The sequence below is a fragment of the Streptomyces sp. genome (assembly GCF_019510245.1).
Lineage (GTDB): Bacteria > Actinomycetota > Actinomycetes > Streptomycetales > Streptomycetaceae > Streptomyces.
Map to the genome: position 1 here is coordinate 1 of NZ_JAEKKT010000161.1, position 49,576 is coordinate 49,576.

Sequence of the window (49,576 nt, forward strand, 5' to 3'; positions counted from 1 at the left end):
GCTGAACTTCAGGGTGACGGTCGAGCCCGCGTAGGACCCGAGGCTGAAGGACTTCTGCACGTACCCGGAGGCCGCGTTGAGGTTGGAGTACGTGGCCAGCGTGGTCGAACCGGCGGTGACCGTCAGCTTGTCGTACTGGGTGCTGGTGGTGGTCTCGGCCGTGTCGACGTGCAGGTAGAAGGTGAACGTGGTGGCGGTGCAGCCGGCCGGGATCGTCACCGACTGGGACAGCGTGTCGGTGTGCGAGGAGCCGTAGCCGTCGAGCCACGCCTTGTAGGAACCGGTACGGGCCGCCTCACCGCTGTCGGTGGTGATGACACCGCTGGTCGCGGTCCAGGTGGTGTTGCCCGATTCGAAGCCCGGGTTGCCCAGCAGCTGGGTCGAGGTGCAGGTACCCCCGCCGCCGCTGGAACTGACGGTCCACGTGAAGGACGCCGTGCCGGTGGCACCCGTCGAGTCGGTCACCGTGACGGTGGTGCTGTAGGTGCCCGCCGTCGTGGGTGTGCCGGTGATGGCGCCGGTCGAGCTGTTGATGGACAGGCCGGTCGGCAGGCCGGTCGCCGCGTAGCTCAGCGAGCCGCTGTTGGTGCTGCTCGCCGATATCTGCAGGCTCACCGCCGTGCCGACGGTCGAGGACTGGCTGCCCGGGTTGGTGACCGTGACACCCGAGGTGGGCACGGTGATGTGGCTGCCGACGTTGATGCCGGCGAACGCGTTGCCGACACCCGCGTACTGGGTGGAGTTCGTGCCGTAGAGCGCCGCGGCCGCGTTCAGGGCGGCGGTGCGGGCGGCGGAGTAGTTGGTGCTCGACGTCATGTACGTCGTCAGCGCCTTGTACCAGATCTGCAGGGCCGCGGCCCGGCCGATCCCGGCGACGGCGACGCCGTCGGAGGTGGTGCTGTTGTACGTGACGCCGTTGATGGTCTTGCTGCCGCTGCCTTCGGACAGCAGGTAGAACATGTGGTTCGCCGGGCCCGAGGAGTAGTGCACGTCGAGGTTGCCGACCCCGGAGTACCAGCTGTCGGCCGACGAGCCGTCCTTGCTGGGCTTGTCCATGTAGCGCAGCGGGGTGCCGTCGCCGTTGATGTCGATCTTCTCGCCGATGAGGTAGTCACCGACGTCGGAGGAGTTGTTGGCGTAGAACTCCACGCCCGTGCCGAAGATGTCGGAGGTGGCCTCGTTCAACCCGCCCGACTCGCCGGTGTAGTTGAGACCGGCGGTGTTCGACGTGACGCCGTGGCTCATCTCGTGGCCGGCCACGTCGAGGGAGGTCAGGGCGTGGGTGCCGCCGGAGCCGTCGCCGTAGGTCATGCAGAAGCAGCTGTCGTCCCAGAACGCGTTGACGTAGCTGCTGCTGTAGTGGACACGGGAGTAGGCCGCGACGCCGTCGTTCTTGATGCCGCTGCGCCCGAAGGTGTTCTTGTAGAAGTCCCAGGTCATCTGGGCGCCGTAGGCCGCGTCGGCGCCGGCGGTCTGGGTGTTGGAGCCGGATCCGGTGCCCCAGACGTCGTCGGAGTCGGTCATCAGGGTGCCGGTGCCCGACGTGCCGTTGTTGAGGTTGTACGTCTTGTGGCCGCCGCGCGTGGTGTCGTACAGCTGGTACGTGGAACCGGACAGCGTGGTGTTCAGCGTCACCGTGCCGCTGTACTGGGTGTTGCCCGTGCCGGTCTGGACGGCCTGGTAGCGGTAGAGCTCCTTGCCGGTGGTGGCGTCCGTGACGACGTGCAGCTTGCTGGGCGTGCCGTCGTCCTGGAAGCCGCCGATCACGGTCTCCCAGGCGAGCTTCGGGGTGCCGCTGCCGGCCCAGATGACCTTGCGGGCGCCGTCGGCGACGGGCTTCTGCGCGTCGAGGGCCCTGGCCGTCCGGAGCGCCTTGGTCTGGGCGGCCGACTTGCTGTAGGACGCGCTGACCGTGGGGACCGTGATGGTGCGCTTGTTGTTGAAGGTCGTACTCACGGTTCCGGCCGCGAGGGAGGCGGGCGGGGTGTGCACGATCAGGTCGCCGCCGAGGACCGGCAGACCGGCGTACGTGCGCTCGTAACGGGTGTGCACCGTGCCGTCGTTGTCCTTGACGACGTCCTTGACGACCAGCTTCTCCTTGGCGCCGAGGCCGATGGTGCGGGCGGTCGCGGCGGTCTTCTGCTGGGCGCTCCTGAGCAGTGCGCCGTGCTGGGCGGGGGTGAGCTTGGCCTCCAGGCCTCCGGTGCGCACGGGGCTGGGGTGGGGGGTGGCGGGCTTGGCGTTCGCCGGGACCGACTGGATGCCGACGGCGAGGAAGGCCGCGGTGGAGACCAGGGCGGCTCCTACCGTGGCCCGTCTGTGGGGAAGACGTCTCACTCGTACTCCTCCTGCTGCGGCCGCCGGGTCGCGGCCGGTGACAGACCGGGCAGACGGGGATGTGCTGTCCGGGACGAGCTGAGCTGTGCGGGAACCGGGATCCGGGGACCGGGGTGCGTGGTCCGTGATCCGTGGACACGCCGGGCAGAGAGCGTGTGCTGAGCGAGGATTCCAGATTTGACCCGCGCATGTCAGCCACGTAGAGGTCGTTCGAGGGTTTTCCCTATGCACGGCGGGGGGCGAGCCGGAACAGCGGTCACGGGGACGGCGGGCGCACCATGAACACATCCACCGGGTCCTCGGTCTCGACCAGGAACCCGTGCCGTTCGTACAGCCGCCGGGCCGCGCTGCCCCGCAGGACGTTCAGCCGGACGGTGACGCCGTCGCGGTCACACCGCTCCAGCAGCTCGCGCAGCACGGCCGAGCCGATGCCGCCGCCCTGCGCATGCGGGGCCAGATAGAAGTGTTCCAGCCAGTGGGCGTCCGCGGCCGGCCGCAGTGCCACGCAGCCGGCGAAGGCGCCGCCCGCCTCGATCACCCAGGTGTGGTCCGCGTCGTACCCGTCCCGCAGCCGCTGCCGGACCCGCCCCTCGTCGTAGCGCCCGAGCCGCTGCAGATCGCCCCGCAGCACGACGGCCCGGAGTTCGGCCACCTCCTCGACGTCCGCGTCCGACGCCGGCCGCATCCTCCAGTCCGCCGCGCTCGCCATGATCGCCACGCTATCCGCCGCGGCCGGCCGCCGAGGGGGCGGGGCCGGGTACCGGTGCGGGCATCGGGTTCCCGCCCGAGCCGCGCCAAGCCGATCGTTTTATTCTGGTTCATGAGGAATGCGGCTATCGCGCGCCCCCGACCGACCGTCGGCAGCTCCGCGGAAGGGGCTCACGCATGCGGGTCTTCATCGTCGGCACCGGCAACATGGCGGGCGGCATAGCCACCCGGGCCCTGGCGGGCGGGCACACGGTCCGGCTGGTCGGCACGGATCCGGCCAAGGCCGCGACGCTCGCCGACGCGCTGGCCCGGCGGACGCCGGGGGCGGACGTGGCGCCCGCCGTGCCGGACGCGGTGGGGTCGGCGGACGTGGTGGTGCTGGCCGTGCCGTTCGACGCGGCCAGGGAGGTCGTGACCGAGTACGGGGACCGGCTCTCCGGGAAGACCGTCGTCGACATCTCCAACCCGGTGGACTTCTCGACCTTCGACTCGCTCACGGTGCCCGCGGACAGCTCCGGCGCCCAGCAGCTGGCCGAGGCCGCCGCGCCGGGCACGCATCTGGTGAAGGCCTTCAACACCACGTTCGCGGGCGCACTGGTCGCGGGCGAGGTCGGCGGGCTGCCGCTGGACGTGTTCATCGCCGGAGACAACGCGGCGGCCCGCGACCAGGTGGCGGAACTGGTCTCCTCCGGCGGCCTCAACCCGGTGGTCGTCGGCGGACTCCGGCACGCCCGGGAGCTGGAAGGCATGCAGCTGCTGCACATGGCCCTGCAGACGCGCCCCGGGGGCCACGGCTGGATGAGCGCGATCAAGATCGTCGCGCCCTGAGCCCCCCGGCTCCGGCCCGCCTGGAGACCGCCCCCCGTGGCAGCCGTGCCGGTGCCTGGTTCCCACGAGGTGGCCGAAGTCCCGGTGAACGCCCCTGGCTCGTAGTACCTTCCCCCACAACAGCCGTGGCTCTGGGGGGAGTTGGACATGCACGGCACGACGGACGGTTTCCACTACGGCGCGGTGACTCCGGTCGCGGCGTATCTGATGGCCTGTCTGGGCGGGGCGCTGGGGCTGCGCTGCATCGTCAGGTCGCTGTACCACCACGGGGAGTCGTGGCGGCCGGGCTGGCTCGCCCTGGGGGCTGCCTCGATCGGCTGCGGCATCTGGACGATGCACTTCATCGCGATGATCGGCTTCCATGTCCAGCAGGCCACGATCCGCTACGATGTGGGTCTGACGCTGCTCAGCCTGGCGGTGGCGATCCTGGTGGTCGGTATCGGTGTCTTCGCGGTCGGCTACCGGGGCGCGACCCCGGGGACGCTCTGGACCGCGGGCGTCGTCACCGGTCTCGGCGTGGCCGCCATGCACTACCTGGGCATGGCCGCGCTCCGCCTTGACGGAACGATTCACTACGACGGGGTGACGGTCGCCCTCTCCGTGCTGATCGCGATCGCGGCGGCGACGGCCGCGCTGTGGGCGGCCGTTTCGGTGCGGGGCTTCACCGCGAGCCTGGGCGCCAGCCTGGTGATGGGCCTTGCGGTGTCCGGCATGCACTACACCGCCATGGCGGCGGTGAGCGTCGACGTGCACCCGGCGTCCGCCACCTCCTGGTCGAGCGCGTCACCGACCTCCCTGCTGCTGCCCATGCTGCTCGGCCCGATCGTGTTCCTGCTGCTGGCCGGGGTGGTGGTGATGTTCGACCCGCTGCTGGTCCTGGGCGAAGGCGACTGGAACCGGCAGGCCGCCGCGGCGAGCGAGCCGCCCACGGCGTGGGCGGGAGCGGCGCCCTCGCTCCCATGGGGCCGGCGCGGCGGGCGCAGGGCCCGGAACCGCGGTGGCCGCTCGCCGCGCCCGGCACAGGCGGGGGCGGGCCGGCACGGCACGGCGACGTACACCGCTCCGTCCGGCACGGACCGGTACGGCGCCCGGGGGCGCCCGGCGTCCGGCGGCACCGGGCAGTTCGGCACCCCCACCCGGCCGGCAACGGGCGGCGCCGGCCGCTTCGGTGCCCCCGGCCGCCCCGCACCAGGTCCGCAGGATCCCTACGGCGGCCCCTCGAACCCCTACGAATGGTGACCGGGGGCCGCCGAACCCCCGTCCCGCCACCACCTCTTGATCGTTGTACCGTTCCCGCGTGTCTGACTCCTCACGCAAGACCGCAGAAGGCGCCGGCTGGGGCGAGGCCGAGCGCGGCAGCTACCGCCGGCTGATGCCGGATCATGTCGAGAAGCTGTTCTGGTTCAACCCGAGGACCATGTGGGCCGCCCGCAACGGAGTGCTGGCCTCCTGGTTCGGCGACCCGACCGGCCGTACCCGCAGCCGCTGGGTGGCGCAGCGGACGGCCGCCGGGGTGCCCGCCGACAAGGTGATCCGGCGTCATGAGGCGGACCGGTTCTCGTTCATGGTGATCGGCGACACCGGCGAGGGCGACGACTCCCAGTACGCCGTCGTGCCGGGGTTCCTGAAGGCGAGTCAGGACACCGACTTCACGGTGATCGCGAGCGACGTGATCTATCCGGTCGGCACCACCGACGACTACGGAAGCAAGTTCTTCCGCCCGTACCGGGACTATCCGGCGCCGATCTACGCGATACCCGGCAACCACGACTGGTACGAGGACCTCGGCGCGTTCATGCGCGTCTTCTGCGACGACGCCCCGGCCCTCCCCGCAGAACCGAGGCCGCGCCCGCTCACCCGCGCCTGGTGGCGCACCCTGCTGTGGCACCGCCCGCGTCCGGCGGACGAGCAACTCCTCACGGAGGCCCGGAAGTTGCGGCCCAGGCCGGAACAGACGGCGGTACAGCCGGGACCGTACTGGGCCATCGACGCCGGGCCGGTCCGCATCGTCGGCATCGACACCGGCCTGCTCGGCACCATCGACGCCGAACAGGGCGCCTGGCTGCGGGAGGTGTCCCGGGGGCCGCGCCCGAAGATCCTGGTCACCGGCTCCCCGCTGTACGTGGACGGCGAGCACCACCCGTGCGTCATCGAGGGCGGCGGCACGGTCGACGACATCGTCCGCGACCCGGCCCACCACTACGTGGCGGCGATCGGCGGTGACATCCACAACTACCAGCGCTACCCCGTGGACGTGGACGGCCGCACCATCCAGTACGTGGTCGCGGGCGGCGGCGGCGCCTTCATGCACGCCACCCACACCATCCCCCCGGTGACGATCGCGAACGTCACCGAGGACGACTTCCGCTGCTACCCGCTGCGCGGCGACTCCCTCGCGTTCTACAGCCGGCTCTACGGCCGGCGGCTGCGGCTCCGCCGCCTCTTCACCCTCACCGCGGCGGAGGCGACCTCCGTGATCGCCGAGCGCCTCGGCATCAGGCCCGGCCGTACGCCCGCCCCGGACACCCGGATCACCCTCCGCGCGCGCCTGGTCGCGACCCTGCTGGGGGCCGGCAGCCGCCCGGACCGCGGCCCGCGCTTCCGGCTGCCCGTGAAGAAGATCTACACCCAGCTGTTCTCCCCCGGCTCCGCCACCTACACCCCGCCCTTCTTCAAGTGCTTCCTGCGCCTCGACGTCAGCCCCGAGGCGGTACGGCTGCGCTGCTTCGCCGCCACCGGGAACCGCCCGCAGGAGCTGGACCCGCCGGTCGAGGACGAGATCACCATCCCGCTGCGCTGATCACACTCCCGCAATGTTCGGGTGCCACAATCGGGGCAGAACTGACGTACGACCGCTGGAGGACCCGTGCCGTCCACCCCCCGCCCCCTGCGCAGACTGGGCTTCCTCACCATCGGCCTGTTCGACGGCGCTGATCCGGGCCGGGGGCACGAGTCCACGCTGGAGATCATCGAACTGGGCGAGCGACTGGGCTTCGACAGCGCGTGGGTGCGCCACCGGCACCTCCAGTACGGCATATCGTCGCCGGTCGCCGTGCTCGCGGCGGCCTCGCAGCGCACCAGCAGGATCGAGCTCGGCACCGCGGTGATCCCGCTGGGCTGGGAGAACCCGCTGCGGCTCGCCGAGGACCTGGCGACCGTCGACCTCCTGTCCGGCGGCCGCCTCAACCCCGGTGTGAGCGTGGGCCCGCCCATGCACTACGAGCAGGTCAAGGAGGCCCTCTACCCGGACACGGCCGACGTCGAGGACTTCAGCTACGAGCGGGTGCGCCGCCTCCTGGACTTCGTCCGGGGCAAGCCGGCCACCGACTTCAGCGGGGTGGAGGGCTTCGAGGTGTTCTCCGACGTGGTCCAGCCGCACTCCCCCGGGCTGGGGCGGCGCCTCTGGTACGGCGGCGGCAGCCTCGGCTCGGCGCACTGGGCGGGCGAGCACGGCATGAACTTCCTGACCAGCAGCGTCGTACGGGCCGGGGACCCGGCGGACGCGTACGACTTCGCCGGGATCCAGCTCTCGCACATCCGCGCGTTCCGCGGCCGTCACCCGGACGGCGAGGCGGCCCGGGTCTCGCAGGGCCTGGTGGTCATCCCCACCGACTCCGCCACGCCGGAACAGCGCGCCAAGTACGAGGCGTACGCGGCCGCGCGGCTGCCGCGCACCACGGCCCCCCAGGGTCCCGGGCGGTTGCTCTTCGCGCCGGACATCGTCGGCACCTCGGCGGAGATCGTCGAGCGGCTGCACGCGCACGCCGCCTTCCGCGAGGTCGACGAGGTGGCCTTCGCCCTGCCGTTCACGTTCGAGCACGAGGACTACGTCCAGATCCTCACCGACATGGCGACCCGCCTGGGCCCGGCGCTCGGCTGGCGCCCGGCGGCCGGCGCCTGAGTCACCAGCGGCGTACCTCCGTTCCGGTCACCGGCTCCGACGGCTTGCCGTCCACCCCGACCGGCACCTCGCCGTGCAGCATCACCCGGTGCATGACGCGGGGGAAGCCGAGGTGGGCGTTGTCGCTCGGCGCGAGGTGGATGGTGGCCCTGTTGTCCCAGAAGGCGACGCTGCCGGGCTCCCAGCGGAAGCGGACCGTGTACTCGGGACGTACGGCCTGTTCGAGCAGCATCTCCAGGAGTGCGGCGCTCTCCGGGCGGGAGACGTCGGCGATCTGCTCGACGTAGTAGCCGTTGACGTACAGCACCCGCTCGCCGGTCTCCGGATGGACGCGCACCAGCGGGTGCACCGAGGCCACCTGGTGGTCAAGGAGGTGGCGCAGGTACGTGTCGTCACCGGGGCGGGGCTGGTAGCCGACCCCGAGGCGGTGCTCGGCGCGCAGGCCGTCGACGAAGGCGCGCACGGGTGCGGAGAGTCCGGCGTAGGCCGCGGCCAGGTTGGCCCACGTGGTGTCGCCGCCGTACGGCGGGACGGTCTCGGCGCGCAGGACGGTCGCGGCGGGCGGGTCGATCCGGGCCCCGTGGTCGCAGTGCCAGCCGCGCAGCAGGGTGTGCCGGCGCCGCTGGAGCCACTCCTCGTGCTCCATCCCGAACCGGCCGCCCAGTTCCAGCCGGTCTGCCGTGGTCTCCACCTCGGGGAAGCCGGCCGGCGAGGCGCCGCCGCGCCGCCCGAGCACGACCGGTTCGCCGAAGCGGCGCGCGAAGGCGACGTGCCCGGCGTGATCGAGCCGCTGGTCCCGGAAGAAGACGACCTTCCAGCGCAGCACGGCCTCCCGGATCGCCGCGACCACGGCGTCGTCGAGGTCCTGGGCGAGGTCGACCCCGGTGATCTCGGCGCCGATGTACCCGGCGACAGGGTTCACCTCGACCGCCTGGATGCGCGTGCTGTTCTCCGTCGTCATGCGTGCTCCGATCGTCGGTACCGGCCACTGGAGAGGTACCCCGGCGCGGGAGCCGGTGATGCACCGGGCACTCCCGCATCCGGCGGCACGCGGATGGCGAGCGGGCGGATCATCGCGGACGATGATCTTGAACTTCCTGCTGACAAGGCCTCTGGTCCGCCGTGGTCCATGAAGGAGACGCCCGTGAAAGTCGTTGCCACAGGACGGCAGGTGGCCGCGTGAACCTTCGCAAGAACGCACGGGACTGCTCGCGTGAGCGGGCGCAACGGGCGCTGGCCCACAACGGACGCTCACGCGTGTGCCTGGTGTCGGTGCTGCTGGTCCTCCTGCTGACGGCCGCGGCCCTGGGGCATTTCGGTGTCGGGGACCTGGCCAGCGCTTTCACCTTTCCCGGTCGCCTCACCGGTGCGGTGCTCATCGCGGTCGCCTTCACCTCGTTCCTGGGCGCGGCCGCGCTCGTGGACCACTGGCTTTATCACACTTTTCCCCACTCCGGCCTGCTGGCCCTGCTCGGCACGTTCGTGGCCCTCCTGGCCAACTTGACGCTCTTCCTCGAGCTGCTGAGGAATGCCGACTCGATGGGTTGGAAGGGGTTGTTCGGCGCCCTCACACTGGGTTCGGCGTGGGCGGTCTACACCGTCTGGCGGACATTGACCACGATCCCTGCTCCCAAGCGGGTGGCCACGGCGCTGCTCGCCACCACCGCCCTTGCGGTAGGGAATTTCGGCTATCAGAATCTGTACCTGCCGTCACAGCGCGAGGTCAGGCCCGTCATCAAGCTGACCGCGGGGGAGCCGGTACTGAGTCCGGACCGAAAGGCGTTCTCCGTGCCGGTCCAGATCACCCTTGAGAACCACAGCGACCTGAGTTTCGACGTACTGGGGACCGAATTCCACGCCATGGGCCAGCGGGTGCCGTTGATCCGGCAGGACCGGCTCCGCCAGGAGTGGCGAGGCGTTGCCGAACAGTGGACATCATTCGAGGGGACGAATCCCCTGTCACGTAGAGAGAGGTACCAGCCAGGCGACTTGGTCGAGGCACAACCATGGATGCGCTACGGCGATCCGATCGGTGCGAACGACACGGTCAGCGCTCGAGTCGTCGTGCAACTACCCATGGACACGAAGTACGACCAGGTGGCGTTCTACGCCAGCGCGCACCTCACCCGCAAGGACCGCGTGTCTCTCGACCAGTTGAAGCCCGCCACAACGGGTTTCAGCAGCTGGGCCGGCGGGCGGGTGCCCGACTGGCTGAAAAAGCGGAAGGACTTCGATTCCCTCATCTACGAGAGCACGCTTCACGAGAACAACGCCATCGACGAGGAGACGAGGGACACCCGGCACATCACCGTCTACTGGGAGTTCGGCACTCACGGCGTGGACATTGCAGAAACCGTCAGCACGTCGGACGGAAAGGAGGCGCCCGGAAAAGTGGCAGAACGGTACGGCATCCGCATCGTCGAGACCGGGCCGGTGGAGCGCACCCTGTGGGACATCAAGAGCAAGCTGTGACCGGCACCGCCGCCCCAGGTTCCGCAGAACGCCCCTCCCCCAGCCCCTCCAGCCACACCACCAGCGCGAGCGAGCTGTTCACGCGGTCCCAGGCGTACGAGTCGCCGATCCCCCACTGCGCCTCCCGCACCGCCCGGCACAGCGTGTCGACGTCGAACATCTCCGCGACCAGGGGATGCCGTGCGGAGCGGCAGAGGTCGACGAGTTCGTCGCCGTGGGCCCGCAGGCCACGGACGTAGAGGTCGTTGAAGGGGATCTTGGCCGTTCGGCCGTGTATCCGGGGCGGGAGCAGGTCCGCCATGGCCTCACGCAGCACTGTCTTCGGGGGACCCGCCCGGAACGCGGCTTCCGCGGAGACGCGCCGCATCGTCGCGACCACCTCGGGGTCGAGGAAGGGGTGCGAGAGGAAGAAGCCGTTCTGCTGTGCGTAGCGCCACGACAACGGGTCGGGCGCGGCGAGGTAGTTGGCCGCGTCGTAGAGCGACTGCTCCGGCCGGCTCCCGAACACGAAGCGGCTCTCGGCGATGGCGGCCGCCCGGTAGCCGTGAGCCCGCGCGAATGCGGGTCGCAGCCAGGGCGGGCGGGTGAAGGGGCCGAGCCCCCCGAGTACGGTCCTGCGATGACCGAGCCGCGCGAACCGTTCGGCCGCGAGCGGAAGCGACGGGCGCACCACGTGGGTGCCGACGATCTCGCGGACACCCCGTTCGCCGGCCGCGGCCAGGGCTCGTGCCTGCCGGGTCAGCTCCCGGAGCCTGCCGGAGCGGGCGAGCCGGTGCAGTTGCAGGGGGTTGGTGTCGACGACCGGATCGGCTCCACAGCCGGTGAGAAGGATGTCGCATCCCAGGTCCGCCGCAACGGCATGCAGCCGTGTCCAGAACGGGGCGCGGAAGGCGTGCGCGTGGGGTTCGTCAGGGTCGCCCGCATGGTGCTCGAAGTCGTCGAAGTCGGCCACGTCGTCGGCCTCGACGATCACCGGGCGGGCCGCCGGTGCGAGCCGGCGGACCGCGTCCAGGGCCTCCATGAGATACGGCCGTTCCCCGGCCAGTTCTCCCCCGTCGAAGCGCCCGGCGAGCAGGATCAGGTCCGCGTCGGGGCCTTCGCCCTCGTCGAGCAGGCGCGCCGCGAGCAAGGCGACGCTGGTGGAGTCGGTACCGCCGGAGACGTGGCACGCGGTCGTCCTGCCGAGGCGGCGCCCGACGGCCTGCTCCAGGGCTCGGCGCAGCTCCTGCCCGGCCCCGCCGGGAGGGAGTACGTCGGGCGGTGGTGCCGGGGCGCCGGCCCGACGGCCGCGCAGCCGCCCGGTGGCCGAGAGCTCCACCACCTCGCCGCCGAGGACTCGGTGCACCCCGGCGAACGGGGTGAGCCGCGCATGCGGTTGGGCCATGTTCCCGGTCAGGTAGCGGCAGAAGTAGCGGGGTTCCAGGTCCGTCGGGCGGCCCAGGCAGCGCGCCGCCGTGCTGACCGCGATCACGCGGCCACCGGTCTCGCTGAGGAACAGCGGGATGCGCGCCTGCGCGTCCCGCATCAGCAGCACGCGGTCCCGGTACACGAGGACAGCCGCGAAGTCACCGGTCGGCAGCGGCGGTTCGGCTCCGGGGCGGTCGAAGGCGTCGAGGAGGGCGCGAGCACCTGCCAGGCGGTCTCGGACCGAGCCGACCCAGCCGACGACCGCGGCGGTGCCGGCCGGTGTGGAGACCGTCGTCACCAGTCCCTGTCGCACCATGGCGTCGGCGGTGCGGAGACTCGCCGTGCCGGCGGTCCAGTCGAGTCGGAGCGCTTCCATCTCACTGGCTTCCGCAGCCGATCGAGAGGACCGGTGTGAAGGCATGTCCTCGCGGATCGGCGTCCGGGACGCACAGCCCGCCCGCCGACGTCCAGGCGTGCAGGGCGAACGGGTGCTCGCGCACGCCGACATGGAGTGTGGCCTCGAGACCGCGCCGTCGCAGCAGGACGAACGCTGTCACGGCCTCCGCCTTGCAGTCGTCGTCGACGAACCAGCTGGCACGGCCGTGCGCCTGGACCGCTTGTTTCAGCCTTGCCACGTCCGGAGCGGAAGGCACGTCCGCGCGGGTGTAGCCGGGGGCGGCCAACGGCAGCAGCCGAAGGACCCGTCCGAAGCCCAGCGTACGGATCAGCAGGTGCACAGCGCGCAGCCAGATCCCGATCTCGGCGTCGGTGTACGCCTTCCGGCGCGCCGGCGCGCACCCGGCCCGGACGAGGCCGGTGACGAGTGCGGCGCGTTCGTCGGCGCTGCCGTCGGTGAACGCCCGCACATCGGCCGTCGTCATGCCGAGGAAGCGCGTCCGCCTCCAGTCGGCGATGAGGGCCCCGCCGGACAACCTGCTGACACGGCAGTGCGGTGAAAGGATGCGCGTCATGGCCACGAGGGCATCGGTGTCCTCTTCCACCGCGCCTCCTCCCGTGTCACAGGTGCGGTGCGGGTGCGTCAGGACTGGTATCCGTGACCGTCGTAGTCGCCGCCGCTGAACCCCCGGATCAGACGGCCGTTCCCGAGAAGGACAAGGCCATGCGGCCTACGGCGCCACAGGAATCGGATCAACATCGCCTACCTCCAGAGCCAGGTGGCAACGATCAAGTCCAGGCTACTCCGCCCCCGGCGCCCCGCAACCGCGGATTCCGCCGACGCCCAAGGAACGGTGGAACCGGCCCGCCGGGTGACCCGGTCCCGCTTGATCACTGCCCGCCCCGTCCTCAAGGGTGGAGGGACGGCACAGTCGAGGGAAGGTCACATCGTGGTCAGCATTCCGGCGTACACGCTCAACGACGGTACGGCGATCCCCGCCACCGGCCTGGGCACCTGGCCGATGGACGACACGCAGGCCGAGCAGGCCGTTCGCCACGCGCTCGAGGCCGGGTACCGGCTGCTGGACACCGCGGTGAACTACCGCAACGAGTCCGGGGTCGGCCGGGGTGTCGCGAGCAGCGGGGTGCCCCGCGAGGAAGTTGTGGTGACGACGAAGCTGCCGGGCCGCCACCACGGCTACGAGGAGACCCTCGCCTCCTTCGAGGAGTCCCGGCAGCGGCTGGGCCTGGAGTACGTGGACCTCTATCTGATCCACTGGCCCAACCCGCGGGTCGGCACGTACGTCGACTCCTGGCGGGCGATGGTCAAGCTGCGCGAGGACGGTCTGGTGCGTTCGATCGGCGTCTCCAACTTCACCCGGGAGCACCTCGTCCGGCTGGAGAAGGAGACCGGCGTGCTGCCCTCGGTGAACCAGGTGGAGCTGCACCCGCTGTTTCCGCAGGACGAGTTGCGGGCCTTCCACGCGGAGAGGGGCATCGTCACCGAGAGCTGGAGCCCGCTCGGCCGGGACGTCCGGCTCCTCGACGACCCGGCGGTCGTCGCCGTCGCCAAGGCGCACGGGGTGACCCCCGCCCAGGCGGTGCTGCGCTGGCACGTCCAGCTCGGTGCCGTGCCCATCCCGAAGTCGGCGGACGCCGGACGGCAGCGGGCCAACCTGGACCTGTTCGGCTTCGAACTGGACGCGGCCCGGATGGCGGCCGTCTCCGGGCGGTCCCACCGGCGCCTCGGCGGCGACCCGGGCAGCCACGAGGAGTTCTGAGCCGTCCGCCCGGGTACTCGGGGCGCACGACCGAGGGAAGGAGCCGTGGTGGGTGGCGACGACGACCGGTTGCGTACGTACCGTGACAGGCGAGACTTCGGGCGGACCGGGGAGCCGTCGGGAGAGGCGACGGCACCCGGTGACCGGCTCCGGTTCGTGGTGCAGATCCATGACGCCCGCCGGATGCACTTCGACTTCCGGCTGCAGGTCGACGACGTCCTGAAGTCCTGGTCGGTCCCGAAGGGCCCGTCCACCGACCCCGGCGACAAGCGGCTGGCCGTGCCCACCGAGGACCATCCGCTGGCGTACGAGGACTTCGAGGGCGTGATCCCGAAGGGCGAGTACGGCGGTGGCACCGTGATCGTCTGGGACCACGGCTGGTACGAGCCGCTCAGCCACGACCGCAGGGGGCGCCCGGTCGGCTTCGGGGAGTCGCTGGAGCGCGGGCACGCCACCTTCCGGCTGCACGGCTCCAAGCTGCACGGCGAGTACGCCCTGACCCGGTTCCGGGGCCGTGACGGCGAGGACGCCTGGCTGCTGGTGAAGAAGGGGGCCGGCCGCTCGGACGGCCACGGCACGCCCGACCCCCGGCGGGCCCGTTCGGTGCGCTCCGGCCGTACCCTCGCCCAGGTCGCGGCGGACGCGGCCGAGGAGTGACGGGCGGTGTCCGGCCGCATGAGCGGCAACGCTCCACGCCCGTAGGCGGATTGAGCCGTTCCCGCCCCGGCCGGCCGGGCGGGGGCCTAGGGTCACGAAGGTACTCGACCTTCGGTCCAGGAGGCCCCCACACATGCGTACCGCGCTCCGTACCGCCCTGGCCGGGGCGGTGGCCGCCGGCACTCTGCTGACCTGCGGCACCGCCCATGCCACCCCCGCCGGACCGGGTGTGACCGGCAAGGTGATCTACCAGACCACCGTCGGCGACACGGACTACGTGCTGCGGGAGATCACCGTCCCGCCCGGTCAGACCACCGGCTGGCACTATCACGACGGTCCGGTCTACGGATACGTCCAGAAGGGCACGTTGAGCCACTTCCACTCCGACTGCGCGGAGGACGGCGTCTACCGGCCGGGCGGCACCGTGTACGAGTCGGGCGGGCCGGGTGACGTGCACCTGGGCGCGAACCTCGGTGACACCGACCTGGTGCTGGACGTGCTGTACATCCTGCCGCACGGTTCGCCGTACTCGGAGTCGGTGCCGAACCCCGGCTGCGACTTCGAGTAGCGCCGAGCAGTCCGTCACTCGTCGGCGGTCGGCAACGGGCCCTCGGTCAGCGGCTGTTCGGCCCAGATCGTCTTGCCGCCGCCCGTCTGCCTGCTTCCCCAGCGCTGGGTGAGCTGGGCGACGAGGAGCAGGCCGCGGCCGCCCTCGTCGTAGGCGTGCGCCCGGCGCAGGTGCGGTGAGGTCGAACTGCCGTCGGAGACCTCGCAGATGAGCGCCCGGTCGCGGATCAGGCGCAGCTGGATGGGCGGTTCGCCGTAGCGGATGGCGTTGGTGACGAGTTCGCTGACGACGAGTTCGGTGACGAACGCGGCCTCGTCCAGGCCCCAGCGGGTGAGCTGCTCGATGGCCGCCTGCCGGAAGTGCGCCACCTCGGCGGGGTCGGGCGGCACGTCCCAGGTGGCCACCCGGTCGGCGCCGAGGGCGCGGGTCCTCGCCAGCAGCAGGGCGACGTCGTCGGACGGCTGCTCAGGCATCACGGCCTTGAGGACGTTGTCGGTGAGGTCCTCCAGGGAGCCGGCGGGTGCGCTCAGGGCTCGGCACATCTCCTCGGTGGCGCGGTCCACGTCCCGGTCGCGGTCCTCGACCAGACCGTCCGTGTAGAGGGCGACGACGGCTCCCTCGGGCAGTTCGAGCTCCGTCGCCTCGAAGGGCAGCCCGCCCACGCCGAGCGGCGGGCCCGCGGTCATCGGGATCAGTTCGGCCTCGCCGCCCGGCAGGACGACCGCGGGTGCCAGGTGCCCGGCGGCGGCGAGACTGAGCCGCCGGGAGACGGGGTCGTAGACGGCGTACAGGCAGGTGGCGCCGAGTTCGGCGACCTCCTCGCCGGATCCGTCGGCGGCGAGGTGGGTGACCAGGTCGTCCAGGTGGGTGAGGAGTTCGTCCGGGGGCAGGTCCACGTCCGCGAGGGTGCGTACGGCGGTGCGCAGGCGGCCCATCGTGGCGGAGGAGCGGATGCCGTGGCCGACGACGTCACCGACGACCAGGCCGACCCTGCTGCCGGAGAGCGGGATCACGTCGAACCAGTCGCCGCCGATGCCGGCCAGCGATCCGCTGGGCAGATAGCGGTGGGCGACCTCGACGGCGACCTGGGGCAGACCGCGGGGCAGCAGGCTGTGCTGGAGGGCGAGGGCGGTGGAGCGCTCGCGGGCGAAACGGCGGGCGTTGTCGATGCAGACGGCGGCGCGGCTGGCGAGTTCCTCGGCGAAGACGGTGTCGTCGGTGACGTAGGCGTCGGGGTGGCGCATGCGCACGCCCACGACGGCGCCGAGCAGGACGCCACGGGCCTGCAGTGGTACGGCGATCATGGAGTGGACGCCCTCGCGGTAGGGGCGGCCCTCGGGCGCGCGGGCGTTGCGCTCGTCGACCCAGCGGCGGAACTCGGGCTCGCCCGCCTGACCGACCACGGCCCGCCGCTCCCGCAGCGCCCGGGCCGGCGGTGACGCGGCCGGGTGCACCTCGGCGTCGCCCAGCCGTACGGCGGCCTCGGGAGTGCCCTCGTTCGCGGAGCCGTGGGCGACGCGGCGCAGCGAGATGTCGCCCTCCGGCACGGTGGGCGGTTCCTCGGCACCGAGGACCCAGTCGAGGAGGTCGACGCTGGCGAAGTCGGCGTACCGGGGGACGAGGAGTTCGACGAGTTCCTCGGCGGTGCGCACCACGTCCAGGGTGGTGCCGATGGAGGTGGCCGCCTCGTTGAGGAGGGCGAGCCGGAGCCGGGCCAGGTACTGATCGGTGCTGTCGAAGGCGGCGAGGGCGACGGCGGTGAGCTCGCCGGCGGGGTCGCGCAGCGGCCACATCTCGATGCTCCAGGCGTGCTCCCGGTTCAGGGTGGGGGAGCCGGTGAAGCTCTCGTAGCGGACGGGCCGGCCGGTCTCGACGACCTGTCGCAGATGGCGCAGGAAGCCCTCGCTGTGCGGGGCCTGCTCGACGGTGTCCGGGAAGAAGCGGCCGAGCAGGGCCTCCTCGGGGATGCCCATGACGTGGCAGGCGGCGTCGTTGGAGCGGAGCTGGCGCTGTCGGACGTCGAAGACCGACATGGACATGGAGGCCTGCTGGAACGCCTGGTCGGCGAGGGTGGGGGCGGCCTGAAAGGGCGGGTCGGCGGTGATCACGTAGCCGGTGGTGCCGCCGTCGGAGCCGAGGACGGGGCAGGCGGTCAGGGCGATCTCCGTGCGGCGTCCGTCGGCACGCCGCACGGCGACGGTCCCGGAGCGGCCTGCCAGCGCCTCGGCGGGGACCTGCTCGGCGAGGAGGCCGGTGGCGGGCTTGCCCACGACCTCCTCCGCCCGGTACCCGGTGAACGCCCGCGCGCCCGCGCTCCACCCCGTCACCCGGCCCAGGGCATCGATGATCGCCGTGGCAGCGACACGCTCCATACGCCCCAGGATGAGACCTGTGTCCCGGGGCATCAAGCGCGGGCCCGGACCGTCCGCTCAGCCCTGGTGGGCACGCAGGGCGGCCAGCGCCCGGTCGGCGTGGGTGTTCATGCGCAGCTCGCTGCGGACGACCTCGAGGACGGTGCGGTCCTGGGCGATCACGAAGGTGGCCCGCTTGGTCGGGGCGAGCGAGAAGCCCCGCTTGACGCCGAACAGCTCCCGGACGGTGCCGTCCGCGTCGGAGAGCAGGGGCATGCCGAGCGTGTGCTTCCCGGAGAACTCCTGCTGGCGTTCCACGCTGTCCCCGCTGATCCCGACGGGCCGGGCGCCGACGGCCGTGAACTCGGCGGCCAGGTCCCGGAAGTGGCAGGCCTCGGCGGTACAGCCGGCCGACAGGGCGGCCGGATAGAAGAAGAGCACGACCGGCCCGTCGGCCAGCAGCTCCGTGAGGGTCCGCGTCGTACCGGTCTCGTCCGGCAGTGCGAAGTCCTCGGCCTTGGTTCCCACCTCGACGGGTGCCGCCATCTATCGGCCCTCCTCGTTGCGTGCGACACCGCGCGCCCACAGCACCAGGGGGATCTGGAGCGGCAGGCGGGCGAGTGCAGCGGTCCTGAGCGGCTCGGGCCGCTTCTGCCAGTCGACGGCCATCTGGACGTTGGCCGGGAAAACACCCACGAAGAAGGCGGCGGCCGCCCGGGCCGCCGCCTTGCGGGTACGCGGCAGGGCGATCCCCGCCGCCAGCGCCAGCTCCACGGCCCCGCTGCCGTACGTCCAGGCCCGTGGGGATCCCGGCAGCGCCTTCGGGATCGTCGCGTCGAACTGCTTCGGCGCCGCGAAGTGAGCGGCACCGGCGGTGGCGAGCAGTCCCGCCAGCAGCAGGGGTGAACGTTCGGACCGGGCCACGAAGCCTCCTCTGACGACCTGCCGCCGGATATTACCGGGCGGTACCGGCCCGCTCCGCGCCGGGTCGGCCGTCCGCTCGCCCGCGCCTGCCGCCGCCCTCACACGGCCCGGGTGGCCGGGGGCGCCGCCTCGGCGCTGTCCTGGCCGGGCTCGTCCTCGACCGAGTAGGCCAGGAAGTCGTCGACCATGCGGTGGAAGAGCACCGCCAGCTGCCGCAGCTCCTCCGGCTCCCAGTCGCCGAGGGCCAGCTGCATGCCCCGTGCCCCGGCGTCCCGGACCCGGTCGACGGCGGCCCGGCCGGCGTCGGTGAGCTCGATCCGCTGGGCGCGTCGGTCGTCGGGGTCGGGGACGCGGGTGACATAGCCCGAACGCTGGAGCTGCTGCACCGTGCGGGTCACATGGGAGGCCTCGACCCCGAGCCGCTGCGCCAGCTCCCCCGGGCGCAGTGGCTCGGAGTCGGCGACCTGGCGCAGCAGGGCCACCGCGGCGCGGTCCAGCGGCACCCCGGCCAGGGCCATCAGCCGCTCGTGCTGGCGGGCCCGGGTGCTCAGGTAGGTGATGCGCGTCAGGGCGCGCTCGATCTCCACGACCTCCGCAGTGGCGGCGGGGACATGGGGCAGCGGTTCTGTGGGCATACCGGCCAGTTTACCATATCGTTGCGTAACTCAAGTAAGTTACTGCGTGGGTTTACCCCCAGTACTGCCGGACGTGCAGGTGTCCTGCGTGAGCCCGGCCGAGGCCGCGTCCGACAGTGAGGCATGAGCGGGGGCGCCCGCCCCCTCCCCGTCGATCGCCGCGGGGCTTGACACCGTGATCCGAGCGAGGGATATCGTCACCCGACGATCGTCAGGATTCCTGATGGTCGAGCCACCGTCCGCCGGGTGCCGCCCCGTGGTGCGCGCCCCTCCCGATCGGAGCCCCATGTCCCTCCTGGCCCGCCCTCGGGTCGCCGCGCTCGCCGCGAAGACCATGCAGCGGCTGACCCTGCTCGCGAGCAGGCGCCCGAGCGGCCCGGGCTCCGACGCCGCCGCGCACGCCCGGTTCCCCGAATTTCCCCGCACCGTACGGACGTTGACCATCCCCACCGCCGTGGGCCCGGCCCGTGCCACGGTGTACCTGCCGACGACCACGGACCCCGCTCCCCCGGTGCACGTCAACTTCCACGGCGGCGGCTACGTCATGTCGCTCACCGAACTCGACGACCCGCTCTGCCGGTTCCTGGCCGCCGAGGCCGGGGCGGCCGTCGTCAACGTCGACTACGCCGTCGCCCCGCAGCACCCCTTCCCGGCCCCACCGCACCAGGCCTACGAGGTGGTCCGCTGGGTCGCCGGACACGCGGCCGAGCAGGGCTGGGACGGCGCCCGGCTCACGGTCGGCGGGCAGAGCGCCGGCGGCGGCCTCGCGGCGGCGGTGGCCCGGCAGGCGCTGGCCGAGGGCGGTCCCGCGATCGCCCTCCAGGTCCTGCACTATCCCCCGCTGGACCTGGCGACGAGCGCCACGGACAAGCCGTCCGCCGTCGCCAGGCCGCTACTGCGGCCCTGGATGGCCGAGGTGTTCGACACGGCGTACGTCCCCGACCCGAAGAGGCGCACCGACCCCCTGGTCTCCCCCGCCCACCCGTCCGACACGGCCGACCTGACCGGCATCGCCCCGGCACTGGTCATCACCGCCGCGCACGACCTGCTCAGGGCGGAGGGCGAGCGGTACGCCTCACGGCTGCGGGCCGCGGGTGCCCTGGTCGAGCACCACGAGGTGGCGGGGGTCGACCACGGGTACGACGGCACCGACGATGTCAGGGCGCGGGAGGTGTACGCGCTCATCGCGCGTCATGTGCGGGAGGCTCACGGGCGGAGCGCCTGAGAGCTCGGGGGCGCTGCCGGTGCGCGACCGACCGTCGTCGGTGGCTGGTCGCGCCCAGGCGGCGGTAGCCGCACCTTCACTACGGCCCCGCGCCCCTGACGGGGCACGGAGTAAGCGCCGGTCACCAGGCTAGCCTTCGACATGCGGCGCCGGTACGCCCAACCGGTCGGCATGTTCGGCGAGTTCACGCCACACCTTCACGGCGACCGGGATGCCCTTCGCTCCCCGTTCGTCGGCCACCGCCGCGCTGCGCTCACCCGGGTAGAACACCCCGGGCGCGCCGTCCGCCGCCGGCAGGCCCTTCAGGGTGCCCAGCGTGTCGTCGACCGCGCCGACGAAGGACTCCGGGTCGCCGAAGGCGGCCGGGTCCACGGCGATGAGCAGGGCGTTCTGGCGGTGCTTGCGGTCACCCGCGTGGAAGGACGCGAAGATCGGGGCGCCGACCAGGACGCTGGTCAGGAGCTCGAAGGCGAGGGACATGCCGGAACCCTTCGCGCCGCCCAGCGGGAGGGGCATGACCGCCCGTTCCGGGTCGGTCGTCGGGGTGCCGTCCTCCGTCGCCGCCGCACCCTCCGGCAACGGCGCGCCGCTCGCCTTCGCCTGGCGGATCTTGCCGAGGGCGATGGTGGCGGTGGCCATGTCCAGCAGCAGCGGGGCGTGTTCGCGGGCGGGTACGGCGATGGCGAGGGGGCTGGTGGCGACGGCCGCGCCCTTGACGCCGGTGTAGCCCATGTTGGGCATGCCGGCCACGAACCCGAGCCCGACCAGGCCCTGTTCGGCGATCCGGGACACGTAGTAGCCGATGGCGCCGGTGTGGACCGTGCGGCGGACGCCGACCGAGGCGATGCCGGTCTCGCGGGCCCGTCGTACCACCTCGTCGGCGGCGGCGGTCAGGGCGACCGGGCCGGGGGCCCGGTCGGCGTCGGGGACGGCGGCGGCCGGGGCCGTCGACTCGATCGTGATCTGCGGGTGCGCGTGGGCGACGCCCTTGGCGAGCAGGTCCAGGTAGGCGGGGACACGGGCGGTGCCGTGCGAGTCGACGCCGCGCTGTGCGGCCCAGACGAACACGTCGGCGGTGGTGCGGGCGTGCTCGGCGTTCAGGCCGCCCTTTTCGAGGAGGGCGGCGGAGAAGGCGCGCAGGTCGTCGGCGGGCACCAGGATCTTGGCGGGGGTGCTGGACATGGTTGCCATGTGTCTCCTGGCTAGCGGGTGACTAGGACGTCCACGACGGCGGTCGTGCCCTGGGCCACGGCCTTCAGGGCGCGTTCGAGTGCAGCCGCTCCGCGGCCGCTCACACCTCCCGGAGCGCAAGGTAAAACTGCACGCCAGGGGGCACCCGTTCGCGTCCGCGCGGCCTAGCGTCGGTCGGCGTACCAGGTACGCCGTAGTGGAGAGGAACCCCCGGATGACCACGATCATCAAGGCCGCGTCCGTACCCCTGCTCGACCGGGGCGGGCGGTCCTGACGACTCCGCTGATCACCACACCGTCCGCGGACGGCGAGAACCTCATCACCAGCGGAATGAGCGTCGACCCGGTGGGCTCCGGGGCGCCGTTGCACTCGCACAACCGCGACGAGCACGTGACCGTCCTGGAGGGCGAGGCGGAGGTGTGGGTGGACGGCGAGGTGACCCGGCTGGAGCGGTTCGACACCACGTACGTCCCATCCCCCGTCCCCCACCTGTTCCGCAACGTCGGCGACACCCCGCTGCGGATCCTGTGGGTGTACTCGTCGGGGTACGTCACGCGGACCTTCGCGGCCACGGGCAGGGCGGTCGAGCACCTGTCGGCCGAGGACCGGATGGGCTGAACCGGCGTGCCCTGGGACGTCCCAGCCGTCCCAGGGCACGCGGGGACGACATGGTGACGGTCCGGCCCGGAAACGCTCCGAGTCGTGATCACGCTTCGTGGTCACGAGCACGACAGCACGGAGGTTTCCATGTCCCGTCGGATCCTGAAGAACGGCCTGCTGGCCACGGTCGCGGTGTTCGCGTTCCTGCCCACGGCCGGGGCCGCGACCGCCAGCGCCGCCACTCCGGTCCCCGCACCCCAGGGAATCGTGCAGTACTACAACTACACCACCCTGCCCGCGCCGGCCGGCCACCGTCTGCACTCCCGGCACTACACGTACCGGACCGTCGGCCGGGTGACCACGCACCGCGTCCGGCTCAACGTCCGCTCCGGCCCGAGCACCCGCTACCGCGTGGTGAGCCACCGCCACAGCAACCGGCTCGTCCCGCTGGCCTGCAAGACGTACGGCGGCTCGGTGCGCGGCAACCACACCTGGTACCGGCTCCCGCACCACAAGGGGTACGTCTCCGCCCACTACGTCCGGGTCGGCCACGCCGTCCCGTGGTGCTGACGGGCCGTTACCGACGTACTCCCTGACCCCAGAGGCCTGTTCGGGAACCCCGGGTTCCCGAACAGGCCTTCGACATGCACCCCCTGATTCACCGTCTTCACACCTGTTCGCCGATTGCGGGCCCGGTCCCGATGGGAAGCCATCCCGACAACAGGGGCGAAACGCCCATAGCGTAATGAAGTCGAGGCACGCAACATGCCGCACCCCGAAGGAGCGCGAACCACCCCATCGGAAGAGTCACCGGCGGCGAGGCTGCGCGAGCTGAAGGAGCGTACGGGACTGAGCCTCGCGGCGCTGGCCGCCCGCACCCCGTACAGCAAGTCCGCCTGGCACCGCTATCTCTCCGGCGACAAACGGCCGCCGCGTGCGGCCGTGGAGGCGCTGGCCCGGCTCGCCGGGGCCGATCCCGCCGCCGTGCTGGCGCTGTGCGAGGCCCCCGAAGGGCCGCCGGCCGTCGAGGCGCCCCGGGAGGCACCGCCGGCGAGGCGGTGGTGGCGGCTGCCGCTGACCGCGATCGCGCTGCTCACTGTGGCCGGGGTGACGGCGGCGGCCGTGACCGTCTCGGACCGGCGCGGCACGCCGGGCGCACAGCCGGTGTCGGCGGCGCCGCGCTGTCACGGACGGTCCTGCCAGGGCGAGCTGCCGGACACGTCGGCGTGCGACCGGGACGCGCGGACCAAGAGCCGCGTCACCGGTGTCGCCTACGACGTCCGGCTGCGCTGGTCCCCCGCCTGCGGCACCGCCTGGTCCGAGGTGCGGCTGCACACCCCGGTCGCCCGCGAGGTCTCGGTCCGGGCCGGGGAGAACGTGCTCTCGGCCAGCTATCCCGCCGAGGACTCCGTCGGCTACACCAGCCCGATGCTCGCGGTCCCCGCTCCGCGGGGCGTGGAGGCGTGCGCCGAGGTGGCGGGAGAGCTGGCGTGCACCGGGCTGGAGGCGGATCCCACCGGAGAACCGTAGGAAGGCGCCGCGCCCATGGAAGGAGCGCGGCGCCGGACCGGCCGGGGGACCGGTCAGTGGGCGGCGACCAGCTTCTCCCGGTCGTTGCCGGCCTGCGGCTGCCGGGCCGAGCGCAGGGCGGCGATGCCGATGAAGACCATCGAGGAGACACCGGCCAGCGCGAAGGCGGTGAAACCCCAGTCGCCGTTGCCCGCGGCGAGCAGCCGGCCGCCGAGCCAGGGCCCGAAGACCGCGCCGAAGCGGCCCATGCCGGAGGTCCAGCCGACGGCGGTGGCGCGGTTGTCCGGCGTGGAGCGGATGGAGACGGTCGCGTAGATCATCGTCTGGGCGCTGTTCAGGAAGACGCCGGCGAGGAAGACGACCAGGGTGGTCACCCCCATCGGCATGTGCACGCTGAGCAAGTAGACGCCGGCGGCGGTGAGGGCGAACCAGACCGCCGCGATGCGCGGGGCCCCGAACCGGTCCGCGGCGCGGCCCGCGATCAGCATGCCCACGATGCCGCCGAGGTTGAAGACGACGACGAAGGTGAGGGCGTTGGTGAGTTCGTAGCCCTCGGTGCGCATCAGGGTCGGCAGCCAGGTGGCGACGCCGTAGACCAGGAGCAGACCGCCGAAGGAAGCCAGCCAGTACAGCAGGGTCTGCAGCCGTTCGCCGCCGCGGAACAGGGCGAGCAGCGCGTCCCAGCGGTCGGCGCCGGTCTTCCGGACGGCCACGGCGGGCAGTTCGACCTCGTAGCGTTCGGCGAGCGCGCCGGCCTCCTCGGTGCGGCCCTTGGCGACCAGGAAGCTCAGCGACTCGGGGAGGAGCTTCAGCAGGACGGGGACGAAGAGCAGGGGGAGCACGCAGACCCAGAAGGCGGAGCGCCAGCCGAAGGGGTCGACCAGCCACTTGGCGACATAGGCGGAGAGTATGCCGCCCGCGTGGTGGGCGGTCATCAGCACACCGATGGTGATCGCGATCCGGCCGCCCCTGGCGTAGTCGGAGACCATGCTGATCGCGGTCGGCAGCAGTCCGCCGAGGCCGACGCCGGCCAGGGTGCGGCCGAGGCCGAAGACCGCGAGGCTCCCGGAGACCGCGCAGATGCCGGAGGCGAGCGAGAACAGGGTGACACAGGCGATCATCAGCTGCTTGCGGCCGATCCGGTCCGCGACCGTGCCCGCGGCCAGGGCGCCCACCAGCATGCCGAAGGTGGCGTAGGAACCGAGGTCGCCGGCCTCGTCCGCGGTGATGCCGAAGGTCTTGGTCTCCAGCAGGTGGGGCAGCACCGAGCCGTAGATGAACATGTCGAGGCCGTCGAAGAGCACGGCCAGCCAGCACAGGCCGACGACCAGCAGGGCCAGTCTGCTGCCGCGCGCCGACAGGGCGGTTGAGGAGGACATCCTTGTTTTCCTCTCGTCCAGGATGCGTTCCCTGGAGGGGAAGCGGTAGAGGGGGTCGAGGCGGCTCGTGCGGCTGACCCGTGGTGCGTAGACGCTAAGGATCGACGGGCAAAAACGTCAACACTTTTGTCAACAATCACAGCAACAATCCGGCCACCCCGGGTGGCACAGGGGGGTGGGAGACGCGTCGTGCCGCGTCGCCCACCCCCCTGATGTCTGCCGAGACGGATCAGTCCACCGGTGGTGTCCCATGGGTGTGGAAGGACTCGATCGTCTTCAGGCCCCACGCCTGCCCCTTGGCGCGCTCGGCCTCGGTCCAGGTGACCAGCGGCCAGTCGGGGGCCAGCACCAGCCTGGTGAGCGGGTTGCACAGCTCGATCCGGTTGCCGCCCGGCTCGTAGACGTACAGGAAGAACGTCTGCTGGATGGCGTGCTTGTGCGGGCCGGTCTCGATGAACACGCCGGTGTCGATGGCGAGGTCGGCAGCGCGCAGGATGTCCTCGCGGCCGTCGGTCGCGAAGGCGATGTGGTGCAGCCGTCCGGTCGAGCCGGTCCAGTCGGAGGTGTAGACGACGTCGTACGACTTGTGGGTGAAGGTCAGCCAGCGGGCCGCGATCGTCCCGTTGTCGAGGCGGACCTGCTCGGTCGACCGGGCTCCGAGGACCCGTTCCTGGAACTCGGCGTTGGCGAGCACGTCGGCGGCCAGGAAGTTGACGTGATCCAGGCGGCGCACGCCGACACCTCGGTTGGGCTTGGCCTGCGGCTGGTTCTTCAGCGCGGGCTTCAGCTCGTCCGGCGCCCGGTAGTGCTCGCTCTCCCAGTAGAGGGCGTGCTCGTGGCCGTCCGGGTCGGTGGTGACGTAGAGCTTGCCGAGGCCGGGCTCGTCCTCCGCCCAGTGGCCGGTGCCGCCCGCCTCCTCGACCGCCCGGACCCGGCGGTTCAGCGCCTCCTCGCTGGAGGTGCGCAGGGCGAGCCGGCCGAGGCCGGGCCGGTCGCGGGCGGTGAGGACCAGACTGTGGTGCTCGTAGTCGTCGTACGTGCGCAGGTGGACGGTGTCGCCCTCCTGGCCGTTGACCGTCAGCCCGAGGAAGTCGGTGAAGAAGGCGACGCTGGCGTCCAGGTCCGGGGTGAACAGCTGGGCATGGCCGATATGGGCGATGTCACCGAGGGGCGGAGCCATCGTTGCCTCCTTGAGGTCGTGCGGCAGGAGCGGCGGCCCGGGGGAAGACGGTGCCGTCGAAGATCTTCCGGGCGGTACGGACGACCGCGGTCCGGCGGGCGACCGGCGGCGAGCCGCCGGATCCCGGGTCGACACTGGTGTCGACCTCCAGGAATCCGGTGGGGTGTTCGACGCGGATGCGGTCGCCGTGCTCCGGGAGCCGGGCGATCCCCTCCGCCACGCTGCCGGGCAGCCTGAGCCCCGCGGCCACGCCGGCGGCGCCGAGGACGCCGATCGAGGTGTGGCAGCGGACGGGGATGAAGGTCCGGGTGGTCACCGCGCCCCCGTCGCGCGGCGGGGCGAGCAGGCTGAGCTTGGGCACGGTCGCGGTCTCGACGTCCCCGAGGCCCATCAGCTTCCCCGCCGCCAGCCGGATCTCGTGGAGGCGGTCGGCCAGGGCCAGGTTCTCCTCCAGGTCCCTGGGCGTCTCGTAGCCGGTGACACCGAGGTCGCCCGCGGCGATGAGCACGGTCGGCATGCCGTTGTCGACGCAGGTCACCGTCGTGTCCGCGACGGTGTCGCGGACGTTGCCGGTGGGCAGCAGCGGGCTCCCGGCGGCCGGGAACTCGATCACCACCGGGGCGGCCGTGCCGGGCACCCCGGAGATCTCGGCGCCCCCGGTGTAGTCGACGCGCCCACCGGGGGTCGGGAAGGTGGCGATGGCCGACTCCCCGGTGTTGAGCATCCTGATCCGTACCGAGGTCTCGCCGTCACCGGCGGCCACGAGCCCCCGCTCCACGGCGAACGGCCCGGCCCCGGCGAGGATGTTCCCGCAGTTCTGCCGGTCGGTCACCTCCGGCCGGTCGACGGCGACCTGGAGGAACAGGTAGTCGACGTCCGCCTCCGGGTCGCCGGACGCCGAGACGACCGCCACTTTGCTGGTGAGGGGGTGCGCCCCGCCAAGGCCGTCGATCTGGCGCGGGTCGGGGCTGCCCATCACCCGCAGCAGCAGGTCGTCCCGGGCGGCGGGGTCCGCGGGCAGGTCCTCGGCGAGGAAGTACGCGCCCTTGGAGGTGCCACCGCGCATCAGCATGCAGCGCACCTCCGCAGGCCCGGTCATGCGCCGTGCTCCGCGTACTCCTCGTACGTCCGGTACTCGACGCCGAGCCGCTCGAGGGTCTCCCGCAGCCCGTAGCGGTCGAGGCCGAGCCGGCCGTCGGCGAACGCGGCACGGGTCGCGGCCTCCTTGGCCTCGCGGGCCTCGGACCTCTCGACCGTCTCGCGTACCCGCTTTCGGGGTACGACCACGACGCCGTCGTCGTCGGCGAGGATCACGTCACCCGGGTTGATCACCTGACCGTCGATGGCGATCGGCACGTTGACCGAGCCGCCGGTGGCCTTCACCGTGCCCTGCGAGGAGACCGCCCGGGACCAGGCGGCGAAGCCCATGTCCCGCAGCTCCTGGGTGTCGCGGATGCCGGTGTTGAGGACGACCCCGCGCACCCCGCGCTGCTTCAGCGCGGTCGCGAACAGTTCGCCGAACAGCCCGTCTGTGCACGGCGAGGTGGTGGTGACGACCAGGAGGTCGCCCTCGCCGCACTGCTCGACGGCCGCGTGGATCATGAGGTTGTCGCCGGGCCAGCTGAGCACGGTGACGGCCGTGCCCGCGACCCGCACGCCCTGCTGGATCGGGCGGACACCCGGGCCCAGCAGCCCGGTCCGGCCCATGGCCTCGCTCACGGTGGCGACACCGAAGCCGGCGAGGGCGTCGACGTCCTTCAGCTCCGCCTTGGGCGGGTCGGTGACGATCACGCCGCTCATGCCAGCTCCTTCGCGATCTGCGGGAACGGCCGCATGAACGCCTCGGCCATGGTGTCGTGCGCCAGGCCCAGGTTGGGGCCGGCGTTGCGCTTGAGCTGGACGCCCCGGCGGACGGCGAGGTCGGTGTAGTAGGCCCACAGATGCTGCTGGGCGCCGAGGCACTCCATCGCCTTGCGCTTGGTCTCCCAGACCTCGGTGATGTCCAGCAGGACCTCGGGCCGGAAGCCGCTCATCTCGGGCTGGTGCGGCTCGAAGTAGAAGACCGGCGGGGCGCCGATGATGTCGCCCTCGCCGGGGTAGCCGATGGCCTGCGCGAGGATACGGGCCTCCAGGGCCATGCGGTTGGCCGCCGGGTGGTCGCCGTTGTAGGGGTCCTCGACGGGGTGGGTGAGCACGACGTCGGGCTGGGTCTCGCGGTACACGGCGACCAGCCGGTCGGTCAGCTCGGCGCCGGCGACCAGCGGGTAGTCGCCGGCGTCGAAGAACCGGACCTCGGCGCCGAGCGCGGCCGCGGCCTTCTCCGCCTCCTCCCGGCGTATCGCCTTGATCTCCGCCAGGTCCCTGCCTTGGCGCCACGCCTTGGCCGACTCGCCGCGCTCCCCGAAGGTCAGACAGGCGATGGTCACCTTCTCGCCCCGGGAGGCGGCCAGGGCGATGGCCCCGCCCGCCCGCCACACGAAGTCTCCGGCGTGCGCGGTGACGACCAGGGTGGATCGCGGTGGGGTGGTGGCGGGCACGTTGGCGTGCGTCATGGGTAACTCTCCTTGGTGGACAGGTGTGCGCCCACCCGGCCCCGGGCGTGCTCAGTCGCGCAGTGCTTCGATCACGCTCGTGAGGTGGGCGCGGACGGCCTCCTCGGCCGCCTGCGGGTCCCTGGCCCTGATCGCCTCGATCATCGCCAGGTGCTCGCTCAGGGAGTGCTGCGGCCGCCCCGGACGCAGCGCCAGCTGGAAGCGGTGCCGCACCAGTTGGGCATTGAGCCGCTCCAGCAGTTCCACGGCGGTCTGCTGGCCGGAGATCGTCCGGATCCTGGCGTGGAGTTCCTGGTTGAGCTCGGAGTAGGTGACCGGTTCGCCGTCGGCGACGGCCTTGGTCATGGCCGAACCGAGGTCCGCGAGGTCGGCGAGCTGCTCGTCGCTGGCCGCGACGGCCGCCTTGGCCGCACAGAGCCCCTCCAGGACCATGCGGCACTCCGTGATCGCGACCGCTTCCTCCACGGTCACCACCCGCACCCGTGAGCCGCGGTTGCGGATCCGCTCGACCAGCCCCTGGGCCTCCAGGTCGATCAGTGCCGCACGGATGCTGGCCCGCGTCACACCGAACTCCTCGGCGAGCTCGTTCTCCACCAGCCTTTGGGCCGGGGCCATCTCGCCGTGCAGGATCGCCTGCCGCAGCTGCGTGAACGCATGCTGCTTGGCCTGCTCTCCGGTGCTCGGACGGGCTTCCTTCGGCATTGCGCCCTCCCTGAGTGAGTGCCTGTCGAACGTAAATCTAGCCAAACAAGATTGTCAACAATTTTGTCTGCCGTATTGCCGGGACCGTCCCGCGTCCCGCGCGCTCAGCCGGTGCGGTACAGCTCGCTCAGCAGCTCCAGAACGGCCTGGTGGGCCGGGTGCGGGTCGTCCCGCCACCAGGCCAGCCGGACGGCGACCGGCTCGGCGTCCCGGACCGGCCGGTAGACGATGCCGGGCCGCGGGTACTGGTTGGCGGTCGACTCGGCGGTCACGCCGACCGCACGGCCGGCTCCGATGGCGGTGAGCCAGTCGTCGACGTCGTGCGTCTCCTCCACGACCGGCCGCGACTCCGCCGGCCACAGGTCCGGGGTGGTGGTGCCGGTGCGCCGGTCGACCAACAGGATCCTGCCGGTGAGGTCGGCCAGGCGCACGGTCCGGCGGCGGGCCAGCGGGTCGTCGGCGGCCAGCGCGCACAGCCGCCGCTCCAGCCCGACGATGGCCGAGTCGAACCGCCGGTCCTCCAGCGGTCGCCGCAGGACGGCGAGGTCGCAGGCCCCTTCACCGAGCCCGGCGGAGGCCGTGTTCACCCGGACCAGGTGCAGTTCGGTCCCGGGGTGCGCGGCGGCCCAGCCGCGCTGGAAGGCCACCGTGTGCCGCCCCACCGCCGACCAGGCGTACCCGATCCGGAGCCGGGACGGTCCCGAGGCGGCCTCCCGGACCAGGTCGGCGACGTCCGCCAGCACCCGCCGGGCCCGCTCCACCACCCGCACCCCGGCCGCCGTCGGCGTCACCTCCCGCGAGGACCGCCGCAGCAGCCTCGCCCCCAGGGCCCGCTCCAGACCGGCCAGGGTGCGGGAGACCGCCGCCTGGGACACCCCCAGGGCGATCGCTGCGTCGGTGAAGGTGCCCTCGTCGACGATGGCGACGAGACATCGCAGCTGCCGCAGCTCGACCTCATCCATACGCAGAGCGTATAGATCCCAGGGCGCATGCATTTTGGGTATGTGCCTGCCCGGCGGACGCTCCTGTCATGCGCCGAGCCCTCGAACGCCCGCTCTCCTCCCCCGCGATCCCGCCCGCCGCCCCGCGCCGGCTCTCCGGCGTGGCGGCCATGTGCGGCAGCGGCCTGTCCAACCAGACCGGAGCGGCCGTCGGGTCCCTCGCCTTCCCGGTCCTCGGCCCGCTCGGGGTGGTGGCGGTACGGCAGTACGTGGCCGCACTCGTCCTCGTGGCCGTCGCCCGGCCCCGCCTGCGCGCCTTCACCTGGCGGCAGTGGTGGCCGGTGCTGCTGCTGGCGGCGGTCTTCGGCACGATGAACCTGACCCTCTACACCGCGATCGACCGGGTCGGTCTGGGCCTGGCGGTCACCCTGGAGTTCCTGGGCCCGCTCACCGTCGCCCTCGCCGCGTCCCGCCGTCGGCTGGACGCGGGGTGCGCGGTGCTGGCGGCGGCCGGGGGCGTGGTGCTGATGCGGCCGCAACCGTCCACGGATTACGCGGGGATGGGGCTGGGCCTGGTGGCGGCGGGCTGCTGGGCTTCGTACATCCTGCTCAACCGGGTGGTCGGCCGCCGGATACCGGGTGTGCAGGGCCCGGCTGCGGCGGCGAGCGTGTCGGCACTGACCTTCCTGCCGATCGGAGTCGTGGTGGCGGTACGGCATCCCCCGACAGCGGCTGCGGTGCTCTGCGCGGTGGTGGCGGGCGTGCTGTCGTCGGCGGTGCCGTACCTGGCCGACCTGCGCACCCTGCGCACGGTCCCGCCCCAGACCTTCGGCCTGTTCATGAGCGTCAACCCGGTCCTGGCGGCCGTGGTGGGGTGGGTGGTGCTGGGGCAGGGGCTGGGGGTGCCGGAGTGGGCGGGGATCGGGGCCGTAGTGGCGGCCAACGCGGTGAGCATCGCAACGAGGGCCGGCTGAGGCGTCCCGCAAGGGGCGCCGGGGATACCCCCGGCCGAAGGCTGGAGGGAGGAACTGCGAGACCAGCCCGCACCGGCCCGCTCGCCCCCACCGATATAGCCCCCTCAGGGCATGCTCGGGTTTAAGCTGACGTGACCCAGGTCACACATCGATGCCCGCGAGACAACCAGCACGTCGGACAGGCATCGCAAACTCCTCCACAGGCAAGGGTCTTTGACGTCGCGGGCGACCGCCCCCCGCCCGGACAGCCGACCACCTCCGCTCCGGCGGCCACGTCCGACGGGCGGCACGGCCGTCGGGGCATTTGCTCGTGGATTGCCTCGCGATGCGGTCACGGGCGCCGTGACAGCTCGCCCAGTCAGTAGCCGAAGCCCCGCCTGGTGTGGATCAGCGCGGGGCCGTCCCGGTCGACCTTGCGCCGGAGCCGGGAGGCCAGCTGCTCGACGGCGTTGTCGCCCCGGAACCCGCCCCAGACGTACCGGCCGATCTGCTCCTTGGACAGCACCTTGCCGGGGCTGACCAGGAGGTGGCGCAGCAGCCGGTAGTCGGCGGGCCTGAGGTCGAGGGCACGGGCGCCCCGGCGGGCCCGGCAGGTGCCGTCGTCCAGGACCAGGTCGGCGTGGTCCAGTGTGCCGCCCCGGCGGCCACCGCCGTCCCGGAGCAGCACCTTGACCCTGGCGAGGACCTCGGCGATCCGGACGGGCTTGGTGACGCAGTCCCGTTCACCGGCCCCGAGTGCGGGCACCAGCCCGGCGAGCGACTCGCGGGCGGCCGGCAGCAGGACCGGCGGCCGGTAGGCCGGCTCCAGGCGGCCCCCCTGCGCGAGCTCGTCCAGGCCGGGCAGTTCGGCGTCGAGGACGACCAGGGCGTACCGGCGCTCCGCGAGCCGCCGCGCCACCTCGGCACCGGCGGCCGCCGCACCGGCCCGGTAGCCCGCCGGCTCCAGCGTGGAGGCGAGGAGTTCCACGACGTCCCGGTCAGCGGCGGCGACCAGGAGCCGCCGCCCCCTGCCACGGGCGGGCACGAGGGTCGGGAGAGAGCCGCCGTCCATGGGATGGCCCATTCCTTCGAGGCACCGGCAAATCAATTGTTTGACTCAAGTAAGCCACGTGTGCTTGCCTAACTCAAGTAATCGGGGTGCCTGAGCGGAGGCCGCCCCGGGGGTCCGCCGGCGGCGGGCCCGCGCGCCGGAACCCGTGGGGACGGGGACCGGCGCGGCCCTCGGGCCGGCTGCCGGCCCACTCCCCCCGGCCCGGCAGCCGGCCCGAGGGCGCCTCTCCGGCCGCACGGCCCGACGAACCTCCACGGCACCACCAGAAAGCGAGAGTCACCCCATGGCCACGATGAAGTCCGTACAGACCGGTGGCGTCGGCAGGATCGAGGTCGTGGACGTCGAGCGTCCCGTGCCCGGCCCCAAGGACGTGCTGCTGAAGATCCGCGCGGGTGGTATCTGCGGCACCGACGTCACCTTCCTGCACATGGGCGGCATGCCCGCCCGCGCCCACCTGGGCGGCGACCTGGTCCCGATCGCCCTGGGCCATGAGCCGGCCGGCGAGGTCGCCGAGGCCGGCGCCGAGGTCACGGGGCTGAAGGTGGGCGACCGGGTGGTGGTGAACCCGCAGGACGCGCCCACCGGGATCATCGGCTGCGGCGGCCGGTACGGGGCCCTCAGCGAGTACCTGCTGATCGAGGACGCCGAGGCCGGCCGGAGCGTCGCGGTGTTCCCGGACACCGTGCCGTTCGAGGTCGCCTCCCTGAACGAGCCGATGGCCGTGTCGCGGCACGCCGTCAACCGCTCGGAGGCCGCGCCGGACGACAAGGTGGCCGTCTTCGGCGCCGGACCGATCGGGCTGGGCGCGGCGATCTGGCTGAAGCTGCGGGGTGTCCGGCATGTAGTCGTCGCCGACGTCATCCCGGCCCGGCTGGAGAAGGCGCTGGCCGTGGGTGCGGACGCCGTGATCAACTCGGCGGAGGAGGACGTCACCGCACGCCTGACCGAGCTGCACGGACAGAGCGCCAACGCGCTGGGCCAGCCCCGCCCCGGCACCGACGTCTTCATCGACGCGGCCGGCGCCCCGGCCGTCTTCAACACCGTGGTGACCAACGCCCAGTGGCACGCCAGGCTGGTCATGGTCGCCGTGCAGAAGAAGGGCGAGATCGACCTCGGCGGCATGCTGCGCAGCGAGCTGACCCTGGTCGCCTCGCAGGGCTATCCGACGGAGATCTTCGAGGTCACGCCCGAACTGGTCGAACACCACGAGCGGTTCGCGAAGCTGATCAGCCACCGCGTCCCCTTCACCGAGGTGGACCGCGCCTTCCAGCTGGCGCTGACGCCGGGAGCCGCGGACAAGGTCGTCGTCACCTTCGACGCGTAGCGGAGACGGGCGCCAGCCACAGCCCGAGGAGTGCGTCGGTGAGCCCGGTGGCCGCGTCGCTCCAGGTGGCGCGCGGAGTTGCGGTGCCCTCGGCGAGGGCGCGCTCCCGCTCGGCGCAGGTGTGCAGGATCAACGTCCGTGCCATCAGGCCGCGTTCGGCGCGGACCTCGGCGGGCAGCTCCGGCAGGCGCCGGTTCAGCGCGTCGACGGCCTGACGCAGCGACGCAGAGGCCAGGGACTCCTCGACCATGATGCCGTAGAGGGCGGGGTCGGTCATGACCTGGGCGCAGAAGCGGGCGTACCAGGTCGGGCTGCCCAGGCTCGCGAGATGTTCGGTGATCGGGCGGACCAGGCAGTCCACCCGGTCGCGGATGTCGTCGGAGTCGCCGGTCTCGGCCAGCAGGCGGACCCGGATCTCCTCGATCCGGTCGAAGTGCCGGGCGGCGACGGCGCGGACCAGGTCGGCCTTGGTGCCGAAGTGGTAGCCGACGGCCGCGTTGTTGCCCTGGCCGGCGGCCTCGCTGACCTGGCGGTTGGAGACGGCGTACACGCCCTGTTCGGCGAAGAGCCGTTCCGCCGCGCCCAGGATGGCCTCCCGCGTCGCGCTCACCTGGTCCGCCCGCGCCGTCCTGCCGGCCATGCCCACCACCGCTCCGGGACGCCCTGCCACCCGGGCCGGCCGGTCCCGCGAGCCGTACCGGGGCCCCGCCCGAGGCGGCGAGGTCCAGCCGAAGAAGCCTACGCGGCAGGGCCGCGGAGTGCGGTGACACCCTGCCAGTACAGTAAGTCAAGCGACTGACTTAAGAAATGCCGGTCGCGCCATGTCCTGCCTACGGAGGCCCAGTTCCATGTCCGAAGCCCCTGTCCAGCCCGCCGGGTCCACAAGACCGGCACGGCCCAACCCGAACGCGGTGGTGGCGGTGCTGGCCCTGTCCGGCATCACCGTCTCGCTGATGCAGACCCTGGTGATCCCGATCGTCCCGGAGCTGCCGAAGTACCTGAACGCCTCCGCGTCCAACGCGGCCTGGGCGGTCACCGCGACCCTGCTGGCCGCCGCCGTGGCCACCCCGGTGGCCGGCCGGCTCGGCGACATGTTCGGCAAGCGGCTGATGCTGCTCGTCAGCCTGGTGCTGCTGGTCTGCGGCTCGGTGGTGGCCGCGCTGAGCGACACGCTGGTCCCGATGATCGTCGGCCGTGCCCTCCAGGGCCTCGCAGCCGCCGTGGTCCCGCTCGGCATCAGCATCATGCGCGACGAACTGCCGCCGGAGCGCCTCGCGGGCTCGACGGCGCTGATGAGTGCCTCGCTGGGCGTCGGCGGCGCGCTCGGCCTGCCGGCCGCGGCGTTCATCGCCGACCACTACGACTGGCACGTGCTGTTCTGGACCTCCGCCGCGCTCGGTGTCGTCGCGTTCGCGCTGGTCATGCTGCTGGTACCGGAGTCCAAGGTGCGCTCGGGCGGCCGCTTCGACGCGGTCGGCGCGGTGGGCCTCGCGGTCGGCCTGGTCTCGCTGCTGCTCGCCGTCTCCAAGGGCGCCGACTGGGGCTGGGCGAGCGGCACCACGCTCGGTCTGTTCGCGCTCGCGGTCGTCGTGCTGCTCGCCTGGGGCTTCTTCGAACTGCGTACCGCCCGGCCGCTGGTCGACCTGCGCACCACGGTCCGCCGGCAGGTGCTGTTCACCAACCTCGCCTCGATCGCCTTCGGCTTCTCGATGTTCGCGATGTCCCTGGTGCTGCCGCAGCTGCTCCAGCTGCCGACCCAGACGGGCTACGGCCTCGGCAAGTCCATGCTGACGGTCGGCCTGGTGATGGCCCCGCAGGGTCTGGTGATGATGGGCTTCGCCCCGCTCTCGGCGGCCATCACCAAGGCCAGGGGGCCGAAGGTGACGCTCATGATCGGCGCGGTGATCGTCGCCGCGGGCTACGGCCTCAACATCGTCCTGATGTCCGAGGTCTGGCACCTGATCCTGGTCTCCTGCATCATCGGAGCCGGTGTCGGCTTCGCGTACGGCGCCATGCCCGCGCTGATCATGGGCGCGGTCCCGGCGTCTGAGACGGCCGCCGCGAACAGCCTCAACACGCTGATGCGGTCCATCGGCACGTCGGTGGCGAGCGCCGTCGCGGGCGTGATCCTGGCCCAGATGACCATCAGCCTCGGCGGCACCACCCTGCCCTCCGAGAACGGCTTCAAGGTGGTCATGGCGATCGGCGCCGGTGCGGCCGTGCTGGCCTTCGTCCTCGCCTCCTTCCTGCCGGGCCGCCGCCCGGCCGACCCGGAGCCCGCTCCGGCCGCGGCGGCGCCCACGGCCGAGTCCGTGCACTGAGCCCCGGAGGGTGATCCGCCGCGGGGCGGGCCGTACCCCCGGTGGGCGTCCCGCCCCGCCCGCCCCGCCCGCCCCGCCCGCCGCGTCACGGACCATGGTCACAGGAGACCGACCGGAGCGACCGATGAGCACTCCCTGGCAGCGCTACGCCGATGAGCACGCCCGTACCGTCGACACCATGGCGGCGGTGCTGATGTTCGCCTCGTTCCTGCTCGGCAGCGAGATCACCATGAGCACCGGGTCCCGGCCGAACGCGGTCGGGCTCACCATCGCCCTGGCCGTCGTCGGCTGCGGCGCCCTGCTCTGGCAGCGCACCCGGCCGCGCACGGTCGTCGCCGTCGGCGCCGGAGCCACCGCGGCCGCCGCCGGGCTCGGGCATCTGCCGACCCCGCTGCTGCTGGGCGGTCTGATGCTGGCGCTGTACCGGCTGGCGGTCGACACCGACCGGCCCACCGCGCGCCGGTACTACGTCGGCAGCCTCACCCTCGTGGTGAGCGCCGCCGTGGCCCTCGCCCCGGCGGGCGTCCCCTGGCCGCTGGAGACGATCAGTCCGGCCGCCTGGCTGCTGCTGCCGGTCGTCGCCGGCAACGCCGTGCGGCTGCAGGGCGCCTATCTGGAGGCCGTGCACGCGCGGGCCGAGTACGCGGAGCGCAGCCGGGAGGAGGAGGCCCGGCACCGGGTGGCGGAGGAGCGGATGCGGATCGCGCGGGAGCTGCACGACGTGGTCGCCCACCATCTGGCCCTGGCCAACGCCCAGGCCGGCACGGCGGCGCACCTCTCGCGCACCCATCCCGACCAGGTGCACCGGATCCTCGGGGAGCTCGCCGGTACGACCGCCTCCGCGCTGCGCGAGCTGAAGGCCACCGTGGGCCTGCTCCGGCAGACCGGCGACGTGGACCTGCCGCTCGCACCGAGTCCCGGCCTCGACCGACTGGCGGAGCTGACCGAGGCCTGCGAGTCCGCCGGGCTCACCGTGCACGTCCGCGTCGAGGGCACCCCGCGGCCGCTGACGGCGGGCGTCGACCTGACGGCGTACCGGATCGTGCAGGAGGCGCTGACCAACGTCACCAAGCACTCCGCTGCCGAGGCCGCCCGCGTCCGGATCGGGTGGGCCCGGGACAGCCTGACCCTCACGGTCACCGACGACGGCACCGCGACCGCCCCGCCCGCGCCCGTCCCCGCCACCGGACGCGGATTCGGGCTGATCGGGATGCGGGAGCGGGCCCAGTCGGTCGGCGGCGCCTTCGCCGCCGGGCACCGGGACGGCGGCGGCTTCGAAGTCACCACCCGGCTGCCGCTGTACCCCGGCGCCACCGAACCCGAAGGACAAGGGACGCCATGACCATCCGCGTGCTCCTCGCCGACGACCAGGCACTGTTGCGTGCCACCTTCCGGATCCTGATCGACTCCTGCGCCGACATGGAGGTGGTGGCCGAGGCCGCCGACGGCGCCGAGGCGGTCGTACGCACCCGCGAGCACCGGCCCGACATCGTCCTGATGGACATCCGGATGCCCGGCACCGACGGGCTGGCCGCCACGGCCGCCGTCTGCGCCGACCCGGAGCTGTCCGGCGTGCGGGTGCTGATCCTGACCACGTTCGAGGTCGACGAGTACGTGGCGCAGGCGCTGCGGTCCAGGGCCAGCGGCTTCCTCGGCAAGGACGTGACCGCCGAGGCGCTGCTGGCCGGGATCCGTACGGTGGCCGCCGGCGAGTCGCTGCTCTCCCCCACCGCGACCCGCACCCTCATCACCAGGTTCCTGGCCGCCCCCGCGCCCGGCGCCCGGCTCGCCGCCCCAGAACAGCTGCGCGTGCTCACCGCCCGCGAGCGCGAGGTCATGGCGCTGGCCGCTCAGGGCCGTTCGAACGAGGAGATCGCCGGGAAGCTCTTCGTCTCCCCGCTGACCGTGCGCACCCACATCCACCGGGCGATGACCAAGCTGGACGCCCGGGACCGGGCCCAACTGGTGGTGATGGCCTACCAGTCGGGACTGGTGCAGCCCCCGCCGCCGGCGCCGGACGCGTGAGGCCTGTTCGGGGGAACCGGTGCCGGAAGGCGCGTGCGGCGGCCGTGCCGGGTCACATCTCCTGCGTGACCGCCCTCCCCGTGATCCCGCCCATGCTCGCCACTCCCGGCCGGCTGCCGCCCGCCGCGCAGGACGCCCGGTGGGCCTACGAGACCAAGCAGGACGGCCAGCGGGTGATCGTCTACCTGCCCGGCGACGGCAGCGTGCTGCTGCGCGCCCGTTCCGGCGAGGAGATCACCGCCGCCTATCCCGAGCTGCACCCGCTGGCCGCGGCGCTGGGCCGCACCGCGGCGATCCTGGACGGCGAGGTGCTCGCCGTCGACGAACACGGACGTGCCGACTTCCAGTTGCTGCAGAGCCGGATGGGCCTGGCCCACGCCCCGGCCCGGGCGGCACGGATGGCGGCCCGCATCCCGGTCCACCTGGTGCTGTTCGACGCACTGCTGCTGTCGGACCCGCTGCTCACCCTGGCGTACGCGGACCGCCGGGCGCGCCTGGAGTCGCTCTCGCTCGCGGGGCCGCACTGGTCGACGCCGAGGGCCGTCGCGGGGCACGGCGCCGAGGCGCTGCGGGCGACCCGGGAGCACGGTCTGGAGGGGCTGGTCTGCAAGCGGCTCGACTCGGTCTACGAGCCGGGGGTGCGGTCCCGCGCCTGGATCAAGATCCGGAACATGCGGGCCGAGGACGTGATCGTCGGCGGCTGGCTGCCGGGCAAGGGGCGGCTGACCGGGCTGCCGGGCGCGGTGCTGGTCGGCCAGCGGTCCGCCGACGGGCGGCTGCGGTACGTCGGCGGGGTGGGCACCGGCTGGAGCGCGGCGGAGCGGTCCGAACTGGCCGCGCTGCTGCGGGCCGCCGCGGCCGACTCGTGCCCCTTCGCCCCGGTTCCGCCGGTCCCGGGCGCCCGCTGGGTGGTGCCGCGGCTGGTCGGCGAGGTCAGCTACAGCACCCGGACCCGGGCCGGGCTGCTGCGCCAGCCGTCCTGGCTGCGGCTGCGCCCGGACCTCGCACCGGAGGAGTCGGCGGCGGACCTGCCGGAGGACACCGGCTGACGGCCGGGCGGTCTCCGGACGGCGGCCGGACCGGGCGGCGGCCGACAGGATGTCGGAATCGGCGGCCGACGGGAAGGTCTATCGTGTCCCCATGTCGGTACCCGAGTTGATCCGTATCGTCTCCCGCGACTCGCCGATGGCGCTCGCTCAGGTGGCCCGCGTCCGGACCGAGTTGGCCGCGCTGTATCCGCAGGTGCGCACCGAGGTCGTGCCGGTGAAGACGACCGGCGACAAGTGGCTGGGCGATCTGTCCCAGGTGGAGGGCAAGGGCGCGTTCACCAAGGAGGTGGACGCCGCGCTGCTGGCCGGTGCGGCCGATCTCGCCGTGCACTGTGTGAAGGACGTGCCCGCGGACCGGCCGCTGCCGGCCGGGACGGTGTTCGCGGCGTTCCTGAAGCGGGACGACATCCGCGACGCCCTCGTCCATCCGGGCGGGCTGACCCTGGACGAGCTGCCGCCGGGTACCCGGATCGGCACCTCCGCGGTGCGCCGGATCGCCCAGCTGTCGGCCACCCACCCGCATCTGGAGTGCGTGCCCTTCCGGGGCAACGCCAACCGGCGGCTGGAGAAGCTCGCCGCCGGTGAGGCGGACGCGCTGCTGCTCGCGCTGTCGGGCCTGGAGCGGATCGGCCGTACGGACGTGATCAGCGAGGTGCTGGACCCGGAGACGATGATGCCGCCGATCGGCGCGGGCATCCTCGCCCTGCAGTGCCGGGAGGGCGACGCCGAGCTGATCGACGTGGTGAGCGGGCTCGGTGACCCGGCCACGTACCGGGAGGCGACCGCCGAGCGGATGTTCCTGCACGTGCTGCAGGGCCACTGCAACAGCCCGATCGCCGGCTATGCCCGGGTCGACGGTGGTGGTGAACTGTCGTTGCGGGCCTGTGTGTTCACGCCGGACGGCAAGACGCGGCTGAACGCCCACGAGTGGGCGGGCCGCCTCGACCCGGCCACCCTCGGCACGTCGGTCGCCGTGGCTCTGCTGCGGCAGGGGGCGCGCGAGATCATCGACGGCATCCCACACTAGGCGCTCCGCTGGGTGGCGCCGGGATGTGTCGTGGGCCGACTGCCGCCGTGTGGGGACTGGTCGCGCAGTTCCCCGCGCCCCTGACGGGGGCGGTGAGTGCCGCGCCAGGTCGTGGGCCGACTGCCGCGGTGTGGGGGCTGATCGCGCAGTTCCCCGCGCCCCTGACGGGGGCGGTGAGTGTCACGCCAGGTCGTCGGCCGACTGCCGCCGTGTGGGGGCTGATCGCGCAGTTCCCCGCGCCCCTGACGGGGGCGGTCAGGGGGTGGTGGGGCCGGGCTCTGTCTGGTCCTTGAGGTAGGTGGTTACCTGGTGGGACAGGCTGCCGGGGCCGGTGGTCTGGCAGGGGGTGGCGGTGGTGGATTCCAGGACGCCGATGCCGCCCGCCCAGAGGCGACGCTCGGTCCACTCCTCGTCGACGCGCAGCTGGATCTGGATGTCGACCTGGGTGAGGGCGGCCTCGGGGGCGGCGGCGTAGAGGACGGCGGTGGCGCGGCGCAGCGGGTAGACGTCGAAGCCCTCGATGAACTGGGAGTTGCGCCAGTCGATGAACGCACCCTCGCCGTCGGGGCCGACCCGGACGTCGATCTGGCCGTCCTCCAGCTGGACCCCGAGATGGCGGGAGCCGCGGTTCTCGATGGTCACCCGGGCACTGAAGTACGTCAGCCCGGCCGCGGCGTCGTCCCGGCCGCGCGGCGGCTCGGACTCCTCCAGGCGGTGGACGCGGACCCGCAGACCGGCATGCTCGTCGTACTCGTGCCAGTCCCCGACCACGTTCGGCTCGTACACAGTGCCCCTCTCGACCCCCGCTGTTTATCTGTGTGCTCAGCGCACTGTCAAATGAGCGGAATGCGCTGTGGCCAGCGGGTTCGCCCGCTTTGATCGCTGATCAAGCGTTGCGCAGCGGTTATCCCGCCCCGGGGGTCCGGGGCGGGTCGCGGACGGGTGCCGCACATCACGTCGGTGTACCCGGCACCTGAGGCCGGCTCAGCGGGCCAGGCGGCCGAGCAGCGAGGAGGCCGCGGTGACGCCGAGGGCGGCGGCGACCGCCAGCACGCCGAAGTCGAGGCCGAGGTGGGCAGGCGTACCGAGCAGCAGGCCGCGCAGGGCGTCGACCTGGTAGCTCAGTGGGTTGATCTTGCTGACCGCCTGGAGCCAGCCCGGCATGATCGCCACGGGGTAGAGGGCGTTGGAGCCGAAGAACAGCGGCATGGTGATCGCCTGTCCGATGCCCATCAGCCGGTCGCGGCTGAGGACGATGCCGGCGATGCTCATCGACAGGCAGGAGAAGAAGGCCGACGCGAGGACGACGGCCAGTGCGACGCCGAGGAGCTTCAGCGGGTTCCAGGTGAGGGAGACGCCGAGGACGGCGGCGATGACGATCACCACGACGGCCTGGATGAGGGACTTCACGCCGGCCGCGAAGGCCTTGCCGGTGATGAGGGCCGAGCGGGGGGTGGGGGTCACGAGGAGCTTGTTGAGGATGCCGGCGTCGCGCTCCCAGATGATCTGGATGCCGTAGAAGATCGCGATGAACATCGCCGACTGGGCGATGATGCCGGGCGCGAGGTAGTCGATGTAGGGGATGCCGCCGGTGGGTATCGCCCGTATCCGGGTGAAGGTCTGGCCGAAGATCAGCAGCCAGAGGGCGGGCTGGATCGCGCGGGTGTAGAGCTCGGTGCGGTCGTGGCGGAGCTTCTGCAGCTCCACCGCGCACATGGCGACCACCCGGGCGGGCAGCAGCCGCCAGCCGGAGCGCGGCTGGGGCGGGGTCAGGAGCAGGGACGTGCCCGTGCGCTCAGCCGACACGGTTCGCGGTGCGGCGGGTGCTTCGGACATCGCGGAAACCTCCTGCCTGGTCATCGAGGCCGCTGCCGGCCACGTCGCGGAAGACGTCTTCGAGGGTGGGCAGGGCGTCGGTGCCCTGGCGTTCGGCGAGGCCGCGCCTGAGTTCGGCGGGGGTGCCGAGGGCACGGATGCGGCCGCGGTGCATCAGGCCGACCCGGTCGCAGTGCTGGTCGGCCTCGTCCATGTAGTGGGTGGTGACCAGGACGGTCATGCCGGTCGCCTCGCGTACGGAGTTGATCTGGTCCCACACGCCGGTGCGGGCGATCGGGTCGAGTCCGATGGTCGGTTCGTCGAGGATCAGCAGCCGGGGCGCGCTGACCAGTGCCTGGGCCAGTTCGAGGCGGCGGACCATGCCGCCGGAGTAGGTGCCGGCGAGCCGGTCGGCGGCGTCGGCGAGGTCGACGGCCTCCAGCGCCTCGGCGACCCGTGCGGCGCGCTCGCGCCGGGGGACGTCGAAGACGCGGGCGAACAGTTCGACGTTCTCGCGCCCGGTGAGCCCGCTGTCGGCGGACAGCTGCTGCGGGACGTAGCCGAGCAGCCGGCGCACGGCCATCCGGTCCTTGCCGGTGTCGTGGCCGAAGACGCGGACCATCCCGGCGGGGACGGGCAGCAGAGTGGTGATGCAGCGGATGGCGGTGGTCTTGCCGGCGCCGTTGGGGCCCAGCAGGCCGAAGACCTCGCCCTCGCCGACGCTCAGGTCGAGCCCGTCGACGGCCCTGGTCTCTCCGAAGGTGTAGGAGAGTCCGGTGCAGGCGACTGCGGCGATGTCCGTTGTCATGATTCCCCGGCCTCCTCGTGCAGGGTGTCGGCCAGCCTCCGCAGCGCGGGCAGCGCGGCCCTGAGCGCCTCCCGGTCCGCCTCGTCCAGCCGGGCGACGTGACCGGCGACGAGTTCCGCGCGGCGGCGGTGCCAGTCGGCGAGTCGTTTCTCGGCGTCCTCGGTGAGCAGCAGCCGGGCGGCCCGCCGGTCGGCCGGGTCGGTCTCCCGGCGCATGAAGCCGTCCTTGGCGAGCTGGTTGACCAGGGTCGACACCGAGTTGCTCGCCAGGTACAGCTCCTTGGCGGCGTCCGAGATGCCGATCCCGGGCCGGGACTCGACCAGCCGCAGCAGCTCCACCTCGGCGCCGCGCAGCCGCGGCCGGGTCAGCCCGCGGCGCAGCCTGCGGCGGATCAGCCGCTGGATGCCGACCAACGCGTCGGCGAGTTCTTCCGGAAAGGTGTCCGATTCCACGCTTCGAAGATTACCTCTGCTACAGAGGTATTGCCTCCAAGGGGCGGTCAAAAGGAGAGCCGGCGGGGCGGCCGTCGTAAGAATGAGAGCTATTTAACCTTTTTGCCGGAATTGTTTGACTCTACGCCGTTCGGGGCATTTGTAGCTCAGTGCTTCGGACCGGAGGCACGTGCGTGGGAGCCGGCTTTCCCTGGTGCCCCCGTGTCCTCCTCAGGGTCCGAGCGCGTCCTCCCACGGTGTCCGTCCACCAGCACCCGAGGGAGGTGCGCACCATGCGTGCCACATCCAGGTCCCATCCTCACGACGACGCCCCGGACACGGCCCAGGCCTTCGTACGGCTGGACGAACTGCCCGAGGGCCCGGAGCGCCGGGCGCTCCGGGACGAACTGGTCGAGCTGTGGCTGCCCATGGCCGAGCGGATCGCCGTGCGGTTCCGGGGCCGGGGGGAGGCCCTGGAGGACCTCTACCAGGTCGCCGCCCTGGGGCTCGTGAAGGCCGTCGACCACTACGACCCGGCGCGCGGCCGGGCCTTCGAGGCCTACGCGGTGCCGACCATCACCGGCGAGATCAAGCGCCACTTCCGGGACCACATGTGGACCCTGCACGTGCCGCGCCGGGTCCAGGAGCTGCGCAACCGGGTCCGGGTCGCCCTCAAGGAGCTGGACCAGACGACCCCCGGGCGGCCGCCCACCGTCGCCGAGATCGCCACCTGGGCCCAGCTCACCGAGGAGGAGGTGCGGGCCGGGATGGAGGCCCTGGACTGTTACTCGACGCTGTCGCTGGACGCCGAGGTGCCCGGCGGCGACGGATATGTGCTCGGTGACACCCTGGGCGCCCCGGACCCCGGATACGACCTGATCGTCGACCGAGCGGCCGCGGAACCCTGCCTCCAGGGCCTGCCCGAGCGCGACCGTTTCATCCTCTACCTGCGGTTCTTCCGCGGTATGACACAGAGCCGGATCGCCGAGCAGCTGGGCATCTCGCAGATGCACGTGTCCCGTCTGCTCAGCGCCTGCTTCGACCGGCTGCGCGAGGAGTTGCTGGCCGAGACCGGCTGAGGCTCACCCGGCGGGCGGCGCGCCGGGGATCTGGGTGGGGCCGTACCGTTCGAGGGCCTCCGCCAGTTCGACGCGGATCTCGGTGGGCATGTCGCCGCTGCGCCCCCAGATCAGGATCAGGTCCGCGACGTTGCGCAGCTTGATGTTGGTGTGCTGGGAGACCTCATTGAGCACCTCCCAGCCCTCGTCGGGCGTCACCCTGCCGAGCGCGACGACCATCCCGATGGCCTGGTCCACCACGGCGTGGGAGGCTACGGCCTCCTTCAGCTGGTCGACCTCTTCCTGCAGATGGAAGATCCGGTCCGGCTCGATTTCGCCCATGCATCCATGGTGTCACCCGTCTGGCTCCGCGCCATCGGGGTAGTCGGCAGGCATTCCCATCGCTTCCGGTTGGAGACTGGTGGCAGACCGGTCGCCCCGCCGGCCCCGACACCAGGACGCGAGTGCCATGAACGACGACACGCCTCCCCCCTGCCCCGCACCGAAGAAGCGATCGGTGGTGTCCACGCACTCGGTCTTCGGTGCCCCGTGCTGGGTCAGCCTGACCAGCCGCGACCTGCAGACGACCGAGGACTTCTACAGCGCCGTGCTCGGCTGGCGATGGCGCAGCGTCAGGCTCGGTGACCACTTCAGGATCGCGCTGGCGGACGGGGTGCCGGTGGCGGGCATCGCCGCGGTCGCCGCGATGTGGCAGATGGCGGTGGCCTGGACGCCGTACTTCGCCGTACCCGACGCGGACGAGGCGGTGTCCCGGGCCCGTGAGCGCGGCGGCACCCCGGCGGTGGGGCCGCTCTCCTTCCCGCCCGGCCGGGCGGCGCTGATCGCTGACCGGGACGGCGCCGTCTTCGGCATCTGGGAGGGGGAACTGGTCTCCAACTGGGAGACGTGGCGGCGGGCCGCCCCGACCTTCATCCGCCTGCACACCCGCAACGCCTTCGACTCCGCGATGTTCTACGGCGAGGTCCTCGGCTGGGCCTCCGGCAAACCGGGCTGCTGCGAGGTCGAGTACGAGGGCGGCGAGGTGGTGCTGCGCAGCCGCGGCGACGCCGTGGCCCGTATCGACTCGGGGGCGGTGGAGGCGGCCCCCGATCCGTCGGTGCGGCCGCACTGGCAGATCCACTTCGCGGTGACCGACGTGGCGGCCTGCGCCCGGGTGGCGGAGAAACACGGGGGCAGTGTGCTGAGCGAGGAGGACACCGAGGCGATCCTGCGGGATCCGGACGGCGCGCAGTTCACGGTGACGACGTCGCGCGGGGCGCGCTGAGCCGTTCCGGGGCCGCCGCCGTTGTCGGGTGCGGGTGCGTCGTGGCTGGTCGCGCAGTTCCTCCCCCAGCCTTCGGCCGGGGGTACCCCCAGCGCCCCTGAAGGGGCGCTCACCGCAGCGCCCTGCTTTTAGGGGCGCGGGGAACAACTACCTCGACGGCCGCGACAGCACGACCATGCTCCGCGCCGCCACGCTCAGCCTCGTGCCCGCCTTGCGCTCGCGTTCGTCCGGCATCCCCTCCGGGTCGGCGGTGTCGATGAGGGTCGTCCAGCGCTCGCCGTAGGAGTCGTCGGGCAGCCGGAAGTCGACCGGCTCCCAGTGGCTGTTGAGGAGCAGCAGGAACGAGTCGTCGACCAGGCGGCCCCCGTACGGGTCGCGTTCGGCGATGGCGTCGCCGTTGAGGAAGACACCGACCGAGTGCGCGTCGGGCCGCTGCCAGTCGCGGTCGGTCATCTCACGGGCGTCGGGCAGCAGCCACACCAGGTCGGGCAGCGGCTGCCGGGGATGCGTGGCGGTGTCGCCGAGGAAAAAGCGCCGCCTGCGCAGCACCGGGTGGGCGGCGCGCAGTCCGATGACGTACCGGGTGAAGTCGGTGAGGCTCTGCTGCTCCTCGGTCAGTTCCCAGTCGATCCAGGAGATCTCGTTGTCCTGGCAGTAGGCGTTGTTGTTGCCGCGCTGGGTGCGGCCGAGTTCGTCGCCGTGGCTGAGCATGGGGATGCCCTGGGACAGCAGCAGGGTGGCGAGGAGGTTGCGCTGCTGGCGGGCCCGCAGTTCGAGCACGGCCGGGTCGGTGGTCTCGCCCTCCGCCCCGCAGTTCCAGGACCGGTTGTGGCTCTCGCCGTCCCGGTTGCCCTCGCCGTTGGCCTGGTTGTGCTTGTCGTTGTACGACACCAGGTCGCGCAGCGTGAAACCGTCGTGCGCGGTGACGAAGTTGACGCTCGCCCGCGGCCGCCGCCTGCTGGCCTGGTACAGGTCCGAGGAGCCGGTGAGCCGGGAGGCGAACTCGCCCAGCGAACCCGGCTCGGCCCGCCAGAAGTCCCGTACGGCGTCCCGGTATCGGCCGTTCCACTCCGACCACAGCTGCGGGAAGTTGCCGACCTGGTAGCCGCCCTCGCCCAGGTCCCACGGCTCGGCGATGAGCTTGACCCTGCTGATCACCGGGTCCTGCTGGATCAGGTCGAAGAACGCCGAGAGCCGGTCCACCTCGTGGAACTGCCGGGCCAGGGTGGCCGCGAGGTCGAAGCGGAAGCCGTCGACGTGCATCTCGGTCACCCAGTACCGCAGCGAGTCCATGATCAGCTGGAGCACGTAGGGGTGCCGCATCAGCAGGCTGTTCCCCGTGCCCGTGGTGTCGTAGTAGTGCGCCCAGTCCCCGTCGACCAGCCGGTAGTAGGAGGCGTTGTCGATACCCCGGAAGGACAGGGTGGGGCCCATCTCGTTGCCCTCGGCGGTGTGGTTGTAGACCACGTCGAGGATCACTTCGAGCCCGGCCGCGTGCAGCGCCTTCACCATCGCCTTGAACTCGTTGACCTGCTGGCCCCGGCTGCCGAAGGCGCCGTAGGCGTTGTGCGGGGCGAAGTAGCCGATGGTGTTGTAGCCCCAGTAGTTGGACAGGCCCCGGTCCTGGAGCACCCCGTCCTGCACGAACTGGTGCACCGGCATCAGCTCGACCGCCGTGACGCCGAGCGAGGTCAGGTGGTCGAGGACCGCCGGGTGCGCCAGACCGGCGTAACTGCCCCTCAGCCGTTCGGGTACCTCCGGATGGGTGAGGGTCAGGCCGCGGACGTGGGCCTCGTAGATCACCGAGTCGGAGTACGGCCGCCCGGGCGGCCGGTCGTCGCCCCAGTCGAAGTAGGGGTCGGTGACCACGCCGAGCATCGAGTGCCCGGCGCTGTCGGCCGGGGCGGGTCCGCCGGGGGTGCGCTCGTAGAGGGAGGCGTGGTTGTCGATCTGGCCCTCTATCGCCCGGGCGTACGGGTCCAGGAGCAGCTTCGCCGGGTTGCACCGGTGGCCGAGCTCGGGGGCCCAGGGGCCGGTCACCCGGTAGCCGTAGCGCTGTCCCGGCCCGATCCCGGGCAGGTAGGCGTGCCAGACGAAGCCGTCGACCTCGGTCACCGGCACCGTCGTCTCGGTGGCGGCGTCGTTCACCAGGACCAGTTCGACCCGCTCGGCGACCTCGCTGAACAGGGCGAAGTTGGTGCCCTGCCCGTCGAAGGAGGCTCCCAACGGGTAGGGGTGCCCGCTCCACACGGGCACCCCTTTCCGGGACTTCCTCGCCGTCACCGGGCGCCCTCCAGGAGGCCGTCGGCGGCTGCGGCCAGCTGGGCGACGGGAAGGGTGCGCGGCACCTTGAGGACCTGGCGCAGCCGGGGCTCCGGCCTCGTCGGGACCAGCGGGACGCGCTCACCGGAGCGGGCGCGTTGCGAGAACCAGATGATCTTGCTGCCGGTCTCCGAGGCACAGCATCCCCAGCCGTCGCTGGTCGCGGCCAGGTGCGCCAGGCAGGGGCGCAGATCCTGGTCGGGGCGGAGATCCCGGTCGTCGTCGCCGATGGCGGTGATGAGGTGCTGCCCGTTCCACCACATCTCGATGGACGTGTGTTTGTCCGTCGCGTGCTGGTCGATGGCGGTCAGCAGCAGTTCGGCACCGCGGCAGACGGGGTCCACGAGGTTGTCGAGATCCCAGTAACGCAGATGGGCGGCCAGTATGCGGCTGACCTGTCCCACCCGTTCCGGGCTGACCTCCACGTCGAGGTGGTAGTAGCAGGGCACTGCGGTCTTCATTGTCGCTAACTCCTCACCCGCGAAGCTCCCGCTCCCCCTCGCCCTTCCGGAAATCCGTTCCGGAAGCGCTGCGTGAGCGCTGATCGCTCCTGAGTCACCTTCACTGTGCGGGCGCTACGCCATTCGTGCAACACGAGAGAAGCATGAGGTGGTTGAAGATCCAACAAGACGCTCGGTCATCGTGCGTGCACCATGAGTGAAAGCCTCGATTCGCCGTAACGGCTCCGTGCTCTTCCGCGCCCGGACGCTCCCCCGCTCCGGGGACACGTGCCCATTCGAGAGCGTCGGAAGGAAAGACACGGCCATGCTGCTACCCGCGAAGGCCGAGGTGGCCCGGCAGCTGCGGCGCTACCGGGCGTGGGAGCGCGTCATGCTCGCCTCGCCGCAGGACCGCGAGGTGCGGTCCACCTTCGAGGACTCGGGCTACACGCTGTGCGTGCTGATGGGCAAGCGCTGCGCCCGGGAGGCGGTGGACGCGGCCGAGCGCTACCTGCGCACCAGCCTCGTCACCTACGTGCGGGAACAGGGCGGGCGGTCCCAGCTGAGCGGGAAGGTCCGGCAGGGGCCGCCGGCGGAACGGCGTTCCGCGAGGCAGTGACCCCACAGGCGGACCCGCGGGGAGACACCGGTCTTCCGGCACACTACGGACCGCGGAGCCGGGCCCCGGGCCCGGCTCCGCGCACGGCGGAGGTGAGACCCATGAAGGCGACTGAGGCCATCGGCCGCGTTCCGGTGCGTGACGTCCGGCCGGCCGTGGAGTGCGGCAGACGGCCGGCGAAGGCGGTCACCGGGGAGTCGTTCGAGGTCACCGCCACCGTCTTCCGCGAGGGCCATGACGCCGTCGGCGCCAACGTGGTGCTGTGCGACCCCGAGGGCCGCCCGGGCCCGTGGACGCCGATGCGGGAGCTGGTCTCCGGCACCGACCGCTGGGGCGCCGAGGTCACCGTCGACGGGAAACCGGGCCGCTGGACCTACCACGTGGAGGCCTGGAGCGCCCCGCTCGTCACGTGGCGGCAGCACGCCCGGGTGAAGATCCCGGCGGGCATCGACACGGGCCTGGTCCTGGAGGAGGGCGCCGAGCTGTACGAGCGGGCGGCCGCCGGGGTCCCGGACGGCCCCGGGCGCGAGCGGGTGCTCGCGGCGGCGCGGGCCCTGGGCGACGACTCCCTCCCCCTGCACACGCGGCTGGCGAACGCCCTGGCCCCGGAGGTGGACGAGGTTCTGGCGCGGTATCCGTTGCGGGAGCTGGTGACGGTCTCCGAGGTGCTGCCGTTGCTGGTGGAGCGTGAACGGGCCCTGTTCGGTTCGTGGTACGAGTTCTTCCCGCGTTCGGAGGGCACGCCCGAGCGGCCGCACGGCA

Annotated in this window: 49 protein-coding genes; 23 read left to right on the forward strand and 26 right to left on the reverse strand. The window is 72.3% G+C overall.

Features of this window, described 5'->3' with window-relative positions; translation table 11 throughout:
- Both JF597_RS30685 and JF597_RS30690 read right to left on the reverse strand, forming a co-directional pair.
- On the reverse strand, positions 1-2,337 hold a 2,337-nt coding region (locus JF597_RS30685), incomplete at its 3' end, for a M4 family metallopeptidase (protein WP_294002801.1).
- 256 nt (positions 2,338-2,593) lie between these two features.
- Positions 2,594-3,046: a GNAT family N-acetyltransferase gene (locus JF597_RS30690; RefSeq protein WP_294002803.1), complete on the reverse strand. Its 453-nt coding sequence runs from the start codon at positions 3,044-3,046 to the stop codon at positions 2,594-2,596.
- A 176-nt stretch (positions 3,047-3,222) separates the two neighbouring features.
- On the opposite strand from JF597_RS30690, the gene JF597_RS30695 reads away from it, so the two are divergent.
- The 4 genes from JF597_RS30695 (at position 3,223) to JF597_RS30710 (ending at position 7,774) form a co-directional block, all read left to right on the forward strand.
- Complete coding sequence (locus JF597_RS30695; RefSeq protein ID WP_294002805.1) at positions 3,223-3,873, forward strand: NAD(P)-binding domain-containing protein; 651 nt, start codon at positions 3,223-3,225, stop codon at positions 3,871-3,873.
- 147 nt (positions 3,874-4,020) lie between these two features.
- Positions 4,021-5,112 (forward strand): MHYT domain-containing protein, encoded by a 1,092-nt coding sequence (locus JF597_RS30700; protein WP_294002807.1) that lies wholly within the window; start codon positions 4,021-4,023, stop codon positions 5,110-5,112.
- A gap of 58 nt (positions 5,113-5,170) precedes the next feature.
- Positions 5,171-6,673, forward strand: a complete 1,503-nt coding sequence (locus JF597_RS30705) for a metallophosphoesterase (RefSeq protein WP_294002809.1) — start codon at positions 5,171-5,173, stop codon at positions 6,671-6,673.
- A gap of 66 nt (positions 6,674-6,739) precedes the next feature.
- Entirely contained in the window at positions 6,740-7,774 is a 1,035-nt protein-coding gene (locus tag JF597_RS30710) for an LLM class flavin-dependent oxidoreductase (protein ID WP_294002811.1), read from the forward strand.
- Position 7,775: 1 nt separating this feature from the next.
- Here JF597_RS30710 and JF597_RS30715 read toward each other — a convergent pair whose 3' ends face one another.
- Positions 7,776-8,735 carry a TauD/TfdA family dioxygenase gene (locus JF597_RS30715; RefSeq protein WP_294002813.1) on the reverse strand — a complete coding sequence of 320 codons (960 nt, stop codon included), beginning with the start codon at positions 8,733-8,735 and terminating at the stop codon, positions 7,776-7,778.
- A gap of 218 nt (positions 8,736-8,953) precedes the next feature.
- On the opposite strand from JF597_RS30715, the gene JF597_RS30720 reads away from it, so the two are divergent.
- Positions 8,954-10,246, forward strand: a complete 1,293-nt coding sequence (locus JF597_RS30720; RefSeq protein WP_294002815.1) for a hypothetical protein — start codon at positions 8,954-8,956, stop codon at positions 10,244-10,246.
- Here the strand turns inward: JF597_RS30720 and JF597_RS30725 are convergent.
- Both JF597_RS30725 and JF597_RS30730 read right to left on the reverse strand, forming a co-directional pair.
- Positions 10,230-12,029, reverse strand: coding sequence for an asparagine synthase-related protein (locus JF597_RS30725; protein ID WP_294002817.1), 1,800 nt, complete (start codon positions 12,027-12,029; stop codon positions 10,230-10,232). The genes JF597_RS30720 and JF597_RS30725 overlap by 17 nt on opposite strands.
- Position 12,030: 1 nt before the next feature.
- Positions 12,031-12,654 carry a lasso peptide biosynthesis B2 protein gene (locus JF597_RS30730; RefSeq protein WP_294002819.1) on the reverse strand — a complete coding sequence of 208 codons (624 nt, stop codon included), beginning with the start codon at positions 12,652-12,654 and terminating at the stop codon, positions 12,031-12,033.
- A gap of 345 nt (positions 12,655-12,999) precedes the next feature.
- On the opposite strand from JF597_RS30730, the gene JF597_RS30735 reads away from it, so the two are divergent.
- From JF597_RS30735 to JF597_RS30745, 3 genes are all read left to right on the forward strand, one after another.
- Positions 13,000-13,830 (forward strand): aldo/keto reductase, encoded by an 831-nt coding sequence (locus JF597_RS30735; RefSeq protein ID WP_294002821.1) that lies wholly within the window; start codon positions 13,000-13,002, stop codon positions 13,828-13,830.
- Between the two features lie 48 nt (positions 13,831-13,878).
- Positions 13,879-14,487, forward strand: a complete 609-nt coding sequence (locus JF597_RS30740; RefSeq protein ID WP_294002823.1) for a DNA polymerase ligase N-terminal domain-containing protein — start codon at positions 13,879-13,881, stop codon at positions 14,485-14,487.
- 133 nt (positions 14,488-14,620) lie between these two features.
- Positions 14,621-15,055, forward strand: coding sequence for a cupin domain-containing protein (locus JF597_RS30745; RefSeq protein ID WP_294002825.1), 435 nt, complete (start codon positions 14,621-14,623; stop codon positions 15,053-15,055).
- Positions 15,056-15,069: 14 nt separating this feature from the next.
- Here JF597_RS30745 and JF597_RS30750 read toward each other — a convergent pair whose 3' ends face one another.
- From JF597_RS30750 to JF597_RS30765, 4 genes are all read right to left on the reverse strand, one after another.
- The gene (locus tag JF597_RS30750) at positions 15,070-17,427 is read right to left on the reverse strand and encodes a SpoIIE family protein phosphatase (RefSeq protein ID WP_294002827.1); all 2,358 of its coding nucleotides are present in this window, start codon (positions 17,425-17,427) and stop codon (positions 15,070-15,072) included.
- 57 nt (positions 17,428-17,484) lie between these two features.
- A complete protein-coding gene (locus tag JF597_RS30755; protein WP_294002829.1) occupies positions 17,485-17,952 on the reverse strand; it encodes a peroxiredoxin in 468 nt (155 codons plus the stop codon).
- Positions 17,953-18,330 carry a DoxX family protein gene (locus tag JF597_RS30760; RefSeq protein ID WP_294002831.1) on the reverse strand — a complete coding sequence of 126 codons (378 nt, stop codon included), beginning with the start codon at positions 18,328-18,330 and terminating at the stop codon, positions 17,953-17,955.
- 98 nt (positions 18,331-18,428) lie between these two features.
- Positions 18,429-18,965, reverse strand: coding sequence for a MarR family transcriptional regulator (locus JF597_RS30765; protein ID WP_294002833.1), 537 nt, complete (start codon positions 18,963-18,965; stop codon positions 18,429-18,431).
- 286 nt (positions 18,966-19,251) lie between these two features.
- On the opposite strand from JF597_RS30765, the gene JF597_RS30770 reads away from it, so the two are divergent.
- Complete coding sequence (locus tag JF597_RS30770) at positions 19,252-20,190, forward strand: alpha/beta hydrolase (RefSeq protein WP_294002835.1); 939 nt, start codon at positions 19,252-19,254, stop codon at positions 20,188-20,190.
- A gap of 129 nt (positions 20,191-20,319) precedes the next feature.
- Here JF597_RS30770 and JF597_RS30775 read toward each other — a convergent pair whose 3' ends face one another.
- Entirely contained in the window at positions 20,320-21,372 is a 1,053-nt protein-coding gene (locus JF597_RS30775; RefSeq protein ID WP_294002837.1) for an Ldh family oxidoreductase, read from the reverse strand.
- A gap of 339 nt (positions 21,373-21,711) precedes the next feature.
- Here JF597_RS30775 and JF597_RS30780 point away from each other — a divergent pair, with 339 nt between their 5' ends.
- The 3 genes from JF597_RS30780 to JF597_RS30790 all read left to right on the forward strand — a co-directional run bounded on the left by JF597_RS30780 (position 21,712) and on the right by JF597_RS30790 (position 23,511).
- Positions 21,712-21,999, forward strand: coding sequence for a cupin domain-containing protein (locus JF597_RS30780; protein ID WP_294002840.1), 288 nt, complete (start codon positions 21,712-21,714; stop codon positions 21,997-21,999).
- Positions 22,000-22,128: 129 nt separating this feature from the next.
- Positions 22,129-22,551, forward strand: coding sequence for an SH3 domain-containing protein (locus JF597_RS30785; RefSeq protein ID WP_294002843.1), 423 nt, complete (start codon positions 22,129-22,131; stop codon positions 22,549-22,551).
- 195 nt (positions 22,552-22,746) lie between these two features.
- Positions 22,747-23,511 carry an XRE family transcriptional regulator gene (locus tag JF597_RS30790; RefSeq protein ID WP_294002845.1) on the forward strand — a complete coding sequence of 255 codons (765 nt, stop codon included), beginning with the start codon at positions 22,747-22,749 and terminating at the stop codon, positions 23,509-23,511.
- Between the two features lie 53 nt (positions 23,512-23,564).
- On the opposite strand, the gene JF597_RS30795 is transcribed toward JF597_RS30790, so the two are convergent.
- From JF597_RS30795 to JF597_RS30825, 7 genes are all read right to left on the reverse strand, one after another.
- A complete protein-coding gene (locus JF597_RS30795; protein ID WP_294002847.1) occupies positions 23,565-24,890 on the reverse strand; it encodes an MFS transporter in 1,326 nt (441 codons plus the stop codon).
- Positions 24,891-25,119: 229 nt separating this feature from the next.
- Positions 25,120-26,070, reverse strand: coding sequence for a VOC family protein (locus tag JF597_RS30800; RefSeq protein ID WP_294002849.1), 951 nt, complete (start codon positions 26,068-26,070; stop codon positions 25,120-25,122).
- Positions 26,051-27,169, reverse strand: a complete 1,119-nt coding sequence (locus JF597_RS30805) for a 4-oxalomesaconate tautomerase (RefSeq protein WP_294002851.1) — start codon at positions 27,167-27,169, stop codon at positions 26,051-26,053. Before JF597_RS30805 ends, JF597_RS30800 begins: the two co-directional genes overlap by 20 nt.
- Positions 27,166-27,870 carry a 4-carboxy-4-hydroxy-2-oxoadipate aldolase/oxaloacetate decarboxylase gene (locus tag JF597_RS30810; RefSeq protein ID WP_294002853.1) on the reverse strand — a complete coding sequence of 235 codons (705 nt, stop codon included), beginning with the start codon at positions 27,868-27,870 and terminating at the stop codon, positions 27,166-27,168. Before JF597_RS30810 ends, JF597_RS30805 begins: the two co-directional genes overlap by 4 nt.
- Positions 27,867-28,622, reverse strand: coding sequence for a PIG-L deacetylase family protein (locus JF597_RS30815; protein ID WP_294002855.1), 756 nt, complete (start codon positions 28,620-28,622; stop codon positions 27,867-27,869). The genes JF597_RS30810 and JF597_RS30815 overlap by 4 nt, the downstream gene beginning before the upstream one ends.
- Positions 28,623-28,673: 51 nt before the next feature.
- Positions 28,674-29,324, reverse strand: coding sequence for a GntR family transcriptional regulator (locus JF597_RS30820; RefSeq protein WP_294002857.1), 651 nt, complete (start codon positions 29,322-29,324; stop codon positions 28,674-28,676).
- A gap of 104 nt (positions 29,325-29,428) precedes the next feature.
- Positions 29,429-30,286 (reverse strand): LysR family transcriptional regulator, encoded by an 858-nt coding sequence (locus tag JF597_RS30825; RefSeq protein WP_294002859.1) that lies wholly within the window; start codon positions 30,284-30,286, stop codon positions 29,429-29,431.
- A 149-nt stretch (positions 30,287-30,435) separates the two neighbouring features.
- Between JF597_RS30825 and JF597_RS30830 the strand changes: the two genes are divergently transcribed.
- On the forward strand, positions 30,436-31,239 hold the full coding sequence (locus tag JF597_RS30830; RefSeq protein WP_366916467.1) for an EamA family transporter: 804 nt from the start codon (positions 30,436-30,438) through the stop codon (positions 31,237-31,239).
- A gap of 358 nt (positions 31,240-31,597) precedes the next feature.
- On the opposite strand, the gene JF597_RS30835 is transcribed toward JF597_RS30830, so the two are convergent.
- A complete protein-coding gene (locus JF597_RS30835; protein WP_294002863.1) occupies positions 31,598-32,290 on the reverse strand; it encodes a response regulator transcription factor in 693 nt (230 codons plus the stop codon).
- A gap of 283 nt (positions 32,291-32,573) precedes the next feature.
- Between JF597_RS30835 and JF597_RS30840 the strand changes: the two genes are divergently transcribed.
- Complete coding sequence (locus JF597_RS30840) at positions 32,574-33,614, forward strand: zinc-binding dehydrogenase (RefSeq protein ID WP_294002865.1); 1,041 nt, start codon at positions 32,574-32,576, stop codon at positions 33,612-33,614.
- Here JF597_RS30840 and JF597_RS30845 read toward each other — a convergent pair.
- Entirely contained in the window at positions 33,598-34,254 is a 657-nt protein-coding gene (locus JF597_RS30845; RefSeq protein ID WP_294002867.1) for a TetR family transcriptional regulator, read from the reverse strand. The genes JF597_RS30840 and JF597_RS30845 overlap by 17 nt on opposite strands.
- Before the next feature lie 208 nt (positions 34,255-34,462).
- On the opposite strand from JF597_RS30845, the gene JF597_RS30850 reads away from it, so the two are divergent.
- The 5 genes from JF597_RS30850 to hemC all read left to right on the forward strand — a co-directional run bounded on the left by JF597_RS30850 (position 34,463) and on the right by hemC (position 40,036).
- On the forward strand, positions 34,463-35,935 hold the full coding sequence (locus JF597_RS30850; RefSeq protein WP_294002869.1) for an MFS transporter: 1,473 nt from the start codon (positions 34,463-34,465) through the stop codon (positions 35,933-35,935).
- A 124-nt stretch (positions 35,936-36,059) separates the two neighbouring features.
- Positions 36,060-37,277 carry a sensor histidine kinase gene (locus JF597_RS30855; protein ID WP_294002871.1) on the forward strand — a complete coding sequence of 406 codons (1,218 nt, stop codon included), beginning with the start codon at positions 36,060-36,062 and terminating at the stop codon, positions 37,275-37,277.
- Complete coding sequence (locus JF597_RS30860; protein ID WP_294002873.1) at positions 37,274-37,960, forward strand: response regulator transcription factor; 687 nt, start codon at positions 37,274-37,276, stop codon at positions 37,958-37,960. Before JF597_RS30855 ends, JF597_RS30860 begins: the two co-directional genes overlap by 4 nt.
- A 92-nt stretch (positions 37,961-38,052) precedes the next feature.
- Positions 38,053-39,009 (forward strand): ATP-dependent DNA ligase, encoded by a 957-nt coding sequence (locus JF597_RS30865; RefSeq protein WP_294002901.1) that lies wholly within the window; start codon positions 38,053-38,055, stop codon positions 39,007-39,009.
- A 91-nt stretch (positions 39,010-39,100) separates the two neighbouring features.
- Complete coding sequence (gene hemC / locus JF597_RS30870) at positions 39,101-40,036, forward strand: hydroxymethylbilane synthase (protein ID WP_294002875.1); 936 nt, start codon at positions 39,101-39,103, stop codon at positions 40,034-40,036.
- 255 nt (positions 40,037-40,291) lie between these two features.
- Here the strand turns inward: hemC and JF597_RS30875 are convergent, their stop codons facing one another.
- From JF597_RS30875 to JF597_RS30890, 4 genes are all read right to left on the reverse strand, one after another.
- Positions 40,292-40,822: a hypothetical protein gene (locus JF597_RS30875; protein WP_294002877.1), complete on the reverse strand. Its 531-nt coding sequence runs from the start codon at positions 40,820-40,822 to the stop codon at positions 40,292-40,294.
- 198 nt (positions 40,823-41,020) lie between these two features.
- On the reverse strand, positions 41,021-41,872 hold the full coding sequence (locus JF597_RS30880; protein WP_294002880.1) for an ABC transporter permease: 852 nt from the start codon (positions 41,870-41,872) through the stop codon (positions 41,021-41,023).
- Entirely contained in the window at positions 41,832-42,659 is an 828-nt protein-coding gene (locus JF597_RS30885; RefSeq protein WP_294002882.1) for an ATP-binding cassette domain-containing protein, read from the reverse strand. Before JF597_RS30885 ends, JF597_RS30880 begins: the two co-directional genes overlap by 41 nt.
- Positions 42,656-43,111, reverse strand: coding sequence for a MarR family transcriptional regulator (locus JF597_RS30890; protein WP_294002884.1), 456 nt, complete (start codon positions 43,109-43,111; stop codon positions 42,656-42,658). The genes JF597_RS30885 and JF597_RS30890 overlap by 4 nt, the downstream gene beginning before the upstream one ends.
- A gap of 272 nt (positions 43,112-43,383) precedes the next feature.
- Here JF597_RS30890 and JF597_RS30895 point away from each other — a divergent pair, with 272 nt between their 5' ends.
- On the forward strand, positions 43,384-44,169 hold the full coding sequence (locus JF597_RS30895) for an RNA polymerase sigma factor SigF (protein WP_294002886.1): 786 nt from the start codon (positions 43,384-43,386) through the stop codon (positions 44,167-44,169).
- A gap of 3 nt (positions 44,170-44,172) precedes the next feature.
- Here the strand turns inward: JF597_RS30895 and JF597_RS30900 are convergent, their stop codons facing one another.
- Positions 44,173-44,490: an ANTAR domain-containing protein gene (locus tag JF597_RS30900; RefSeq protein ID WP_294002888.1), complete on the reverse strand. Its 318-nt coding sequence runs from the start codon at positions 44,488-44,490 to the stop codon at positions 44,173-44,175.
- A gap of 127 nt (positions 44,491-44,617) precedes the next feature.
- On the opposite strand from JF597_RS30900, the gene JF597_RS30905 reads away from it, so the two are divergent.
- Positions 44,618-45,433: a VOC family protein gene (locus tag JF597_RS30905; RefSeq protein WP_294002891.1), complete on the forward strand. Its 816-nt coding sequence runs from the start codon at positions 44,618-44,620 to the stop codon at positions 45,431-45,433.
- A gap of 147 nt (positions 45,434-45,580) precedes the next feature.
- Here the strand turns inward: JF597_RS30905 and glgX are convergent, their stop codons facing one another.
- Positions 45,581-47,716, reverse strand: a complete 2,136-nt coding sequence (glgX, locus tag JF597_RS30910; protein ID WP_294002893.1) for a glycogen debranching protein GlgX — start codon at positions 47,714-47,716, stop codon at positions 45,581-45,583.
- Entirely contained in the window at positions 47,713-48,216 is a 504-nt protein-coding gene (locus JF597_RS30915; protein ID WP_294002895.1) for a pep a2, read from the reverse strand. Before JF597_RS30915 ends, glgX begins: the two co-directional genes overlap by 4 nt.
- Before the next feature lie 304 nt (positions 48,217-48,520).
- On the opposite strand from JF597_RS30915, the gene JF597_RS30920 reads away from it, so the two are divergent.
- Both JF597_RS30920 and JF597_RS30925 read left to right on the forward strand, forming a co-directional pair.
- Complete coding sequence (locus JF597_RS30920) at positions 48,521-48,814, forward strand: DUF5133 domain-containing protein (protein ID WP_294002897.1); 294 nt, start codon at positions 48,521-48,523, stop codon at positions 48,812-48,814.
- A gap of 101 nt (positions 48,815-48,915) precedes the next feature.
- A partial coding sequence (locus tag JF597_RS30925; RefSeq protein ID WP_294002899.1) for a maltotransferase domain-containing protein occupies positions 48,916-49,576 on the forward strand: 661 nt, incomplete at its 3' end.

Bases quoted from the DNA above. Each gene is read 5' to 3' on its own strand.
- JF597_RS30690 (WP_294002803.1), bottom strand. From the start codon at position 3,046: ATGGCGAGCGCGGCGGACTGGAGGATGCGGCCGGCGTCGGACGCGGAC.
- JF597_RS30695 (WP_294002805.1), top strand. From the start codon at position 3,223: ATGCGGGTCTTCATCGTCGGCACCGGCAACATGGCGGGCGGCATAGCC.
- JF597_RS30700 (WP_294002807.1), top strand. From the start codon at position 4,021: ATGCACGGCACGACGGACGGTTTCCACTACGGCGCGGTGACTCCGGTC.
- JF597_RS30715 (WP_294002813.1), bottom strand. From the start codon at position 8,735: ATGACGACGGAGAACAGCACGCGCATCCAGGCGGTCGAGGTGAACCCT.
- JF597_RS30725 (WP_294002817.1), bottom strand. From the start codon at position 12,029: ATGGAAGCGCTCCGACTCGACTGGACCGCCGGCACGGCGAGTCTCCGC.
- JF597_RS30745 (WP_294002825.1), top strand. From the start codon at position 14,621: ATGCGTACCGCGCTCCGTACCGCCCTGGCCGGGGCGGTGGCCGCCGGC.
- JF597_RS30750 (WP_294002827.1), bottom strand. From the start codon at position 17,427: ATGGAGCGTGTCGCTGCCACGGCGATCATCGATGCCCTGGGCCGGGTG.
- JF597_RS30755 (WP_294002829.1), bottom strand. From the start codon at position 17,952: ATGGCGGCACCCGTCGAGGTGGGAACCAAGGCCGAGGACTTCGCACTG.
- JF597_RS30765 (WP_294002833.1), bottom strand. From the start codon at position 18,965: ATGCCCACAGAACCGCTGCCCCATGTCCCCGCCGCCACTGCGGAGGTC.
- JF597_RS30770 (WP_294002835.1), top strand. From the start codon at position 19,252: ATGTCCCTCCTGGCCCGCCCTCGGGTCGCCGCGCTCGCCGCGAAGACC.
- JF597_RS30775 (WP_294002837.1), bottom strand. From the start codon at position 21,372: ATGTCCAGCACCCCCGCCAAGATCCTGGTGCCCGCCGACGACCTGCGC.
- JF597_RS30780 (WP_294002840.1), top strand. From the start codon at position 21,712: ATGAGCGTCGACCCGGTGGGCTCCGGGGCGCCGTTGCACTCGCACAAC.
- JF597_RS30785 (WP_294002843.1), top strand. From the start codon at position 22,129: ATGTCCCGTCGGATCCTGAAGAACGGCCTGCTGGCCACGGTCGCGGTG.
- JF597_RS30790 (WP_294002845.1), top strand. From the start codon at position 22,747: ATGCCGCACCCCGAAGGAGCGCGAACCACCCCATCGGAAGAGTCACCG.
- JF597_RS30795 (WP_294002847.1), bottom strand. From the start codon at position 24,890: ATGTCCTCCTCAACCGCCCTGTCGGCGCGCGGCAGCAGACTGGCCCTG.
- JF597_RS30800 (WP_294002849.1), bottom strand. From the start codon at position 26,070: ATGGCTCCGCCCCTCGGTGACATCGCCCATATCGGCCATGCCCAGCTG.
- JF597_RS30805 (WP_294002851.1), bottom strand. From the start codon at position 27,169: ATGACCGGGCCTGCGGAGGTGCGCTGCATGCTGATGCGCGGTGGCACC.
- JF597_RS30810 (WP_294002853.1), bottom strand. From the start codon at position 27,870: ATGAGCGGCGTGATCGTCACCGACCCGCCCAAGGCGGAGCTGAAGGAC.
- JF597_RS30815 (WP_294002855.1), bottom strand. From the start codon at position 28,622: ATGACGCACGCCAACGTGCCCGCCACCACCCCACCGCGATCCACCCTG.
- JF597_RS30820 (WP_294002857.1), bottom strand. From the start codon at position 29,324: ATGCCGAAGGAAGCCCGTCCGAGCACCGGAGAGCAGGCCAAGCAGCAT.
- JF597_RS30825 (WP_294002859.1), bottom strand. From the start codon at position 30,286: ATGGATGAGGTCGAGCTGCGGCAGCTGCGATGTCTCGTCGCCATCGTC.
- JF597_RS30830 (WP_366916467.1), top strand. From the start codon at position 30,436: ATGTGCGGCAGCGGCCTGTCCAACCAGACCGGAGCGGCCGTCGGGTCC.
- JF597_RS30835 (WP_294002863.1), bottom strand. From the start codon at position 32,290: ATGGACGGCGGCTCTCTCCCGACCCTCGTGCCCGCCCGTGGCAGGGGG.
- JF597_RS30840 (WP_294002865.1), top strand. From the start codon at position 32,574: ATGGCCACGATGAAGTCCGTACAGACCGGTGGCGTCGGCAGGATCGAG.
- JF597_RS30845 (WP_294002867.1), bottom strand. From the start codon at position 34,254: ATGGCCGGCAGGACGGCGCGGGCGGACCAGGTGAGCGCGACGCGGGAG.
- JF597_RS30850 (WP_294002869.1), top strand. From the start codon at position 34,463: ATGTCCGAAGCCCCTGTCCAGCCCGCCGGGTCCACAAGACCGGCACGG.
- JF597_RS30855 (WP_294002871.1), top strand. From the start codon at position 36,060: ATGAGCACTCCCTGGCAGCGCTACGCCGATGAGCACGCCCGTACCGTC.
- JF597_RS30860 (WP_294002873.1), top strand. From the start codon at position 37,274: ATGACCATCCGCGTGCTCCTCGCCGACGACCAGGCACTGTTGCGTGCC.
- JF597_RS30865 (WP_294002901.1), top strand. From the start codon at position 38,053: ATGCTCGCCACTCCCGGCCGGCTGCCGCCCGCCGCGCAGGACGCCCGG.
- hemC (WP_294002875.1), top strand. From the start codon at position 39,101: ATGTCGGTACCCGAGTTGATCCGTATCGTCTCCCGCGACTCGCCGATG.
- JF597_RS30880 (WP_294002880.1), bottom strand. From the start codon at position 41,872: ATGTCCGAAGCACCCGCCGCACCGCGAACCGTGTCGGCTGAGCGCACG.
- JF597_RS30885 (WP_294002882.1), bottom strand. From the start codon at position 42,659: ATGACAACGGACATCGCCGCAGTCGCCTGCACCGGACTCTCCTACACC.
- JF597_RS30895 (WP_294002886.1), top strand. From the start codon at position 43,384: ATGCGTGCCACATCCAGGTCCCATCCTCACGACGACGCCCCGGACACG.
- JF597_RS30900 (WP_294002888.1), bottom strand. From the start codon at position 44,490: ATGGGCGAAATCGAGCCGGACCGGATCTTCCATCTGCAGGAAGAGGTC.
- JF597_RS30905 (WP_294002891.1), top strand. From the start codon at position 44,618: ATGAACGACGACACGCCTCCCCCCTGCCCCGCACCGAAGAAGCGATCG.
- JF597_RS30915 (WP_294002895.1), bottom strand. From the start codon at position 48,216: ATGAAGACCGCAGTGCCCTGCTACTACCACCTCGACGTGGAGGTCAGC.
- JF597_RS30920 (WP_294002897.1), top strand. From the start codon at position 48,521: ATGCTGCTACCCGCGAAGGCCGAGGTGGCCCGGCAGCTGCGGCGCTAC.